The sequence below is a fragment of the Rhizobium sp. WCS2018Hpa-16 genome (assembly GCF_031843705.1).
Classification (GTDB): domain Bacteria; phylum Pseudomonadota; class Alphaproteobacteria; order Rhizobiales; family Rhizobiaceae; genus Agrobacterium; species Agrobacterium tumefaciens_C.
This window is the reverse complement of the sequence record NZ_JAVTIX010000013.1, coordinates 1-57,671: the sequence shown is the minus strand read 5'-3', so window position 1 is coordinate 57,671 and position 57,671 is coordinate 1. Positions and strand designations below refer to the sequence as shown.

The following is a 57,671-nucleotide window of genomic DNA, read 5'->3' as shown; positions in this document are numbered from 1 at the left end:
GGCCGCAGCGATGCGGCCTTTTCTGTGTTGAAGTATGCTTTGCACGTGCGGTGGTCGTTGCAACGCGCGGGGGTCTTTGAGGGCCGAGCGATTAAGCTACCCCACAGTGCCTTTCCCTGTTGTGGGACATTGTTTTGGACGAATGGACGGCTGACAATTGAGCCTGAACAACTACGCAACTGCGGCTTATCGCCCGCAGATGATGCGCTCGTCGGCGATGGATGGATTGATGTTTCAAAACTCCCAGGAGTCTCGTTCGAATATGACGAAGCGAACCAGACAATTGCCTTTACAGCCGCACTGACGTCTCTAGCTGCTCACAAAATCAGATCCGGTGCACAAGCGGAGAAGGAAAACCCGAGCGCTGCGGTCAGCAATACGGGCGGGCTGATCAACTTTTCCGTTTACGCATCGTCGGAGTTTCAGGAGTTCCGTGACCCTTGGGCTTTTAGTGGGGTCTCCGGCTCGTTTGAGGGCCGGCTCTTCTCTCCACTGGGTCTTGTTACATCGTCGCAGATCGGCAGTCTTTCACCAAACGAGCTCTACACGGCGGCTAGGCTGGATACAGCCTGGTCTTATAATAATCCGGACAACATGATGAGCTACCGTATCGGCGACACCATCACTGGCGGACTGAACTGGACGAGGCCGGTTCGGCTCGCAGGAGTGCAGATCCAACGCAATTTTGGTTTACGTCCAGACCTGGTCACAATGCCGCTTCCAGAGCTTTCCGGAACCGCGGCCGTTGCGTCGACGGTCGATATCTACGTCGACAATGCGCGCCGCCTTTCTCAGGAAGTTCCGGCAGGGCCATTCTCAATATCGGATGTTCCCGTGTTCACCGGAAACGCTACAGCCCGGCTCGTGGTTCGAGATGGGTTAGGGGTTGAGTGCACGAGACGGAAAACCACCCCGGTGCGATGAAAATCTGGTCTCGGTGCGTATTAGTTCAGCTACCCGGGTGAGCAAAAGCGGTCTATTGTCGGCTTTGCTAGGGGGTCTCTCCGTAAAGGTTTCGGTACCTCCGACTAAAATCACTCATATGAGAGAAGCCCCACTTTACCAACCTTCAGTGACCATGACTCCTGGGGCATTCCATCATCCGACGAATCTGAGTCATTAGCTCAAAACAGGAGGATACCGATGGGTCAGCGATTTCACCACGGTCGGGTTACGGCGTATGGCTCGCCAGACACGCAACGCCAATCAGGCACGGCGGCTTCTAGCGCTGGCATCGACTGTGATGGCGGCTCACGCGCCGATGGTGCCCGGCTTGGCAGCGCCCACTCAGTTCGTGCGCGATTGGGTCGATCGCTTCATTGGTCGTGCTCCCGACGGACTGTTCAACGACAAGGATGGGGGCAATCCTTCTTTCATAAACGACGAACAGCGAACGGTCTTGGCTCAAGCGTTCGAGCGCGCACCGATCCCGGATCTGGATGGAGTTGTTCGTTGGTGTCTGTGTCAACTGGCAGAATGGATTTGACAAGAGTCCGGCATCTTGGTGAGCGAGGAGACCCCGCGTCGCGAGAGTAGGGCTATTGCCATCGTAAGCTTTCCGCTCGCCCACGACATCATGCCACGGATCCCAATGCGGCCGAGGCATTCATGAGAACTTCCCCGCCGCTGTGGAATAGGTCGCCGCTGGTCCCTCCAAGGGTTCGTTAAGGCCGCTCAGCGAATTCTTTTACGGGTTCATTCACGCCCCATTGGTCTTGGCACTAGCAAGGGCAACTTCTCAAACCGCGGCGCTGCTCAGGACGGATGCTGCTCCGTAGATCAGGAAGCCCGTCACCGCGGCTGCAATGACACTCAGAATGACACCAACCAAAGTAATTAGCCCGTCCTTTTCCATGAGGCCGATCGAGAGGACGACGAGCGATATGACTGGCAGGAAATTGCCAAGTGGAATTGGCAGGGCGATCGCGACTGCCATCATCAAAATCGGAAGACCGATCAACATCTGCGCGAACGGGCCTGTCAGGACCTTCAACCGGTCTGCGCGCACCAAACGCTCTACCCGAGAGACATGAGGCGCGGTATGCCGAACGATGAGCTCAAGAACCTTTGCAGAGAGCCTGCGATCCTTCAGGAACCGGGGAAGCCATACAGTACTCCTACCAATCGCGATTTGAGCGGCAACCACTGCCAACGCTGTTCCGAAGATAATTCCTATCGGGCCAGGTACCGGGGTCAGAGCTGGAAGGGCTAGGATCAGGATTGCAAACGCCATCCCGGCAGGACCCATCGTTGCCATGACTTCCCCAAGCGACAAGCCTCCGCGCGCGCGCGCAAGCTCGGCGATCGACAAAAGTGCAGCGGACGCCACACCAGAGGATGGTAGTCGGTCTCCAGTGTCGTTATCAGTCAAGAAAAGCTCCTTTGGAATGCTAAAATCCCGCCTTGGCCATTAGGTGAAGCCCGGCTGACCGGGAAGCTGAGTAACTGAGATCGTCAGTGAAAACCCTTATCACTTTCCTTTGGGGTCACATCTTGACGCGTTTTGACGAGGCTCCAAACCACACCCGAAGCGATAATCGCGAAAGTGACCGCAAGGGAAATTGCCGCAGGGAATTTTTCCAGCCCCAGCAGATCGGCGATGAAAATCTTCGAGCCGATAAAGATCAAGACAATTGCCAAGGCGGGTTTGAGGTAGCGGAACCGGTGTATCATGGCTGCCAGAGCAAAATACAAAGCGCGGAGTCCGAGTATGGCGAAGATATTGGAGGTATAGACAATAAACGGATCTGTCGTAATTGCAAAGATTGCTGGAACCGAATCAACTGCAAAAACGAGATCAGCAACCTCGACCATGATGAGCGCCATGAAAAGCGGCGTCATGAACCAGACGAGTTTGCCGGTTTCAGGATGCTGCTGCTTCACGAAAAAGCGTTCGCCGTGATGCTGGTCGGTGACGTTAAAACGGCTTCGCATGAAGCGGACCAGTACGTTTTTCGAAACATCCGGCTCTGCTTCTTTTAGCACAAGCATCTTTATGCCGGTCACCACCAGAAACAGAGCAAAGAAATAGAGGATCCATGAGTACTGGGCGACAAGGGTTGCCCCAAGACCGATCATAATCGCTCTCAGGACGATAACGCCGAGAATTCCCCAAAACAGAACGCGGTGCTGGTAAAGCCTCGGAACCGAGAAAAACGCGAAAATCAGCGCGATGATAAACACGTTGTCGAGCGCAAGGGTTTTCTCGACAACAAACCCGGTCATGTAAGCCAGACCAGCTTCGGAGCCCAGATACCACCAAACCCAAAGTCCAAATCCCAGCCCGAGAATGATATAGAAAGACGAAAGCTTGATACTTTCGGATATTTCTATCTCCCTGTTATCCTTGTGCAGAATTCCAAGATCAAAAGCCAGGATCGCCATCACCAAGCCAATGAACGAGAACCACATCCATAGTGGCTTTCCAAGCCAGTCGGCAAAGAAAAACGTTTGGTCCATACGGGCTCTCGATTCTAATGAAATGGCGATCCCAGTCCGGAACCAGCCGGTCGACGTCTATGTGAGACCCACTTGTTACACCATTACAGCGAAACGGGAATACCTTAAATTCAGGGGGTGCTTCGCACCGCTGGCCCCCAAGATGAAATTGAAAAAGCCCTAAATGATTAGGTCCCTTCCGGGGAGGCTGCCACGCACGCACGAATGGAGTTGATAGAGCTTGCCACAGCCCGCCAGAAACTTCCAGACGAGCAATGCAATGTGCTGGTGTTAGTCTGCGTCGAGGAGTTGAGCTGCCGCGACGCGGCTGATGTTCTTTCCATTCCTATCGGCCAGTCATGAGCCGGCTGGCCCGTGCGCGCAAGAATCTCGCGGAACTGTCGGGAATAAATCTTGGTGAAAAACGTTTGTCCCACACGAAAGGCGGCGTGGCATGAATATGAAACATTTTTGACGACGCGACTTTGATGGCCTTCGCTGATGGCGAACGACGCAACAAGTATCCCGGTGGAGGCAGCGCTTGAGACCGACGAGGCACTCGCGGAACGACTTGCTGTCTTTCTAAATACACGGTTGGCCGTCGCGGGCGCGATGAAGCCGTTGATTGACGAACAGGTGCCCGATGCGTTGGTAGCCTCCGTGCGCCGCACGGCCCGGAGCGGAACACGCAATGTCGTTTCATCGCGCGTCCGTGAGATTCACCCTTTGGCCGAACCGTGGATGATGCCGCTCGCAGACTCAATTCTTGCCGTGATCACCGGTGCTGGCGGTTTCGTGGCCGGTCGTGGCGGGTTGTCCTCCGGCTCTTCTTTCGGAGAACCATTGATTGCTGCACTGGAGGGACAGCCGTCAGCCAGCGACGTCGACTTGGCGGATTTGAAACGCTGCACATCGTGTCGAGATTCGTTGATGGCCGGGGCGAACTGTGCCGTTAGTACGAATTGCTGCGACAGGTGGAAAGCACGGCTACGGTTGCTTCTCGGACGAATGGTACCTGGGTCACCCGACTTTCCTTTCTTCGCCGAGCTCCGAAGGCTACGTGGTTGCATCGTCACAGGAGACGGTCGACGCATATCTAGCCTCGATCAAGGCTGGCGAACCGCTTGGTGCCGATGAAGAAAAAGAGCTCTAGCAACGTAAAGATGATCTGCACCTTGGACATGTTGTTAGGGCTACGACTTTCAGGGTATCAGCCACGGTGAAGATAATAGCTCCATCTTAATGGAGGCGGCACGCACCTGTTCCTTCGTCGTGGTTGTAGCACCGCTTGCGCCCACTGATAGAGTTCAGAAACTTGAACTGGAAATTGGTCGGAGGAGCGGCACAAGGATCCTAACAAGCCGGTGTTTCTCGAAGCACACCAGTGCTCGCAACGGCGCTGGAGCCTTATCGCTACCAGCCGAAGAAGCGATTTCCTCGGGGTCTTATGTCTCTGGTGGGAAATGTAGCAAGACGCGCCCAGATCGGCCATCAACAGGCTCACCAATGCTGATGTTTCACCACTTTTATTCCTTTAGTGCATTTGACGTAACCAGTGTCAATCGTGCACTCATTTTCCCGAAAGTTAAACTTTCGAGGAAAATTAACGGGCATAACATCGCCCATGATGCCAAGCCAGTTCAAGCCCGACCTTGTTCGAACGTCAGTTTGATCCGTTGCCCTCTGAAGCTCGGTCACCAGCGTTGCGGGACGAGCTTGGCGAATGCCAACGTGCAGCGAGAGTCGGCAGTAGTCCGCGAGCCAACTGCAAACGTGTCCTCGGCATCGTTTGCAGCTGGCTCGCGCCAATCTCAACACAGACTTAACGGAACCAGACATGTACCCTTCTAAAGAGAAATCCGTCATCTACGTTTTCGACGCCTATTGCGGCTGGTGTTGGGGCTTTTCCCAGCGCATGAGCGAGTTCGAACAAGCAAACCGGGATCGTGTGAATTTTACAGCAATCTCTGGAGGATTGTTCACCGGGAGCAGGATTGTCCCAATTTCGCATTTGACCCACGTTGCGGAAGCCAATGAAAGGATTACCGGTCTGACCGGCGCTGAATTTGGCTCGAAGTTTCTGGAGATTGTTGAGCAAGGCAGCTTCGAAATGGATTCGGGTGCTGCCGGAGCAGCCATGGCCGCCCTGCGGGCACAGGCTCCCGATCGCGCCGTCGATTGGACCAAGCAATTGCAGGAAGCCTTTTATATCCGTGGCCTCAGTCTATCCGACCCGAGCACCGTCGCCGCGATAGCGTCCGCAAACGGTCTGGATGCGGAAAAGGTACTGCAGTCCCTTGCAGATGGAACAGCACAAGCCCAGGCTAAAGCGGACTTCGCCTTTAGCCGGAGACTGCGGGTTTCGTCATACCCCACACTACTCTATACCGATGGAACTAACGTCCACCAACTTCCCGCGACCGGTACACCACTAGGGCAACTCAACGGTATCCTGGATGATTTGCTCGCGAGAGATATGGGGGCAGCAACATAGCATGCCTCCAGCAACCTCCCACTACTTGGCCAGAAAGGTGGCCATGACTAGCGGCTTTATTGCAGCTTAAAGCCATCGCGGTTCCGTCTGCGTCGCGGCGGATGTGAGACTTCGCATCAAAGAAAAACCGCACAGTTCAGCTTGCGTAAATTCTGGAATGAGATCAGAACGGCGCTTCGATATGGACCGGTTTTCCTAATGGAGAGTGAGGATGAGGCGGTTTGACTTCACGATAAGACTGGTCTCGGCTTTTGCAGTTCTGGCTATCCTTATCGTGTCCCAAGGTCTTCTTAACAGACACATCGCCACAGAGGCAGAACAGCAGGTCGTTCGCGGACGATATGCGGGAGATATTCTTTCCGGTCTGCTGGAGCTGTCGGCAACCAAACAGCGGCTGCGCGCGTGGTCTTTGCGGGCGCTGATTGGCGCAGATCATGCGCCAAGCGACGGCGAAATTCTGCGCAATCATATGGCTGCGACCATCGAACAGCTTCAGCGTATCAGCCAGCTAACGCGGGCGATGGATCATCTGGCCGGTGCACCCGCGGATGACGACGACGCGCGCGATGAAGCCTTGCAGTTGATCTCCGGCAGTGTGATTGCACTGAAGCCTGCCATCGAAGATATCAGGTCCCATACGGGAGCAGATGATGTGCGAACGGCCTGGGCCTCCATCGAGAAAGTTTTCGATCAGGGGGCCGGGCGGGATCTTCGCGAAGTCCTCAACGACACTATCGCCAAGGAACGGTCGCAACTCAACATCACGCGCGCCAATGCGGATGCCGCTCTCCTGCAGCTCAATCGCGTCCTTGCGGTCTTGACGTTCATCATCGCCGTCATTGGCATGGGATTGGCTTATGCCATCGCCAATGCCATCCGTCGCCCGCTCCAGCAAATGTCGGAAGGGGCAAGGGCTTATGAAGCCGGTCGGCTCGAACATCGTATCCCCGTGACGACCACGGACGAATTCGGCCGATTTGCTGCCAGCATCAACCGAATGGCGTCCGAGCTTTTGCTAAGACGAAATGAAGAAGCCAACCACCGCACCGTGCTCGAGCAACAGGTCAGAGAGCGAACGTGTGCCCTTGAGAACGCCTTGTCGCGATTGCGTGCGTCTGAAGGTCGCCGGCGCAGTTTGCTGGCCGATATCAGCCACGAATTGCGCACGCCGACGACAGCAATCCGCGGTGAAGCGGAGATTGCGTTGCGCGGGCAAAAGGAGGATGACGACTATCGCGGATCGCTCGCGCGCATCGGCCAGGCGGCGAGCCAGATGGGAAGCCTGATCGATGATCTCCTGATGATGTCGCGTGGGGAAGACGAGACATTGGCGCTGAACAGGGAGCCGATCGATATTGCAGGTCCGCTTGAGGAAGCGCTGTTGAGTGCTGCCGCCTTGGCCAATCAGCGCAGTGTCACGATCACAACGGATATCGAGGATGCAGAGACGATTGTGGCCGGCGACGCGTTTCGTTTGAGGCAGGTCATCGCTATCCTGTTGGATAATGCCATCCGCTATTCACCTCACGATGGTCACGTCGAAGTGGCGTCCAGCGTTATCGGAGACACCTGGGAATTGATCGTTCGCGACCATGGGATTGGCATCGAGCCTGACGCCATCGACCACGTTTTCGACCGAAACTTCCGCGGCAACAATGCAAGGCGTCATCGCCCGGAAGGCATGGGTCTCGGATTGTCCATCGCCAGACATCTAGTATCGGCACATGAGGGGACGATTACCCTTTCCAGCGATAGTGAGGAGGGGACGACGGCCATGCTTCGGCTGCCATTGGTCATAAACGGTGCCGTGTCTGAAACAATCGCGGAGACGACGAAGTGAACATCCTCATCATAGAAGACGATCCGAGAGTGGCAGATTTCCTGGAGCGCGGATTACGCGCGGAGGGCTACGGCGTCACCGTCGCACGCGATGGCCCGACGGGTATCGAACGCGCTCACGAGTTATGGCAGGAATGGCGCTCCACAGGCGCGAACGGTGCCATTCTCCTCGATCTCATGCTGCCGATCATCAACGGTTCCGATGTTTGCCAGACACTCCGCGCCAGCGGAATATTGGCACCGATCTTGATGTTGACCGCACTTGGTTCGGTGAATGATCGCATCTCGGGATTGCGCATGGGCGCCGACGACTATCTGGTCAAGCCGTTTTCGTTCGAAGAACTGCTGGCACGGATAGAAGCGCTCATGCGCCGACCAATCGATCTGCGCCCGCTTGGGCCAAAGACTTTGTCCGTCGGACTGCTGGAGCTGGACCGGGAGTCTATGCGGGTTACCGTGGAGGGCGACGAAATTTCGTTGACCGCAAAGGAACTTGCACTCCTTGAGCTCTTCTTGTCGGCACCAGGACGCGTTCTCAGCCGGGAACGGATTTTGTCGAATATCTGGGGCGCTGGCGAGGACCCGCTGACCAATGTCGTCGATGTCTATGTGCGTCGGTTGCGTGCAAAGATCGATCGCTCGTCGGAGGGTCGATCCTGCATCACAACTGTTCGGGGCATCGGCTACCGTCTTGAATCAGATCGGTAGTCGCTTCCTGCTTCAGGCTGATATTACTTGACGGCGTAAGGCAGTGAGGAGTGATGCTGAACGATACGGATCGTTCCCTCATCATCCTTCTTGAACGTCCACGACTTGTCGACGGTCGTCACCTTACCGTCCTTGTCGGTGAAGGATACCTTGCCCAGGGTCGTCGCGTATTCGCCATCCAGAAGAATGGCAGCATTCTTGACGTCGACTTCACGCCATCCCTTCAGCGCAAAGCCCGTATCGGTAGGGTATTTGGGGTTTTGGCCGACGAAATACGCAAGGGCGCCTTCACGATCGGTACGGAACGTCTGTGGCTCCTGCGTCAGCGTCGGCTTGAAGAGCACCGGCCCAAGCTGGTAGCCGTAGGCCGCATCGATCACCTTCCCGGCCGTTTCCTGCGCCGATTTTACACCCTTTTCTTCATATTCGCGTGAAATCGCAACTAGAGCCTCGCCCCAGGCTTCCTGGGTCTTGATGACTTCAGCCTCGGTGATTGTTCCGTTGTGAATCTCGACGGCGTTCACGCCACCGGCCGTCATGAGCAGAGCAGTTCCGGTCACGGCAGTTGCCTTGGCTATCCAGCGCATATGTATCTCCTGTTTGATTGCTCGATGTGAGCGACAACAGGAATATGGATGTCCTTACTGAAGCAGGCATGGCTGCTTCATGAACAGATGATGGACAGGAGATTACAGCCTCACGAACAACCACCTAAGTAGGCGTTGGGCAAACCTGTACCTCCTGTACCGAGCGAAGGCAAAGCGTTTGTCCGCCGGCCCATCAAAGCCACAACCGTGACACGGCACGGGTCAGACAAGAACACTGCCACGGCTGAAGGCTAGAAGCTCTGCCTTGGAGCGCGATGGATAGTTTATTCTCGCGGTCGATTATTTCTTTCGGCTCCGCAAACCGCTTGCCGAGCACCCAGATAAAAAGCGTCAATCAGTGTCAGTTCGCCTGGAGTATGTCCGTTAAACGCGGGATCGCTTTAAGGATTCCGTGATGTCAAGCGAAGCGAAGAACTGACCCAACGGGGGGTCTCATTTCCTCCGACACCGCAGTGGCCAATTCTGATCCAATGTACCGACTCGTGATTTGGTCGAAGGCATGGGATCAAGTCTTCGAGGATCTGCATAGCCCATCCGCAGCCACGATCACGATGGAGAACCGCGTCGATTCTGGGTAAAGTGAGGGAAGGGAAGCTTGCGACTCTCGCGGGCATTGATATTCCAAGACGCGGGATTGGGAGAGAGCGTCCCTTTGGCATCTGCCAGGCATGTCGTTGAGGTGATCACAGCCTTTATGACCGATAGTGCGCCTCTTTTGGTCGAAGTGAGCCGTCTTAAGACGGGAGATGATACATTCCTCCATCCATCGCCGTAACCGCTTCTATGTTACATCTCGGTCGTTCGATTAAACCAGACGACCGCACCATCCAAGTTCTGGCGTTGGGTGGGCTGCTCACGACGTCGGGAAGGTATAAACACCTCTGAAAGTCCTGAACAAGTCGGGAGGATTGACTGCCTCCGAGATGGCGTCGGTTCGCCAGCATCCAGTCGACGGCTTTCAGATGCTCTTGAGTCAATGGGATGTCCCTTATGCAGTCCTCGACATCTGTTGCACCATTATGAGAGGTTGAATGGCAAGGGTTAGCCTAAAAGCCTGTCGGGAGATCAGACAAGCGTGGCGGTTCGTATCGCGTCCATTTGCGACTTCTATGACGCTCACATCAAGGCGGCCTTACAAGTGTGCTTGGGCACCGCGCGATGTAGCAAAGTTCATTTTAAGCAGGAAAGACAATTCGACCGGTCACTCCCACGCTTTTCTAAAAATTTGAGATCTGTCAGCTTGCATTAAACTTGCCATTTGAACCGATCCATTGTTTTCCGTATCGAAGCTTTCACGTTTTTGTCGCAGTTATAGCGAAACAACAGATTTTTCTTGTATAAGACCCGTGCGAAGTCGTTATTGCTTCTATCTTCGACAGATGACTCAGGACGATGTCTGGTTGCCATATCGATCGGGCGACGATTTAGCTCGTCGCCGGTTAGTCTTTTAGCGGCGACGGACACGTGCTACACGATGCCTGTCAGATCGGGCGGAGCAGTGACGAATATTGACAATTTGATCAACTGGATCCTCGCGGAAGGAACTTTATGCGACGATCCAGCTGTTTTTGCAGATGGACTGGCTTTGCGTCTGGTCGAGGCAGGCATGCCTGTCCATTACCTTGAAATCAGTGCGCCTTCACTGCATCCGCTTCACCAAGTCGCGAAGGTGATCTGGCGGTATGAGGAGGGGATCAAGACAGAAACAATGGCTTATGGCGCCGTCCAGGACCTCGCCTTTGAGAGTTCCCCGATCAATTACCTTCTAGCAGATAAGCGCGAGGCTGGTCGTTGGGACCTTCAAAACGGCGAAGCAACCAAAGCATTTCCGCAACTTCAGTTACTATCGCGCGAGGGGTTGACGGACTTTGTGCTCCGTATCGTGCGCTTCCGCCGAGAGGCGGTTCTTCTTGGGATGGCCGTGTCTTGCGCCACCCGTGATATGGGCGGATTCAACAATGATCAGTTGGGTCAGTTTGACCGCATCCTTCCCGCCCTAGGTCTTGCCGTGCATCGTATGGTAGTGTCGCGCATGGCCTCGGACGTGCTGCGTTTCTACGTGGGGTCACGCACAAGTACCCGTATTCTCGGTGGCGAAATCCGGCGCGGCCATGGCCAATCGATCTACGCTGCAATCCTTCTTGCTGACCTCAAAGACTTTACCGGTCTCAACGAGCGTTTTCCGCCGGACAATGTCGTTCGGTGGCTAAACGAGCACTTCGAGGTGATTGGATCGTCTATTGAACATCATGGTGGTGAGATCATGAAGTTGATGGGTGACAGTGTTTTATCAATCTTCCCAGTCGGCCAAGAGCACGCGTCTGCGTTTCTCGCCTGTAGCAAAGCGCTTGCCGCCGCGCAAAGTGCAATATTGGGCACCGATGCCCTGAACAAAACACGCGCTAATAGCCGGGATCCTGAAATCAAGGTCGATTTCGTACTTCACCTAGGCGAAGTCTTTTACGGTAACATCGGCGCTGCGCAGCGACTGGATTTCACCGTGATCGGTCGTGTTGTCAACGAGGCCGCAAGGCTTGAATCGCTCTGTGAAAGGCTTGAGCGGCAGATGTTGATATCGTCGAGCTTTGCCGAGCACTGCAACGTCTCGCTTGAACCGCTCGGGACTTTCCAACTGAAAGGCGTCGCGGAGCCCCAGGTTGTTTACGGGCTCGCGCCAACCGACCAGGATCCGAGTTAGGGCCCGACGTATTGGTTGACCTGAAAATTACCAAGATTTCTCAAGGTATCTTCGTATCAATAGGAGCTGCTTCAACACATCGTGGAACTTGCTGGGTAGGTCATCTCTTTCCATCGGCCAGTGATAAAGATATCAGCTGGCCGATGGATTTCTAGGGGCGCACGCGATGGGACGCCGACTAGTTTCGATTTAGATGACCACCGTTTCGCCGTCACCAGGAGTTCGAAGTTTTCCATCGAAGCCATGAGCGAGCGCAAATCTGCGCAGATCAGCCCGGTTGACAGTGCAGTGGTTGACCGCTTCCATATGGCTGCAAATCAGCAGCGTGTTGGGTGCCGCTTTGTGAACAGATAGTACATCTTCTGTTCCCATGATAATTCCGCCCTCAACTCCGGATGACATAGCATACCCGCTATTCAAAATCGCCACATCTGGTGCGTAGCTGGTTAGAGCAGCTTCAACGTCCTTTTGCCAGATCGTGTCGCCAGCAAGGTAGATGGTTTTGGCTCCCGCTTTTTTGAAAACCACGCCACATGCCTCACCTAGCAGATTACCGAATTTAGCATAGTGCGCCTCTGTTCCGTGGCGACCGTTTGTTTTGATCAGCTGCACGCCTTTGAAACTCGATGTCGCCGAGAGCACGCGGACGTCGGTAAAACCTTGACCGCGGATAATTTGGGCATCCGCCGCATTCTGCGAAAAGATGGGCAGCGATTTGGGTAGGGTCTTGCGTGCTTCTTCGTCCCAATGATCCTCGTGCAGATGAGTGACAATTACCGCATCCACTTTGATGATCTCGTCCTTCGTTAAAGGAAGATGAACGAGGGGATTACGCTCGGTGCTGTTGACCGAGCCCGCAAATCCGGGCCATGAATGACGGTCGGAAAGCATCGGATCGACAAGGAAGCGAACGTCGCCATAGACGATGTGTAGCGTAGCATTGCGGATCTGGGTGATTTGGCGCTCTCTTGCCCCGCGACGACGTCCTGTGCTCTCGCAGGAAGGGCGCTGGCAACGAAGGCGGCACCTGACAGTGCGAATAGTTCTCTGCGTGTGGTCATGATTATATTCTCCGTAGTAGCATATCAACGAGCGAGAAAGACGTCAGTGGAAATCACCTCGCCATAGCCAAAAGCCAAAGCTGCCATGACCGTCGCATGGACCTGTTTTGCCGGTGCTGTAACACCCTCGAAACCGAGATCGAGCGTGGCGCAGGCGTCGTGGATAGTCGTGGTCTTATAGCCCAGGTCGTTGGCGGCACGCACAGTCGCATCAACGCACATGTGGCTCATTGCACCCACGACAGCGACTTCTTCAACATCCTTATCTCTAAGTCGCTCTTGCAACCCGGTATCCCGAAAAGAGTTTGGAAAGTTCTTGGTGATGACCGGCTCTCCAGGGGCCGGGCGCACTATATCATTGATCTGTGCCCCTGCGCTGTTGGGGACGAACAGCGGACCGTCGAGCATTTCGTGGCGAATGTTGACGATGAGATCACCCTTGCCACGGGCGTCGGCCAAGACGCGAGCGGCGTTCGCAGCAGCGGCTTCGATCCCCCGCAAGGGTAAATTTCCGGTAGGCCAATATTCATTCTGCAGGTCAACGACCAATATTACGCGTTTGGACATAAACTTTCCTTTCACAAATGGGGCAGTCCTTACGCTTAATATCAACATGCGCGATGGTGTGTGCTATTGGCGTAATTGACATAATCGGGGGCAGTATCGCCAAATGAAGAATGTTCAGATCGGAATAGTTGTTTATCCCGGCGCACAGCTCTCGGCAGTACTGGGTTTATCGGATCTCTTCACGGTAGCTGGGCGAATAGCAGATGGCATAGAACAATCAGCGACGCGGTTGCGGTTGCGCCATCTGATGTTTGATCAGGACGCGGAGCCGATTGTCACTTTCGACAGCGATCCCGTTAAGGTCGGAGACGACGCAGTCCCGTGTGATATACTGGTCCTTCCACCCTCACTGGCCCCACCGATTTGCAAGCAGGCCGCCGCGCCGGTAGCCAACTGGTTGCGCGAGCGTCACAGTGAGGGGTCCATACTGGCTTCGGTCTGCGCAGGTGCATTTCTTCTGGCGGAAACCGGCTTAATCGCGGGCCGTGCGGTGACAACCCATTGGGCTTCCGTCGATGCCTTCCGCAGTCGCTTTCCAGAGATTTTACTAGACACAGATCAATTGATGATCGACGGCGGCGATATCATCTCCGTGGGCGGGTTGATGGCTTGGACCGACCTCGGTTTGAAGGTGGTGGAGCGCTTTCTCGGTCCCGCGGTGATGGCGCATACCGCTCGTATGCTGCTCGTCGATCCCCCTGGACGTGAGCAACGCTATTACAGTGGATTTGCACCTCGTCTGACACACGGGGACGCAGCTATCGTCAAGGCGCAGCATTTTCTTCAGAGCAACGGCGGAAAAGAAGCCAAAGTTGCAGAGTTGGCAAACAGGCAGGTCTTGAAGAGCGAACCTTCATTCGTCGTTTTCAAAAAGCCACAGGCATGACTGCGACGAACTACGCTCAACGCATAAGGGTTGCTAAGGCGCAGGAACTATTGCAGTTCGGGCTTTTGCCGGTCGAACGCATTGCCTGGGAGGTCGGCTATTCAGACCCTGGTGCGTTTCGCAAGATCTTCTTCCGGATTGTCGGTTTAACACCAGGAGAATACCGTCAACGGTTTCGCGCCTAGAGTGAATCAGAGCCGAGAAATATGATACTGCGCGCCTTTGAGCGGCGACGAAATTATACCGCTAGGTTTTTAAAAGCGGATGAGATTTTCACTGTCGGAATCTACTCGTGAGGGCGGCGATAACGGCATTAGCGGTTTCGATAATCGAGATTCATCTGCTGGGTAACAAACCACGTTTACCGAGTTGGCCTTCTTCTAGCCATACGTCCCGACCAGCGACTATCAATCGACGGTTCCCCGTCCGGGGCCGGATCGAGCGGCTACCGCGCCCTATAGGCGCTCTTCACTTTTGTTTGACGAGTAAGATGAACTGACTTTCAGGACTTCATTAGGAAGCGCCTCTCCCCAGTCCTTCATAGCATAGAGGATGTCATGCAACGACATTCCCAGTTGAGTGAGTTGGTAAACCACACGGGGAGGAGTTTCTGCATATGCCTGTCGCGTTACTAGACCGTGCTCTTCAAAGCGCCGCAAGCGATGGGTCAGCGTATGTGCACTGATCCCAGGCAGCGCATTGCGCAATTCCGTAAAACGACGCGATCCACCCAGAAGTTCACGAACGATCAAGGTCGCCCAGGGACCATCGAGGAGCAGCAAAAACCGCTCGACCCCGCAACCTGGAGGTTTTTTTGTAACCATCCAACAAACTTCCATTAGTGCATTTGACGTAACTGATGCAGCTATTGCACCAATGTCGGCTCTATTCAACCGCAATGGAGTAAATATGTCCTTTATTATTCACGGCGCAACGGGAGCCCAAGGCGGCCCGCTTTTTGACCTGCTTCTATCCAGTGGGAAACCAGCTCTGGCAGCTGTTCGAAATTCGACCATGTCAAGCGGCAAGCCCTACATCACGCTCGACAACAGTTCACTCAATTCATTGGTGGCTGCCTACACAGATGCGGATGGGATCTTCTTTCATCTCCCATTAGCTCCCGAACCGCTACGGATCGAGTATGCACGTAACTTCTTGGCCGCGCTCAAGGTAGCAAAGCCCAAGCGCGTGGTGATTTCAACGAGCGGCGGTGTTATCGATCGTCCTGGATCGTCTGTTCAGGTACCCGAAGACAGTGCACTCGGCTTACTTGTGCGTGGCGTCACCGACATCAACATATCCCATGCTATTGTGGCACCGCGTCTCTATTTGGAAAATCTGCTTTTGCCCATGGTAGTAGACCGTGTGAAGCAGGACGGCGTACTTTTGTATCCGGTACCGGCGGATTTATTCGTATCCTGGAGCTCGCATTTGGACACTGCTGAGGTTGTGCAAAAGTTGCTAGGTGACCATACGGTGACCGGGACCGTCGGGGTCGGGCATCTTCCCGGAATGAATGGTTCTGCGTTGGCTGACGGGTTCTCAGCAGGTTTCAGTCGGCCTGTGCACTTTAAAGCGCAGACGCCGAAAGAGTTCGGAGAATTGCTCGAACCGATGTTCGGGCCGGCCGCAGCCAGTGTCGTGGAGTTTTACCAAGCCCTCTCAAGGCTTGAAGAAAATCTGATCCGCGAAGAAACAAGCGCCCAGAGGCTTCTTGGCCTCACGCCCCGTAGTGTCGAAAATTGGCTTGGTGAGGTTTCTGCCTGATAGCTGCCGGCTGGCGCATGACGACGTCTCCTCGGTCAAGGCCGAGGGGCTCTTGGCAAAAAGGCGTATTCAGTTTCAAGCTAGGTTTCTCAGACTCTCAACTCCGTCGCAGTACGGGACACAAGATAGGAATTGCCCCGATTCCAATGTCGTTGTGGCATCGTCGCTATTGTAGAAAACTGTCACTTGAACCGGTAGACATTTCCCTCAGCTAGCTTCTGTATGGAGGCGATGCGATAGATCTACGGAAGTTCGCCTCACAGTTTGCGGCCGGTGTCGCGGTAATTTCTACTGTAAACCGAAGCCATATACCAGTTGGTGTCACGATGACTGCTGTCCTGTCACTGTCGCTTGAGCCGCCACTTTTTCTGATTAGTCTCGACAACAACTCGAATACGTTGTCCGCCGTCCGCGAGAGTGGGCATTTTTGCATAAACTTCCTTTCGGATCGGATTTCTATGCCAAATTCGGTCATTTCGGCTGCGATGGCATGAAATTCGCAATCATGGCATGTCGTTCGCCTGGGTAGATGAGACGGACATGGGTGACATAGGAACCATTGCTCCATGTCCGCCGCTCGACCATCAAACACGGCGCCCCAATTGAGATGGCCAGAGCTGCTGCAATCGTCTCGTCGGCAGCAATCGCTCGGATCGTATGCTCAGCGGCACTCCAGGGCACGCGTTTCAAAAGCCACGGACCTGGTGCCTCCACCTCGAATTTTTCCGCCGCCGCATCCGGGACAACCATCAGATTGATCAACCGCTGCTCAAAGCAAAATGGCCGTGTGCCGCCGAAATGCATGCAATTCACTTCGAGAATGGAAGCAATCGCAGGAAGACTAAGCTTTAGCTTGTCATCTGTGGTGCTGCGACGGCGGCTCTTGCTTGACAGCTGGTAACTATAGGCAAGGCTGAGTGACTGAACCTCCAGCTTGATATCCCGGATCTCAAGCACCGCGGATTGCGCCTGCGGCTGCAGAACATAGCTGCCCGACTTACGGCGGCGCTCGATCAGCCCGTTCTTTGCAAGCTGCGTCAATGCCTTGTTTACGGTCATTCGCGAGCATTTATATTGCTCGGCCAAATCGACCTCGAAGGGAATACGAAACCCGGGCTGCCACTCGCCGGACAAAATCCGATCTTCGATATCGCCGAGAATACGCTGATGCAGCGACACGTCGCCTGTACTTTCGAGCGGCACCGCGACAGCACTGTCTGTATCCTGCAATTTTACCACTGTATCACCTCAAATGGGTCTTGTGTGGTCCTAGCAGAAACTTATCCGCAGCGCATGCCGGAAAACGAAGGCCGTCAACCAGACGCTCTCAAGAAAGAAGCTCTCGCATTACTCTCCGAAATCTTTCCGATATCGCCTCACGGTCGTGGTGGCGACCGTTTTCGACCTGCTTGCGCCCCGCGACCCAAACGCTGTCGGGCTTCGTGCCGTTTGCGAAGAGCCAGGAATCGAGAACCGCATCCTCAGTGACATCGCCATCCGGCATTAGCAAGCTGACTAAATCGGCCGGATGGCCAACGGCGATCCCGATTTTGGCAGCCATGGCGCCGCCGCCGCCGTCAATTGCCCCGTCAAACAAGGCACGACCAGTCGATTGGCCGGGCGCTGCCAAAACGTTGCGGGAGCGACGCGCCAGGCGCTGCGAATATTCAAGCTGGCGCAACTCGTCCGGCAGGCCGATCAGGACGTTTGAGTCCGAGCCGATACCGAATTTTCCACCGGCTTCGCAAAATACCACCGCGTTAAAGATGCCATCGCCAAGATTGGCTTCGGTGATCGGGCAGAGACCGGCAATCGCCTTGCTTTCAGCCATGCGCCGCGTTTCGTCATCGGTCATGTGGGTCGCATGGATCAGGCACCAGCGACCATCCAGCCCGGCATTGTCGAGCAACCACTCAACCGGCCGTGCGCCGGACCAAGCGATGCAATCCTCAACTTCCTTGACCTGCTCGGCCACATGAATATGGATCGGCCCGTCTTTCGTCATGGCAACGACCGCAGCAAGCTCCTCCGGTGTGACCGCGCGCAGACTATGCGGAGCAACTCCGACACGACCATCAGGCAACGCCCTTACTGCAGAATGGCAACCATCGAGCAGCCGCTCGAAACTCTTAACAGTGTTGATAAACCGCCGCTGGCCTTCATTGGGTGCCGCGCCGCCGAAAGTCGAATGGGCATAGAAAACCGGAAGCAGCGTCAGGCCGATCCCCGTATGGGACGCTGCCGCCGCGATCCGCTGCGCCATTTCAGAAATGTCCGAGTAAGGGCGGCCATCGATATCGTGGTGCAGATAATGGAATTCGCCGACGCGCGAAAAACCTGCTTCCAGCATTTCCATATAGAGCTGGCTGGCAACAGCTTCGGCATGATCCGGCGTCATCGATAGCGCAAAACGGTACATCACATTGCGCCAGCTCCAGAAGCTGTCGGCACCGGGACCGCGGGTTTCGGCAAGACCTGCCATGCCGCGCTGGAATGCGTGGCTGTGCAGGTTCGGCATACCCGGCACGAGGATATCATGGTGCTCGTCACCCGGCTGCACCGCAGCGCCCGTCTCGACGGAAACGATGCGGCCAGCCTTGATATCTAGCCGCACATTCTTCTGCCATCCTGCTGGCGTCAGAGCCGATTTCACATGAATGCTGGTCATGGCCTCATCCCTTCCTGACTGCTTCTTTTAAAAAAACACTTGCGCTCATTTTCTTTATGTCTATACATAATAGCACGAAAAGGAAAGGCCAGAAAGCGATGTCTTCCATAAAATCGACACCGGACAGTCAGCCGTCAAAAGCCTGTGATCGCCTGTGGCGCAATGCCCGACTTGCAACGCTGAACCCTGTATTGCCGGGGCTTGGCCTCGTTGAAAACGGTGTCATTGCCGTTCAGGATGGTCGCATTCTTTATGTCGGCGCTGAAGAAAATCTGCCTTTCCCCATTGATCATGCGGCAGAAATCATCGATTGCGGCGGACGCTGGATCACGCCCGGCCTGATCGATTGCCATACGCATCTCGTCCATGCGGGCGATCGTGCCAACGAGTTTGAAATGCGCCTTTCCGGCGCCACCTATGAAGAGGTGGCCCGCGCCGGAGGTGGTATCGTTTCCTCCGTCCGCTCACTGCGCCAAGCCAGCGAGGACGAACTGGTTGCGCAGGCGCTGCCAAGGGTGGACGCGCTGATCGCTGAGGGTGTGACCACTATAGAAGTCAAATCCGGCTATGGCCTGAACCTTGAGGACGAAGCAAAGGCCCTGCGCGCCGCACGGCGATTGAGTGAAGAGCGCAACGTTGGGGTTCGCACGACCTTCCTCGGTGCGCACGCTTTGCCGCCGGAGTTCAAGGATAACAAGGCAGGTTATATCGCAAAAGTCATCAACGAGATGATGCCCGCCATTGCGGCAGAGGGCCTTGCCGATGCGGTTGATGGTTTCTGTGAAGGCATAGCTTTTTCGACCGATGAGATGCGGCTGGTGTTCGACGCCGCAAAGGTCCACGGTCTGCCGGTGAAGCTGCATGCTGACCAGCTTTCCAATCTGCATGGCGCAGCGCTTGCTGCAGAATATGGTGCGCTGTCGGCGGATCATCTGGAATACACAGATGAGGCGGGCGCAGAGGCAATGGTGAAGAGCGGCACAGTCGCCGTCATTCTGCCTGGCGCTTTCTACTTCATTCGCGAGACGAAGAAGCCGCCGATTGATCTGTTCCGCAAGGCGGGCGTTGCCATGGCAATCGCCACCGACAACAATCCTGGCACCTCGCCGCTGACCTCGCTGCTCCTGACCATGAACATGGCAGCGACACTGTTCGGCATGACGGTGACTGAATGTATTGCCGGCGTGACGCGGGAGGCGGCGCGCGCATTGGGTCTTGTTGACGAAGTTGGGACGCTGGAGACCGGAAAATGGGCCGATTTCGCCATCTGGAATATCGGGCGGCCGGCAGAACTCGTCTACCGCATGGGCTTTAACCCGCTGCATGGTCGCATACGCAACGGACACTGAATTTGAGGCACACGGTCTAAATCCCGTGTATTGGTGAGGACGTCAAAAATGACACTAATTCTTCAGCCGGGCTCTGTCCCGCTTTCGACCCTTGAGACCATTTACTGGACCGGAGAACCGGCACGGCTTGACCCCGCGTTCGACAAGGGCATCGAAAAGGCGGCGGCCCGCATCGCCGAGATCGCCGCCGGAAACGCGCCCGTCTATGGCATCAATACGGGCTTCGGCAAACTGGCGAGCATCAAGATCGACGCCGCCGATGTGTCTATCCTGCAGCGTAACCTTGTTCTCTCGCACTGCTGTGGCGTGGGCCAGCCGCTTGCCGAGAACATCGTTCGTCTGATCATGGCGCTGAAGCTTGTTTCGCTCGGTCGTGGCGCATCTGGCACACGTCTTGAACTCGTCCGGCTGATTGAAAGCATGCTCGAAAAGGGCGTCATTCCGGTTATACCGGAAAAGGGTTCCGTCGGCGCTTCCGGCGACCTCGCTCCACTGGCTCATATGGCAGCGGTCATGATGGGCGAAGGGGAAGCATTCTTCAACGGGGAACAGCTTGACGGAAGCACAGCACTTGAACGCGCTGGCCTGAGGCCTGTCGTGCTGGCAGCCAAGGAAGGTCTTGCGCTGATCAACGGCACGCAGGTCTCTACAGCTCTCGCATTGGCTGGCTTGTTCCGCGCTCATCGTGCTGCACAATCGGCGCTGGTTACTGGTGCGCTTTCCACGGACGCCGCCATGGGTTCTTCGGCGCCGTTCCACCCCGATATTCACACCCTGCGCGGCCACAAGGGTCAGATCGATGCGGCATCGGCCCTACGCGATCTGCTCAAAGGATCGGTTATCCGCGATAGCCATATCGAAGGCGACGAGCGGGTTCAGGACCCCTATTGCATCCGCTGCCAGCCACAGGTTGATGGCGCATGCCTTGATCTCCTGCGCTCTGTTGCCCGCACACTCGAAATCGAAGCCAATGCGGTGACAGACAATCCGCTGGTTCTGCCCGATAACTCGGTGGTCTCCGGCGGCAACTTCCATGCCGAGCCTGTGGCTTTTGCGGCAGACCAGATCGCGCTTGCCATCTGCGAAATCGGTGCCATTGCCCAGCGGCGCATCGCGTTGCTGGTCGATCCGGCACTCTCCTATGGCCTGCCGGCATTCCTTGCCAAAACACCCGGCCTCAACTCCGGCCTGATGATTGCCGAAGTGACATCGGCAGCGCTGATGTCTGAAAACAAGCAGATGTCGCATCCGGCCTCGGTTGACTCCACTCCGACCTCGGCAAACCAGGAAGACCACGTTTCCATGGCCTGCCACGGCGCGCGTCGCCTGTTGCAGATGACCGACAACCTGTTTGCAATCATCGGCATCGAGGCGCTGACTGCCGCCCAGGGTATCGATTTCCGCAGCCCCCTCGCCACAAGCCCGGAACTGACCAATGCCATCGCGGCAATTCGCAAGGTTGTTCCGACACTGGACGTCGACCGCTACATGGCAACAGACCTCAAGGCAGCAAGCGAGCTTGTTGCGACCGGTGCGCTCAACGCTGCGGTTTCCGGCGGTATTCTTCCGGTTCTGGAGGCGTGAGGTGAGCGCGTTTGAAGTCAGACAGGGTAGCTCCCCCGTTATTCTTGGCTTTCCCCACACCGGTACGGATGTTCCGCCCGCGATTTGGGAGCGGCTGAACGACAACGGACGGGTTCTCGCCGACACCGACTGGCATATCCACCATCTCTACGATGGCCTGTTGCCGGATGTGACGACGGTGCGCGCCACATTCCATCGCTATGTCATCGATGCCAATCGTGACCCGGCCGGGAACAGTCTTTATCCCGGTCAGAACACGACCGGGCTTGTTCCTGGTACGGATTTCGATGGCCGTCCAATCTGGAAGGATGGCGAGGAGCCGGGTGAAGAGGATGTTGCAGACCGGTTGGCGGATTTCCATGCGCCTTACCACGCTGCCCTTGCTTCCGAAATCGAGCGGGTCAAGGCAATCCACGGCATAGCCGTGCTCTATGACTGCCATTCGATCCGGTCTGGCATTCCGTTTCTGTTCGAAGGCACATTGCCCGATTTCAACGTTGGAACCAATATGGGCAAGACCTGCGATCAGACACTTCAGGCTGCAACCGTCGATGTCGTTTCGAATGCACAGGGCTATAGCAGCATTCTCAACGGTCGCTTCAAGGGAGGCTGGACAACGCGGCATTACGGCCAGCCGGAAACCGGCATCCACGCAATCCAGATGGAACTGGCGCAAGCCACCCATCTGATCACCGAGACGACGCCTTTCGCCTATGACAAAAGCAAAGCGAACAAACTTCGCATTCACCTCAAAGACATTCTCACGCGCATCGAAACCGCAGCGCTGACATTGGCACACACCAAAAGGGGAACAAAATGACCAATCCTCGTCACAATATCCGCGACGTCAGAGCCGCTCGCGGCACTGAACTAACCGCAAAATCCTGGATGACCGAAGCGCCGCTTCGCATGCTGATGAACAATCTCGATCCAGAGGTTGCAGAAAACCCACATGAGCTGGTGGTTTACGGCGGCATCGGTCGTGCGGCCCGCACTTGGGCGGATTTCGACAAGATCGTCGAAACGCTGCGCGACCTCAACGAGGACGAAACCTTGATGGTACAGTCCGGCAAACCTGTGGGCGTGTTCCGCACCCATAAGGATGCGCCGCGCGTGCTGATCGCCAATTCCAACCTCGTGCCGCACTGGGCGACCTGGGACCATTTCAATGAACTGGATAAGAAGGGTCTGGCAATGTATGGCCAGATGACCGCGGGATCCTGGATCTATATCGGCAGCCAGGGCATTGTGCAGGGCACTTATGAAACCTTTGTAGAAGCGGGCCGCCAACATTATAATGGCGACCTCAAGGGCAAGTGGGTCGTGACCGGTGGCCTCGGCGGAATGGGTGGCGCACAGCCACTCGCAGCCGTCATGGCTGGTGCCTCGTGCCTTGCCATCGAGTGCAACCCGGACTCGATCGATTTCCGTCTGCGTACCCGCTACATCGACGAAAAGGCCGAAACGCTCGATGAAGCGCTGGCAATGATTGACCGCTGGACCAAGGCTGGTGAAGCCAAGTCCGTTGGTCTGCTCGGCAACGCCGCAGAAATTCTACCCGAAATGGTTCGCCGTGGCATTCGCCCTGATATGGTCACTGACCAGACTTCCGCGCACGACCCAATCAACGGCTATCTGCCGAAGGGCTGGACGATGGCGCAGTGGAAGGAGAAGCGCGTAAGTGATCCGAAGGCCGTCGAAAAGGCCGCACGCACCTCGATGCGCGAACATGTCGAGGCCATGATCGCCTTTCAGGATATGGGCATTCCGACCTTCGACTACGGCAACAACATCCGTCAGGTCGCCAAGGAAGAGGGTCTGGAAAACGCCTTCGCATTTCCGGGCTTCGTGCCTGCCTATATCCGCCCGCTGTTTTGCCGTGGCATTGGTCCGTTCCGCTGGGCGGCCCTGTCTGGCGATCCGGAAGACATCCGCAAGACGGATGCTAAGGTCAAGGAACTGACACCGGGTAACAAGCACCTTCACAACTGGCTGGATATGGCAGCTGAACGCATCGCCTTCCAGGGCCTTCCTGCGCGCATTTGCTGGGTTGGTCTCGGCGATCGTCACCGCCTGGGTCTGGCCTTCAACGAAATGGTCAGAAGCGGCGAACTCTCCGCTCCGGTCGTCATCGGTCGTGACCATCTCGATTCAGGCTCCGTCGCCTCGCCGAACCGCGAAACGGAAGCGATGAAGGACGGTTCGGATGCTGTCTCGGATTGGCCGCTACTCAACGCGCTGCTGAACACCGCATCCGGTGCAACATGGGTTTCTTTGCACCATGGCGGCGGTGTCGGTATGGGCTTCTCCCAGCATTCGGGCGTCGTCATCTGCGCCGATGGCACAGACGATGCAGCGCGCCGTCTCGACCGAGTTCTCTGGAACGATCCCGCCACTGGCGTCATGCGTCACGCCGATGCGGGCTATGACATCGCGCTTGATTGCGCAAAGGAGAAGGGACTGCGTCTGCCGGGTATTCTCGGTAACTAAAGCATGTCGCGCAAAAGTGTGCAGCGATTTCGCCGTCACGACATGCGCAAAAACAGTGAGTTAAAATCCGGGCTTCGAGCGATGGTTCGAAGCCCGGCCGCCCATTTCAAAACATGTGAGGCGCTGCCGTGAAGATATTGCGCAACAAGGACCACCGACGCATGCCGTGGAAGAACGGCGGCGGCGAAACAACAGAGATCGCAGTGTTTCCACCGCAGGCCGATCTGTCTGAATTTGGCTGGCGTGTCAGCATGGCAAAGGTCGCCAGCGATGGGCCTTTCTCCATATTTTCCGGAATCGATCGCACCCTTTCGATCCTTGAGGGCGAAGGGATGGAGTTGGACATTGCCGGACGGGAACCCATAGTGTTAACCCGGGCATCGGAACCATTGGCCTTTCCGGCTGATGCTTCGACGTCCGCACGTCTTGTTTCAGGCGCCATCGTTGATCTCAACATCATGACCCGGCGGGGACAATGGACGCACAAGGTCGAGCGCCGGACATTCGATGGCAAGCACCAAATCCATGCCAAAAATGGCGTCACGCTGCTTCTTTCGCTCGGCCATCTGCGGATCGACCCTGGGGATCATGCACAAGAGCTTGGCGCGCGCGATTGCGGCATATTGGAAAGCACTGTCACAATCACGTCCAGTATGGCGGTCGATGCCTACCTCATCCGCATCTTCCCCGTCTGAGTGCCGGAATCGGCCTGCTTCGAACCTCATACACTCCGGATTCGTGGTTTCGTTTCTCGTTCCCGGTTATGTTTGACTTGTGCCTCGAGCCCCAGAATGAGCGTTTCGAGCAGAAAGTCATATCCATCATCCAGAGGGGCGGATTCGCCATTTTGCCAGCGCATGACGAATGCCCGATTGTACATCTGGGGAAGATGTTGCGTAACAAGCGGAAATTCCTTCTTGTCGAGGTCTTCCAGCCCTTCGTCAAAGGCCGTTACCCACTCCGACCCCGCAATTGCACTGTCTGCCGCAAGCTCGATGGTGACGTAGCCTTCAAGCGCACCGACGACGGCATTGAAGGCGTTGATCAGACTCTGTCCGTCGAAACCTGCTTTGGTCAATGCGTGCAGGATGACTTCGACCCAGGGAGCGTTTGGTGCTCCATTGGAGCGAATATGCGGCCCCAATAAAGGTGCTGCCCGTGGGTGCTGATGAATGCGCGCGCGAAAGCGCCGGAACAATATCCGGATCGTTTCACGCCAATCGTCCGAAACCTCATCCGGCTTGACCAGGCTTGCTATCAGTGACCCTGATATCTCAGCGAAAAGATCAGCCTTCGCGCCACCGACATGCCAATACAAAGCCGTTGGATAGACGTGCAGGCGGCGCGCAAGCGCACGCACCGAAAACCCGGTCAAACCCTCATCATCGATGAGGGCGATGGCTTCCTCGACGATGCGTTCGCGGGTCAGCCCAATGGCCGCAGCGCGGCCAAGGGGACGTTTTTTCAAGGCGGTATCCTTTTTCGACATCGTCATACCTCGTGACTATGTGCGTGCGAGGAGCGGCTCGAGTTCCTGTGCAAATCTCTCATTATCCTTTGCGGTTCCAATGCTCACTCGCAGAAAATTGGTGTAATTCGCCTCCATCCAAGGTTTGACGATTATTCCCTTTTGAAGCAAGGTTTTCGCTACCGGTGATGCTTCTTTCCCAAGATCGAGAAACAGGAAATTGGTCTGCGATGGCACAACGCGGACGCCCATTTTACGCAAGCGTTCCGTGAGAACTACCCGGTCAGCCTTGATCCTTGCTGTGGCGTTGCGCATCCAGTCTTCATCTTGCAAGGCAGCGGTAGCCGCCGCCTGTGCAACGGAGTTGACGTTAAATGGCGTAAGGGTGGAACGCATGGCGCGGGCAATCCCGGCATCGGAAGCAATGCCATATCCTACCCGCAGGCCCGCCAGACCATAGGCCTTGGAAAAAGTGCGTAGGACGACCCAGGACAGGCCCGGTCGGTTCTCCAGCACCTTCAAACCATCGGGATAGTCAGAATCGATAAGTTCGAAGTAGGCCTCGTCCAGAACAAAAAGGGTTCCGGGAAGCGTGGCGGCCAGAAGTCGTTCGAGTACAGGCAGTGCAAGGGCTACACCAACAGGATTTGACGGCGAGGAGATGAAAGCGATCTTCGGTCGCCGGGCAAGCTGCTCTTCCAGAGCATCGATATCAAATTCGAGCTTATCGGTCATCGGCACTTTGATGACCTGTGCACCTGCCGCCATCGGCTCGATCTCGTGAAGCCCGAAGCTGGGAGATACCGTCAGGACGACATCACCTTTTTGCAGATAGGCGCGGCATAGGGCTGCAATCAGTTCCTCCGACCCGTTCCCGCACGTAATCCGTTCAATTCCAACGCCGAGTTTCTCTGACAAGGCATGACGCAGCGTGACTGCGGCGGAATCACTATAGCGAGACGGATCTATCGAAGTCAGGACTGCGGTCACGGCAGGCGAAACGCCATAGGGGTTTTCGTTGCTTGCAAGCGCTGCAATATCTTGCCTCCCGCTGACCTGCCTGGCGACCGAGGCCGTTATTCCGGCATTGTAGACAGGAAGTGCCGCGACTTCCGGGCGGGACTTGAGAGCATTTTCCTCGATTAGTGACATGTCTGTACCTTCCACAAGATGACGTTCCGGTTCTTCATTCCGATGCACTCCCATGCGAAGCAGCACCATTGTCTGCCACACTATTTGGTTTCGCCATCCACGCTCTCATCCATGCCGTGTGCCCAGGATAATTGCGAAGTACGAAATACATCATTGACAGAATAATAGGTATATACATAATATCAATTGGCCAGTGAACAAAAAAATCATTCTGGGAAAAGGAAAGTGATTTTTTTGAGAAAGACCATTTCGCGAATAGGGGCGCGCGAAGTGATGCGTCAGTGCCCTGATAACAATAAGGAGCGACATAATGGGCATTTCAACATTCGTGAAAACTGCGGCAGTCTGCCTTGCCGGAGTCGCCATCGGTTTCTCATCGGTGCATGCCGACCAATTGGCAGACATCAAGGCGAGCGGTAAAATCCATTTCGCCACAGAAATGCTTTACCCGCCTTTCGATATGCTGGTGAATGGGAAGTACGAAGGCTTCTGCCGTGATCTGGGCGATCTCGTGACTTCAGAACTGGGTGTGAAACCGGAATATCAAGACCTTCCGTGGACGGCTGTGCTTCCAGGTCTGGAAGCTGGCAAATTCGACATGACGAATGCTCCGGTCACGATCACGCATGAGCGTATGGAGCGCTACACATTCACCCTGCCGATTTCCGATGCGACCGTCGGGCTGGTCAAACGCACTGGCGACGACACGATCGCAAAGCCTGAAGACATCACAGGCAAGACAATCGCTGCACAGAAGGGGTCAGCAGAACTGGCTGAATTGAAGTCTTTCGCCGCCAAGCTCAAAGACGTCACGGTCAAGGAATACGCATCTACTGAAGACGCCTATGCCGATCTCGCTGCAGGGCGCATCGATGCTGTGGCCAACGGCGCTCCGCTTGGCGCCTATGCCGCTTCGAAACGTCCCGAACTCTTCTCGACAGTCAGCCCCCCATTCGGCGAAAAATCCTATTACGCCTGGGCAGCACGCAGGGGAGAGAAGAGCGCTGCTCTGGTCAATGAAATCAACACGATCCTCGTCAAACTGCAGGACGACGGACGACTTGGCGACATTCAGAAGAAGTGGTTCGGACAGGTTATCGAGCTGCCGAAGACTTTTCCAGACGTCAAGTAGTAGAGAGTTCGTCACGGGCAGCTTCATAGCTGCCCGTCAGTCGGGAGGCGACAGTGTTCTCATTTCAGGTCATTATTGACAATATACCCCAGTTGCTTTGGTCTGCGAGACTGACACTGCTGGTGTCGGTCCTCGGAGTGGCCATCGGGCTTGTTCTTGGTGCGGCACTCTGTGCGGCCAGAATATCGCCACTTCGCAGTATCCGCACGGCCAGCGCCATCTATACGAGCTTTTTCCGTGGCGTGCCGCTGCTCGTACAGCTTCTTCTGTTCTACTACATGCTTCCCGTCATCGGTCTGAACGTTCCGGCCATGGTGGCTGCCGTTGGGACCGTCGGCTTGTGTTCGTCAGCTTATGTCGCTGAATATCTGCGTGGTGCTATCAACGCTATCCCGCCAGGCCAGCGCGAAGCGGCGGTGACGCTCGGATTTGCTCCAACACGGATATGGACACGGATCATTCTGCCGCAGGCTTTCAGGATTTCGCTGCCTGCACTGATCAACGAACTTATCTTGCTGGTAAAGGCCTCGTCACTGGTTTCGCTTGTTGGCATCACAGAGTTGACCAGAACAAGCCAGGCCTTGTCTTCGGCGACCTATCGCCCGCTTGAAATCTTCAGTTCGGCTGCTGCGGTCTACCTCATCATCAATCTTTCGCTCGCGCTGCTTGGGCGTTTTCTTGAAAAAAGGAGCGCGATCTGATGGATATCAACCTCTTCATTGAATACGGTCCGGCGCTCCTATCCGGTTTCGCAATGACGGTTTTGTGTTGGGCAATCGGCACCATAGGCGGTGCAGTTGTCGGGTTCACTATTGCCATTATACTACGCTATTCGAACGGCTTTATTCGGGCAATTTTGCAAACCTATATCGAGATCATTCGAGGCACGCCGTTTCTCGTACAGCTCTTTCTGTTGTATTACGGTGGTCCACATCTGGGTTTGCGACTGGGAAGTCTTGAAGCCGGTCTGGTTGGTCTGATCATCTATGGCAGCCCCTATTTCGCAGAAATATTCCGTGCCGGTTTCCAGTCGGTCCCTCACGGACAGATCGAAGCCGCCAGGGCAATGAGCTTTTCGGAAGCAAGCATCGTTCGCCGCATCATGATCCCGATCTTGCTGGTTTCGACACTACCGGCTTTGACCAACTTCGCGATTATCCTCACAAAGGAAACCGTCATCCTGTCCGTCGTTACCGTGCCGGAACTCCTGTATCAGGTGCAGACCATGTCGGCGGAAACCTTTGCCTTCGTTGAAGCGAATATCGCACTCGCGCTCTTTTTCTGGATTTTCGTTGAGGCCATCTCGCTTTTCGGGCGGATGCTCGAGAAGCGTGTCACCCATTACCTGATAAAGTGAGAACCGTTATGTCCATGTCTTCGGCTGACCTTTTGAAGGTTTCAAAAAGCTTTGGTACCTTTAAGGCGCTGCATGAAGTCTCGCTTCATGTCCCGCCGGGCAAGGTGACCTGCCTTATCGGTCCTTCTGGATCAGGCAAATCCACGCTCCTTCGCTGTATCAATTTTCTGGAGCAGTATGACTCCGGTGAAGTGCGTATCGACGGAGAACTGGTCGGCTATGATAGCCCCGGCGGCCGGCGTATGTCTTCTGCGAGACTGCGCGAAATGCGCCGCAAGATCGGAATGGTCTTCCAGCAGTTCAACCTGTGGCCACATATGACGGCTCTACAGAATGTTGCAGAGCCTCTTATCCAGGTTCGCGGTCTGTCGTCTCGCGAGGCGAAGGAAAAAGCGATGGAAGCACTAACCAAGGTTGGTCTTTCAGACAAGGCGGAGAACTATCCCAGCCGCCTGTCCGGTGGACAGCAGCAGCGCGTGGCAATCGCACGCGCTATCGCAGTCCAACCCCGTTTGATGCTGTTCGATGAGCCGACTTCCGCGCTTGACCCTGAACTGATCGGGGAGGTTTTGCAGGTGATGAAGACGCTTGCCGCAGAAGGTATGACGATGGTTGTCGTCACCCATGAAATGGGTTTCGCCTCGCATGTGGCCGATCAGGTGGCCTTCATGGTGTCCGGCAAAATGGTTGCCACGGGAAGTCCGTCCGAAATTTTCAGAAATCCTTCCGACCCCCGTTTGGAAGCGTTTCTTCACAGCTATCATGAACGCAATGACATCTGAGCGCGGCTGGACGCTACCGCAACGCCAGATTTCTTGAAAACATAGACAAGAAAGACAAATCGTAATGACAACATCTACACTGCCATTTTCGTCGCTCCGCCGTATCGGCAACACTGTTTACCTGTCTGGAGAGCTTGGCTTTGACGCGGCTGGCCAGATCGTCGGAGACATTACCCAGCAAACTGAAACGACCCTGAACCGGATAGAGGCTACGCTGGCCGGTATTGGTCTCTCGCGCCGGGATATTGTTTCTTGCACCTGCTACCTAGTTCAAAAGCATGATTTCGCAGGCTTCAATCAGGCATACCGGACATTTTTCTCTGAAGGCGATCTTCCCGTCAGAACCACGATCGTCACCGATCTGGTGCTTGACGCATTGATCGAAATTACAGTTATCGCCCAAACGCAGGAATTGTGATCGCACATGACTGATTTTATCGTTCTCGGCGCGGGCATGGTCGGTGTCACGACCGCGTTGGCCTTGCAGGAATGCGGGCATCACGTGACTATCGTGGACCGTAATCCCTCAGCCAGTGAGGCCAGCTACGGGAACGCAGGTATTATCCAGGTCGAGGCCACCGAACCCTATGGCTTTCCGCGCGATCCCGTAAGCCTGGTCCGTATGGCGTTCGGGCTGGACAACTCCGTAAACTACCAGCTCGCTGCTCTTCCCGCCGCTGCCAGCTCGCTGGCAGCGTATTTTCTGAACTCGGCACCTCTTCGGCATCGAGAGATTTCATCGGTCTACCGCACCATCATTGAACCCTCCGGCATAACCCACGATCAACTCATCCAAGCGTCCGGAGCCGAGGGGCTTATCAGACGAACCGGATACATCCAGATGCACCGGGGTTTGTCTGCATTCGACAAGGACGCACAAAACGCCGAGCGTTTAACGCGTGAGTATGGAATACAGGCGACAATTCTCTACAACGCAGACTTGCGAAAAGAAGAGCCTGTGTTGCAGCGCGATTTCGCTGGTGCCATTCATTGGCGTGCCAGCCGCAGTTGCATCGACCCCGCTGCTCTGGTGCGGGCTTATGCCGATCTCTTTCAGAGCCGGGGCGGCAGCCTCCTACAAGGAGATGCCACAACGCTCGCCGCATCGGGGGCAGGCTGGCAGATGACGTTGAACGATGGTGGAATATTGAAGGCTGAACAGATAGTGGTTGCTCTCGGAAGCTGGTCCCCAAACTTTTTGCGCCGCTTCGGGCATGTGTTCCCGATGATATACAAGCGCGGTTATCACCGTCACTATGATGCTCCTTCCCTCCCCACCCGCCCGCTTTTCGATGTGGCGGCGGCGGTCCTTTACTGCCCCATGAAGCAGGGCTTGCGGCTGACGACCGGCGCAGAAATTGCGCGTTTCCCGAATGCACCCAAAACCTCGAAGCAACTGGAACGGGGTGAGAAGTCGGCACGTGAAGTGCTGGATCTGGGAAGCCTGGTCGAACATGAACCTTGGGCAGGATGGAGACCCTGCATGCCTGACATGTTGCCCGTCATCGGCAAGTTGCCTGGCACGGACGGCATCTGGTGTAACTTTGGCCACGGTCATCACGGCTTCACATTGGGGCCTTCAACGGCACAGGTTCTGGCGGGCGAGATATCCGGCAAGCCTTCAAATGTGCTTTCTTCAAGATTTTCACCAGCACGCTTTCAATAAGCGTGCTTCTCAAAGCATTAAACTGCGGGTTTATTTACAAATTTTGAATAAATCTTGCCCGAAACCGCATGATGCGTGTGGATTGCGACGCCCCTTAGGGCATGTCCCATTATCTTACCGGCAATAGACCGGGCGGCGTGCCCAATTCGCTGCCGCGCATCTGGAGGGCTTTCCATGTCTCGAAAATCGAATCTCATGACGCGCATACTGGTTGCCGCCTCGCTTGTCGTTGTGGCGGCTTTTGCCGGTTTCTCGATCTATATAGACAGCCTGCAATACAGTGCGACAACGCGCGCAGTAGAGAGTAATATCCAGTCCTCCGGCAAGCAGGCTGCCCACAGCATTGCCAACTGGCTGAACGGCCGCGTCATTCTCACAGAATTTGTGGCTGCGGCCATTGCGAAGGCTCCTGATCAGAAGGCAATGGAGACGGCACTATTTAACGACAGGCTTGTGGCGGAATTCAGGTCGACCGCTTTCGGCGATGAGAACGGCCGCTTTACCAACTGGCCCGTTACGCCGATGCCTGAAGGTTATGATCCGCGCAAGCGCCCGTGGTACCAAACTACGGCAAAGGCCGATACGACCGTGCTAACGGAGCCGTATATCGATGCAGCGACTGGCGATCTGGTTGTCAGCGTTGTCGTTCCTGTCAAGCGTGATGGCAAGCTGGCTGGCATGGCCGCAACCGATGTTACTCTGATCACACTGATTGAAATCATCAAATCTATCAATGTCGGTGATGGGAGCTTTGCTTTTCTCGTCAACAAAAGCGGCCAGATCCTTATTCACCCCGATGCGGAACTTGCCAACAAACCCATGAGCAGCATGATGCCTTTTGACAAGCCAGTTGTTTCACAAGATGTGATCTTGACCGAGATGTCAGGCAAACCTGCGTTGGTGAGTTTTGTACCCGTGAGCGGCCTGCCGAGCGTCGAATGGTATATCGGCTTCGCCGTCGATGCGGATAAAGCCTATGCGTCGATCAACCAGTTCCGTGTTGCCGCAACACTTGCCACCATTCTGGCGGTAGCAGCGATGATAGCCTTCCTGACTTTCCTTCTCGGTCGTCTGGTTGTCAATCCTGTCACGCAGATGACCGTTGCGATGGAAAAACTGGCTCAGGGAAAGCTCGATGTGGCCATTCCCGGCGAGAACCGTTCCGACCAGATCGGCTCCATGGCCGCGGCTGTGGCGGTATTTCGAACCAATGCACAAGAGCGCCTGCGGCTTGAGGGTGCCGCGGAACACAACCGGTCGCTTTCCGAACAGGAGCGCCACGAGCGTGAGGCCGCAGCCGCCCGTGATGCCACCACTACGCAGCATGCAGTTGATTCTCTCGCTGAGGGATTGGTCCAACTTTCGCACGGCAACCTTCAGCATCGCATTGTCACACCATTCGTTGCTCATCTTGACCGTCTTCGCACCGACTTCAATGGCTCTATCGCCAACCTCAATCGTACGCTGGTCGCGGTGGGCGAGAATGCCGATGCGATCGATTCCGGTGCCAATGAAATCCGCAATGCTGCAGATGACTTGGCCCATCGCACCGAACGGCAGGCCGCTTCCGTTGAGGAAACTTCTGCCGCCCTAGAACAGATAACCATAACTGTGCGTGATTGCGCACAGCGCACCGAGGAAGTGGGCAAATTGGTCGGCCGGGCCAGAGGTAACGCCGAAAATTCGGGCAACGTTGTGCTCCAAGCAATGAATGCGATGGCAGGGATCGAAAAATCCTCAACCAAGATCGAAAACATCATCGGCGTAATCGACGAGATCGCCTTCCAGACCAACCTTCTGGCGCTGAATGCTGGTGTGGAGGCGGCCCGTGCCGGTGAAGCAGGCAAGGGTTTCGCGGTGGTGGCGCAGGAAGTGCGTGAACTCGCCCAGCGCTCGGCGAGTGCAGCTCATGAGATCAAGGCGCTGATAACAACATCTGGTGCCCAGGTTCAGTCCGGCGTGGCACTTGTCGGCCAGACGGGGCGTGCATTGGAGACGATCGTAGCCGAGGTCCAGGAAATCAACGTCCATGTCAGCGCAATTGTTATTTCCACCCGCGAGCAATCCACGGGCCTGATCGAGATCAATACAGCGATCAATACGATGGATCAGAATACACAACAGAACGCAGCTATGGTGGAAGAGCAAACTGCTGCCAGCCACGGTTTGGCAACGCAAGCTGCTGCACTCAAAACTTTGCTCAGTCAGTTTTGTCTGGAGAACAATTTAGGCACGGGAAAAACATTGCGCGATGCTGCCTAAGTGGCTAAGGCATTGCCAATGGACAGACGGAGCGTATCTGAAGGGAGGGGGCGTGCTCTTGGATCGCATGATGAAGAGGCGGCATTCCCACGCTCTATTCAAATGATTTCGGAGGGTGATTTTTATAGCGCGGATCACCCAGAGAGGTCTATCTTGGGTGGTCTGCCCCATGAAAAGTGTTTCTTCTAGAAGTTTGCCTTGCCAGCCCGAAAGCATTGAAACGGCAGCGAAGAGACACAAGGCAGAAGAGATTGTCACGGATCTTCGTCATGTTGAGGTGCTAAATGCGCAGGGCAATCAATGGCGGAGGCGATCCATTCGGTCAGGGGTAACGTACGTTACATACAATGGGTTGTGGCAGAATTCAGTGGCCTGAACGGAGATCAAGTGAAGTGCTTGGAAGAATTTGATACCGAGAACGCGCGACTCTTTTAAAAGCGGCACGCTGAACGGCGAGATTGCAGCGACAACGCAAAAGTGGCCTACGGATCGACATCGCAAACCGGCCGGGCATATCTTACGGAATCGTCTGGCCTGCAATATGGCGCGACACACCTGCGGCTGAGCGCAAGCAGCTTAGTTGACTTTGAAGTTGGCTTTGGCACCGCGCGAAACAACCTCATTGACGAGTATGTCAACAAAGTCGCCGCGGTACTTTTCAACTAATGCTGTGGCCTTCGACAGCCACGCCTCGCGCTTCAGCGCTAAGCTTTTTCCGAACGACCTGAATGCCTCGTAGGCGCTACTCACCGTGCGGTCGACGTCTGTCGCATCACCCTCGGCAACCCGGGCACAGAGCGTATCGTCTTCTGGATAGTTGTCAGTGGAATAGCGGCCACTCGACTGTTGCGTACCCTCATCTCTGATCCAGAGATCAACCAAATGAATACTCGTTCCGGCACGTATATTTATGATGCAATCCACCTTGCAGAAATCGTTGAATACCCCCACGGAACAATTGTGTTCACTAACTCTGGTGCCATTTGAGCGTGGTAAGATCATCTGATGTTGGCGATGGACCAGGCACTGAGAGCCTAGTTGGTCACTCCTCGAAAATACCCGTTTGTTTTGCGACTCGGTAATAAGCAGCGCCTGCCGTAAAGCCACCGTCGATGACGAAGTCCTCGCCTGTGATGAAGCTGGATGCGTTGGAGGCCAGAAACAGCACGAGTTCGGCGATCTCCTCCGGTTTTCCGCTGCGCTTCATCGGAGTCATCTCGATCATCGGCTTCAAATGCGGGCTGCTGGCGTTGAGGCCGGTGACGACGAGGCCAGGGCAGACGGCATTGACGCGTATGTTCTTCGAAACCAGCTCCATAGCCGCACTGCGGGTCAGACCACGCAGGCCCCACTTGCTGGCGGTATATGCCGGGTCGTAATGGCCGGAAAAGCCGCTATTGGAGGAAATGTTGATGATGGAGCCGCCGCCACCTTCCGCCATGCGGTCGGTGACCGCTTGTATGCCGAGAAAGGCGCCGGTCAGGTTGACCTTCAGCACCCGTTCCCATGCTTCCAGACCTGTCGTCGCGACCGTCGAGCGATTGATGATGCCGGCATTGTTGACGAGAATATCGATGCGGCCCTTCCATTCGGTGGCAAGTGCGATGACGCCAGCCCAGCTTTCGGGATCGGTGACATCGAGATGGATGAAACGCGCTTCCAACCCGTCATCCTGCAAGGCCTGCGCCAGGGCGCGACCTTCCTCGTCAAGCACATCGGCGATGATGACGGCTGCACCTTTGGAGGCAAACAGCCGCGCTTCGGCTTCGCCCTGTCCGCGCGCACCGCCGGTGACGATGGCCAGACGGCCCTTGAGATCGCTCATGGTCATACCCTCGCTGCGATGGTGGTCTGGCGCTGTTCGCCCAGGCCTTCGATACCGAGCGTCATGACCTGACCGGGCTGAAGGAAGACCGGCGTTGGCTTGATGCCCATGCCGACGCCCGGCGGTGTGCCGGTGGCGATGACGTCGCCCGGCATCAGCGTCATGAACTGGCTGATATAGCTGACGAGATGGGCAACGCCGAAGATCATGGTGGATGTGTTGCCTGTCTGACGACGCTGGCCGTCGACATCGAGCCAGAGCGACAGGTTCTGCGGGTCCGCAACCTCGTCACGGGTCACCAGCCATGGGCCGATGGGGCCGAAGGTGTCGTGGCTCTTGCCCTTGGTCCACTGCCCGCCTCGTTCCGACTGGAAGGCGCGCTCGGACACGTCGTTGACCACGCAATAACCGGCGACATGCGACAACGCATCGGCTTCGGTGACATATTTGGCGCGTTTGCCGATGACCACGCCGAGCTCGACCTCCCAGTCGGTCTTGGCGGAGGTGCGGGGTATTTCGACATCGTCATTGGGACCGACGACCGCTGTTGTTGCCTTCATGAACAGGATCGGCTCGGGAGGCGGCTCCTTGCCGGTCTCCTTGGCATGGTCGGCATAGTTCAGTCCGACGCAAATGAACTTGCCGACATTGCCGACGCAGGCACCGACGCGATCGGCGGACACGACTGGCAGGCTTGCCGGATCAATGGTGCGGATTCGGTTTAGAGCCTCATCATCAAGAGCTTCGCCTGCGATGTCGGAGACGATGCCGGAGAGATCGCGCAATGTGCCATCATCAGCCAGAAGTGCGGGCTTTTCAGCACCAAGCGCGCCTAGTCTCAACAGTTTCATTCTGCTCTCCTGAAGCCAACCAATACGCTGTCATCAACGTCGGGCAGATTGACGACGATGTTGTCGGGCGTGCGGGTCGTCAGCCAGACCAGTTCTTCCGTCGTGGACATGTTGACTTCGATATGTGGCCAGTTCGGCGGTACGAAGATGAAGTCGCCTTCCTCCATGTCGAGGAACTCCTGCCAGGTCTCGCCAAAATAGATGCGCGCCTTGCCCTTGAGCACATAACCGCCGGTCTCGGCCTCACCATGGTGGTGCGGATAGGAGCGGTAGCCGGGGTCGTTGGAGACCTTGCCGAACCAGATTTTGGTGGCAGGCGTGTGCTGCGGGCTGACGCCGGAGATGCGCACGCAGCCGCCGGACTGGCCGGTGCCGGGATCTTCCTCGCCCTTGCGGGTAATCACGGGCATGACTTTGCTGGTCATCGAATTCTCCTCCTCTTTGATCTCTAAATCAGTCCGGAACCACGGCTAGCGACTGGATTTCGATCTTGGCGCGGTCTTCCATCAGCGCCACGACCTGCACGGCGGCCATGGGCGGGAAGTGACGACCGATGATCTCGCGGTAGATGGCACCGATTTCCCGCATGCGGGACTTGTAGGCCTCACGATCCGTGAAATACCATGTCATCTGGATGAGATGCTCAGGCTTGGCATTGGCAGCCTCCAGCACGCTGGCGATGTTCAAAAGCGTCTGGCGGACCTGATCGACGAAGTCATCGGAATGGAACTGGCAATGTTCATCCCAGCCGATCTGGCCGCCGACCTGAACGATACGCCCGCGGGCGCTGATACCGTTCGAATAGCCGATGGGCTTTGCCCATCCGTCCGGTTGGATGATTTCATGCATCATGTCTTGGCTCCAGATAACGTGTCAGGCCTGCGCGGATATCGTCGGGCCAGGGATGGGATTTATGGTCGGTCAGCGACGTCATCACGATGCGCTGGCGCACCGTCCAGATGATGTCGCCGTTAACGGTCACGATGGTTTCGAGATCGAGCGAGGCGCGACCGATGGCGCGCACATACACGGCAAAATCCAGCACATCGCCGTAAACGGCAGGCTTCTTGAACTCGAGGTTCATGGTCACGGTCGGCAAGCCCAGTTTGCGCTCGAACATGATTTCTTTCCATGTCACATCAAATGACGCGAACATCGCTTCGTTGACGTCGACCAGCATGGACAGATAGGCCGGATGGTAGGCGATCCCGGTGAGGTCGCAATCGCCAAAACGCATCGGCTTTGATAGTGTAAAGGGCATGGGTTTTTCTCGCTTTTCTTGCTCAGCCAACCATGACTTCGCCGCCGGCAACCGCAATGGCCTGTCCGGTGATGGAGCCCGCACCTGCGGAGACAAGCCATAATACGGTGTCGGCTACCTCCTGCGGCTGGATCAGGCGAGCCTGTGGGTTGGATTTCGTGAACTCGGCCAAAGCCTCGTCACGGCTGCGGCCAGTCTTTTCCATGATGGTATCCAGCGAGCGCTGGATGATCGGCGTGTCGGTAAAGCCTGGACAGACGGCGTTGACCGTCACGCCTTTTTTGGCCAGTTCCAATGCGAGCGCGCGCGTCATGCCGATCACGCCATGCTTGGCGGCGCAGTAGGCGGATACGTAGGCATAACCCGTGAGACCCGCGGTTGAGGCGATGTTGATGATGCGGGCACCCGTGCCATGGGCTTTGAGGTCGGCAAGGGCTGCCTGCGTGACGTTGAAGACACCGGTCAGATCGACGGACAGCACGTGGCTCCACATATCGAGCGTGGTCTTCTCGAAGGGCGCACTCGGAGCCTCCCCGGCATTGTTGACCAGAATAGAGATAGCCCCGAACGTCTTGCGCGCGCGCTCCAGACCCTTGGCAATAGCATCCGGCTGGGTGACATCGAAGCCGTCGAGCACAAGGCAGTTGCCGCCGATGGCGGCGGCCACATCCTGCAGCGGCTGGCGGCGGCGACCGGCGAGCGTCACCTTCGCCCCAGCTTTCGCCAGCGTCATGGCAATGGCCGCACCGATGCCGCTTCCGGCTCCAGTCACCAGCGCGTGGTGGCCTTCAAGGCTCTGCGTTACCATGCCGACCTCACTTTGCCGCCGCGCGGTCTAGATTGGCTTCGTATTGTGCTTTCGCAGACATATATTGCTTGGGCCAGGCTATTGATTTCAGGCCGATCTTGGCGGCTTCGTGCAGAGCCCAGGATGGATCGGCAAGATGCGGACGGGCAACGGCGCAGAGATCCGCACGACCTGCCGAGATGATGGAGTTGGCGTGGTCGGCCTCCGAGATCGCACCGACGGCGATGGTCGGGATGCCGATTTCGTTGCGTATCTTGTCCGAGAACGGCGTCTGGAAGAGGCGGCCATAAACCGGCTTTTCTTCTTTCGATACCTGACCGGACGAGCAGTCGATCAGGTCCGCACCCGCATCCTTGAACATCTGGGCATAGATGGCCGCATCCTCAGGCGTGTTGCCGCCCTCGGCCCAGTCATGGCAGGAGAGGCGAACCGAAATTGGCTTGTCCTCGGGCCAGGCTGCACGCACGGCGGCAAACACCTCCAGCGGATAGCGCGCCATATTCTCATGGCTGCCACCATATTCATCTTCACGCAGATTGGTGAGCGGCGACAGGAAGCTGGACAACAGATAGCCGTGGGCGCAGTGCAGTTCCAGCCAGTCCGCGCCGGTTTCAGCCGCGCGCTTGGTTGCGGCCACGAAGTCGGCCTTGACGCGGTCCATATCGGCCCGGTCCATCGCCTTGGGAACGACACTGTGTTTCAGATAGGGTATGGCTGACGCCGAAAACAGCGGCCATGCGCCGGTTTCCAGCGGCTGGTCGATGCCTTCCCAGGCCAGTTTCGTCGCACCCTTGCGCCCGGCATGGCCGAGCTGAATGCCGACCTTGGCGGCGCTGTTGGCATGTGCAAAATCCACGAACCGTTTCCAGCCCGCAATCTGCTCGTCGTTCCACAGCCCAAGGCAACCGGGGGTGATGCGGGCATCGGGCGATACGCAGGTCATTTCAGCAAAGACCAGACCGGCGCCACCCATGGCGCGTGCGCCCAGATGCACCATATGGAAATCGTCTATCAAACCATCGGTCGCCGAATACATCGCCATGGGCGACACGACAATGCGGTTGGCAAGCTTGGTGCCGCGCAGCGTATAGGGCGTGAACATTGGCGGCAGGCACCGCTCATTGTCCTTCACCTGAAGGCCGGATTGCTGGGCAAACCAGTGTTCATAGCCTTCCAGCCAGTCCTTGTCGCGAAGGCGCAGATTTTCGTGGCTGATGCGCTGCGAGCGGGTCAGCATCGAATACATGAACTGTTCGGGCGGCAGCGTATCCGCATAACGCTGGCCTACCACTTCGAACCATTCCATGGCATTGCGCGCCGCATTCTGGATGCGGGCAACATCGACGCGGCGAATGTCCTCATAGGTCTTGAGAACATCGAGAATGCTCTCCTTGCCGTGACCGGCCTTGTTGAACTGGTTGGCAAGCTCGATAGCATCGTCAATCGCAAGCTTGGTGCCGGAACCAATGGCAAAATGGGCGGTGTGGGCGGCGTCGCCCATCAGCACGACATGGGAATTGCCGTTGAAATGGCTCCACTTGCCGCAGATCAACCGGGTGAAGTTTAGCCAGGCGCTGCCACGCATGTGGCGCGCATTGGTCATCAGTTCCGAACCCTCAAGCGTTTCGGCAAACAGGTCCTGGCAGAAATCGATGGATTGCTGCTGATCCATCTGACCCAGGCCATGCGCCTGATAAGCCTCTTCCGTCGTCTCGACGATGAAAGTCGAGGTGTTCTCGTCGAACTTGTAGATATGCGCCTGAAACCAGCCGTGATCGGTCTTGCGGAAATCGAAGGTGAAGGCATCGAACAGCTTGTTGGTGCCAAGCCAGATGTAACGGTTCGGCCGTACCGCCATATCGGGTTCAAAAATCTCTGCATATTTGTTGCGGATTTTAGAGTTCAGTCCGTCCGACACGATCAGAAGATCAGCATCCGGGTATTCCAGATCGCTCTCGACCTCGGTCTCGAATGTCAGTTCGACGCCCAGCGCTTCGCAGCGCGCCTGCAATATATTCAGCAGCTTCTTGCGGCCGATGCCAACAAAACCATGGCCGGTGGTGCGCTGGCGTGTGCCCTTGAACAGCACCTCGATATCGTCCCAGTGGTTGAATGCCTGCTGGATCTCGTCAGCGCTTTCCTTGTCCCATACCTGCATCGAGGCCATGGTCTGGTCGGAAAACACGACGCCCCAGCCGAAGGTGTCATAGGGCCTGTTGCGCTCGACCACCGTGACGTGATGTTCGGGATGCAGTTTTTTCATCAACAGCGCGAAATACAGCCCTGCAGGACCTCCACCAACACAAACGATACGCATGTCACCCTCCACGGTTCCGCCCAGCTTAACGGCGCTCAATTTATTTTAAGGTTAAACTAATTTCCTAAGCATGCGCTGTCAATTAAGAGAATGACGTTTTTCAGAAAATTTTGTAGAAAAGATAAAACTGCGCGCGCTGTAGCTTTGCAGATCAGGGTTGGCAAAGTATGATTGTCCATCCTCCAGTTTAAATAAAAATTCCCGAATGTCTTAGCAAGAGTCAAAGCTGGTTTCCCGCAAGTAGATATTCCCTGCCAGCAAAATAACCGCTATTCTACGGCACTTTGACCGTAGCGACGAACTAGAATAATTCGTTAATATTCTACACGAGCAATCATTATGTTGAATTGACTGAGCATCTACGGGGGAGAGATTTTTTTGAAAAAGGCAAGATACGCAAGAATGCTAGACTGGAATGATATATGCGTGAACACGATTTCAGCGCGCAGCAAGATCACTAAACAATAGGCTAAACGGCAATTCGTTTAGGCTTAAAGTTTATCTGTTGCATGTTCTCGAATTTGGAAATATGGTTTTGCATATAATACCGTGTTTATCATAGGGGATTTGGCATGGCGGAACGATCATTTGCACGTGAAGTTGAAGATTTGAAACTCGGCGAAGGTCAAGTTTTTAGCGGTGAGGGTATTCTGGCAATTACCAAGGCACTGCTACAATCCGGCGTATCTTATGTCGGCGGTTATCAAGGATCACCCATCTCGCATCTTATGGATGTCTTGGCCGATGCCAGGGATGTTATGGCCGATTTGGGGGTGCATTTCGAATCCTCTGCCTCTGAGGCCGCCGCCGCAGCAATGCTGTCGGCATCGGTAATGTACCCGGTACGCGGAGCTGTGACGTGGAAGTCGACCGCCGGAACGAATGTCGCCTCTGACGCCCTCTCCAATCTGTCATCCGGGGGCGTTACCGGAGGCGCCCTTATCATTATCGGCGAGGACTACGGTGAAGGTTCCTCGATCATGCAGGAGCGCAGTCACGCTTTTGCGATGAAGTCGCAGATGTGGCTTCTCACGCCTCGTCCTAACCTTCCTGCTATCGTCGATGCGGTGGAAAAAGGCTTTGAGCTTTCGGAAGCCTCAAACACGCCTGTCATGTTGCAGGTGGGCATTCGCAGCTGTCATGTCCATGGCCAGTTCACCGCAAAGGACAACAAACGGCCAATCTATACCCTTAAACAGGCTATGGAAAATCCGGTGCGGGATTTAAGCCGCATCGTGCTGCCGCCAGCATCTTTTCACCATGAAAAGGAAAAACTGGAGAAGCGCTGGCCTGCTGCTGTGGAGTATGTGAAAGAAAACCGCCTCAACGAGTTTTTCGGTCCTGAAGAGGGAGACGTTGGACTTATTCTTCAGGGCGGCCTTTACAACAGCACCATGCGTGCGCTCCAGCATCTTGGTCTAGCCGATGTTTACGGTAATAGCCGGGTTCCGATTTATGTGATGAATGTCTCTTATCCTTTGATCGATGACGAGATCGTTGCGTTCGCCGCCAACAAGAAGGCGGTATTGATGATCGAGGAGGGAGCGCCAGAATATATCGAGCAGGCACTGCACACGCTGATGCGCCGCCGCGATATCCAGACGAAAATATCTGGCAAAGATTTGCTGCCGATGGGCGGTGAGTATACGACGCAGGTCCTGATTAAAGGACTGGCTGGATTTCTTGATGCCAATGCAGCAAACCTCCTTGGAAATCGCCCTCCTGTTCCCGATCCATCGCATGTGCTCAATCACCCGAAAGTCAAGGCATTGGCTGAAGTCGTTCCTGCACGGCCTGCCGGCTTTTGTACCGGCTGCCCGGAACGCCCGATTTTCGCTGCCATGAAACTGGTAGAAAAGGAACTTGGACCACATCATGTTTCGGCCGATATCGGCTGCCATTTGTTCTCTATTCTGCCGCCATTCAACCTCGGCGGAACGACCATGGGTTACGGCCTAGGCCCTGCGTCTGCATCCGCTTTTAATGTCGAGGCAGATAAACGCTCGATTTCCGTCATGGGAGACGGCGGCTTCTGGCACAACGGGCTGACCAGCTCCGTTGGCAATGCAGTCTTCAACAAGCACGATGGCGTTACCCTCATCGTAGACAACTTCTATTCCTCTGCGACGGGTGGTCAGGACGTGCTCTCGTCTCGGGCAAGCAATCCTCGTCGCAAGACCAACAACTCCATCGTGGACGCCGTCAAAGGCATCGGAGCAACCTGGGTCCGACAGATCGACCACACCTACGATGTCGCGAAAATGCGTGACATTCTAAGAGAAGCCCTGACAACGGATGAAAAAGGGCCGAAAATCATTGTGGCCTCTTCCGAATGTATGCTCAACAAACAGCGACGCATAAAACCGCAAATAGCCAAGGCAGTGAAAGACGGCAAGCGTGTTGTCAAGGAGCGGTTTGGTGTCGACGAGGATGTCTGCACGGGGGATCACGCCTGTATTCGTCTCTCCGGCTGTCCATCCCTTTCTGTGAAACATACCGATGATCCGCTCAGGGACGATCCGGTGGCAGCGATAGACAATTCCTGTGTTGGCTGCGGCAATTGCGGTGAGGTGTCGGAAGCAGCCGTTCTTTGTCCGTCCTTCTATCGAGCAGATGTCATTCACAACCCAACGCGTCTGGACAGGGCTCTTTACCGCCTGCGTTCTGCGGTCATTGGCTGGTTGCAAAAGCGCAGATCTGCGTCACGCATCGTTTTCACGGCATAAGAGGAGGATCGTTATGATGGATATTTTGCAGAACCATTTTTCCTCAACGCTTTCGCCAGACAAGCCGTTGTCCATCGCCATTCTGGCGATGGGTGGACAGGGCGGTGGCGTACTTGCTGACTGGATCGTGGGATTGGCCGAAGCACAGGGATGGGTCGCCCAAACAAGCTCCGTTCCTGGCGTCGCTCAACGTACTGGTGCAACGATCTATTACATGGAGCTTTTGAAAAGCCGAGAAGGCGAAACCCCGATCCTCTCACTGATGCCCACACCGGGCGATGTGGATATCGTCATAGCTGCAGAGTTGATGGAAGCCGGACGCTCCGTTATCCGCGGGCTGGTAACCCCCGATAAAACCCAGCTAATTGCCTCCACTCACCGCTCCTATGCAGTGGGTGAAAAAGAAAAGCCGGGGGATGGAATCGGAAATCCTGTCGTGGTGATTGACGCCACCGATTTTGCAGCAAAAAAGACAATCGCCTTCGATATGGACACCCTGGCCACCAAGAATGGCAGCGTTGTTTCTTCTGCTCTGTTTGGTGCCTTGGCCGCATCCGACGCACTGCCTTTCTCAAAAGAAGCGTTCGAGGGAACGATCAAGTCCGGCGGTAAGGGTATCGAAGCTAGTTTGCGCGCTTTCAATGCTGCTTACGAACGCACGAAGAAGGGCGACAATGACAAGCTGACGGCGCTTCCCGTCAAGAAACTTGAAGACTTACCAACGTCCGGCGGGCATCCGGTCTTGGACCGCCTTCTTGCGCGAATTCGTAATGAGTTTCCTGAAAACGCGCACTCCATGCTTTACGCCGGTGCGAAGAAACTCACCGAATTTCAGGATCCTGCCTATGCCGACGAATATCTTACCCGCGCAGCCGCGTTAAACAAGGCTGATATCGCTCATGGTGGCGCGGACAAGGGCTTCACTCTGACTGCTCAGGTTGCAAAATACCTTGCGGTGGCGATGGCCTATGACGACGTGGTCCGCGTTGCGGATCTAAAAACGCGCGCCACTCGATTTGAACGGGTCCGCAAAGAGGTTGGTGTGAAAACCGATCAGCTTCTTTACACCACGGAATATATGCATCCGCGTTTGGAAGAAGTATGTGGAACGCTTCCGAAAGCAATCGGCAGTTGGATCGAAGCCAGTCCCAAACTCTCTGTTTTCCTCAATCGACGTATCGACAAAGGACGCAGGGTCAAAACTGGAACGATGTTCTGGTTTCTTGGGCTTTATGTGGTGTCCAGTCTTCGCCGTTTTCGCCGTTCGAGCCTGCGTCACCATATGGAAGTCACCCATCGTGACGCCTGGCTTGAAAAGGTGTTGGAGATCCTTCCGCTCAACTACGATCTGGCGGTTGAGGTTGTCGGCAACCGCCGTCTGGTCAAGGGCTATTCCGATACACATTCGCGAGGGCTTTCCAAATTCGATCGGGTGATGTCGGCCTTACCTCTGCTCAAAGATCGTGAAGATGGAGCAGCCTGGATGCGTCGTCTTCGCCAGGCCGCCCTGCTCGATGAGGAGGGTATTGCGCTGGATGGTGCTTTGAAAACCATTTCTACGCTTTAGAACAGCGTGGCGTGGTGCGCCCAGCATCAATGGTCAATCTCGTACAGTGTGCGCAAACCAAGGTTTGCGCATCGAGGAGGTTTCTATCATGACGCACTCGATGAAAATTGGAACATTCACCGGGACGAACCCGCCTGAAGTATCCAGACGCAAAAGCCTGCTGGTTGTTGCGCTTTGCTGGTTGGCGATTTTCGCAGAAGGATACGATGTCGGTGTGTTGGGCGCTATATTGCCGTCTCTTGCAGCAGACCAGGTCTGGGCGCTGACTCCTCTTGAGTTAGGTGCAATGGGCAGTTACACGGTTGTCGGAATGATGCTTGGCGGCATCCTTGTGGGGACCATGAGCGAGCTTTATGGTCGCAAGCCACTGTTTATTGGCTGTCTTAGCCTGTTTGCAGCATGTATGGTTCTGACATCGCTTGCACCAACACCATTTTGGTTTGCGGTAAGTCGTTTTGTCGCGGGTCTTGGTTTGGGCGGCATCATTCCAGTGGCTGCGGCTCTGACCGTAGAATACTCGCCCAAAAGCCGTAAAAGCTTTAATTACGGACTGATGTATTCCGGTTATTCAATCGGCATTCTTGCTGCTGCGCTTTGCAGTCGCACATTTCTTGCCGATTATGGATGGCGCATGATCGTGCTGTTCGGTGCCGCCCCCTTGCTGGTTGTGCCTCTTTTCTACTTCCTGCTGCCTGAATCAGTCGAGACCCTTGTTTTGCAAGGTAAACATGAGCAGGCTGCCAAAACCGCCAAACGCATGGGCATTGGTGTTCCCCAAAATATAATAGGCAGTTCCAATGCTCCGGGCTGGACTGCCGTGTTGCGCGCTATCTTTTCTCGAGAGAAAGCATTCGAGACTGTCTGCTTCTGGGGTGGTCTCTTTCTGGGGCTGCTTCTTGTCTACGGTCTTGCGCAATGGCTTCCGCAGATCATGCGCAAGAATGGATATGATCTCGGAGATAGCTTGCTTTTCCTTGCTGTTTTTAGCCTGAGTTCCGCTATCGGCGGTATCATATTAGGAACATGGGCGGATAAGTTTGGCGTGAAGCGGACTGTGGCGTTATCGTACTTGGTGGGTGCGGTCGGCATTGCCGCGCTTACCATCAAGAGTTCGATAGTGATGAACTATGTCTTTGTCGCAGTCGCGGGCTTCGGCACCGTTTCCGCATCATTGATCTTGACCGGGTTTCTCGCTCAGCGGCTTGATCCGACAATCCGCTCCGCCGGCATTGGCTTTGCGTTGAGTTTTTCGCGGATTGGTGCTTTGACGGGCCCGTTGCTCGGCGGCCTTATTGCCAGCACAAGCCTTGCTCCTGCATGGAATTTCTATATTTTTGCCGCTGTAGCGGCAGTGGCTGTTCTTGCTACAATACTCATACCCTCAGCCAAACATTGACAGACACACGATCGGCGTCTGAGCAGATGGCGACAACACGCTGTAACGCCTGGGTGATAGAACCGTAGCGAGGAACAGCGCTGTTTTTTGCCGATCAGCCGGGTGAGCTTTCGGCTCAGGTAATCAGCGCAAATATCCGATCTAAGAGCATTGTTGGAAGTGATTTATTGAATAACGACTGTACTGATCCTGTTCCACTAAGACTACGCTCGTGGTTTCGGCGATAAGTCGCAGTACGCCTGTCAGTCACGATCGAGCAGCCACCATCATATGTCGTGCTTACGTATACTCCGCAGGATCTTGTGCAAGGTCGTCACAAAAGCGCGATACTCGTCGTCTTCGATATCCTTGAACATTCTGCGCAAATCGCCATACATGATGGGCCAGAGATCCTCGAAGATCGCCCGCCCTTCTTCGGTAATCGAAACATCCCGTACACGCATGTCATCCGATCTGGTGGTTCTCCTGATCAATCCCTGTTCTTCAAGGGAATCGACAGTGCGACTCATGGTCGACTGCTCGGTAACTGCTAAAACGGAAAGTTCGTTGATCGTCAGTGAGGCCGAGACATTCAGCACTGCAAGAGTTCGCATCTTGACTGTCGTTATATCTCTCGCCTTCAGGTCCTCCGCAAGATTGGCATTCCACCGTGCCATGATCCGGTTCATCATATATGGTGCGAAATTGTGAAGCCCGATTTCGCCCATACTTGGAATACGGCCGTTCTGATCGTCAACATTCCCGATAACTTGGCCAGAAAAGCCGTCTTCCATCTGCAAGCGTCCTTACTCGTTACTTCAGGGAAGATGCCAGCAAAAAGCCGGACCCCCCTGCCAAGCCGGGTCCTGGATGGGTTGAAGCCCCGATGTGATGGAGCCCGGAAATATGTGTCTTGTGATTAACGGTGGTTTTGAAAGGACGCCAGAGGAAAAATTGATCAAGCCCGCAGAAGCCGCCGTAAGGATCGCCGCCAACGAGGTTAACATTCATCGTCTCAAGATCACTCGGTGCATAACAACGACGGGCAAGAACGATATCATCGAAATTTTCAATATGTGTTCGCAGCATCAACTCCACGCGGTCCGCGTAAGATTCACGCATGTTGTCAGTCCAGCAACCATCAGCGGGGCATTCCAGCACGCCAGCTGCGTCACCCTTGATGTGGCGGGGCGTATCTGGCAATTGCAACCATAAGATTGCGCCACCATCGGGAGCACGGCTCGGATCCAGTGCTGTGGGTTGGCCCAGACAAACGGTCGGTTCGGCAGGCAGAAGGCCACGTTCGGCTTCGTTTGCAGAGCGCGATACGCCATCCAGACCAGGTGTTAGATGCAAAAGGGCCACTTTGCCGAGATCATCGCCACCCCTCCATCGCGGAGGTGCCTTCAACGCATAATGGATTTGCATATTGCCTTTACCATAACGATACGAAGCAAGTCCCTCATGAATATCCTGCGCAAAGGTTTCACGGGACGAATGAAGCAGACGTTCATAAAGTTGGTGCGGAGTGACAGAAGCGATGACGCCCTGTGAGGCATTGAATTGCCGACCGTCTGAAAGGGTTATGCCTGTCGCCTTGTTCGAACCGTTGACATTTATACTGTGAACATCCGCACCCGTCATGATCTCGCCACCCTGGTCGCGGATCAGTTTCTCAAAGGCGCGCACTAGGTTGTCCGCACCGCCTTTGACAATAGGAGCGCCAGCCGCCTCAATTGCAAAGCCGATAACACGGGTCATCTCCGCAGAGTAGCTGCTTTCAGGACCCAGACCGCAGTGTAATGCCCAAGGCGCCCAAAGGGCCTTGATCTCTTCCGAACGATATGTCTTTTCAAGATAGCTTCTGGCCGGCGAGACAGCTTCACCGAACCAAGCCATCAGGCCTTTGATGCCTTTTTTCCACACTTGCCGAACAAGCAGTTTGGCTGTTGCGAAAGACAAGAGATGGCCACCTATCAATCCGAAGACAAAACCCGCATTGTCTGCGAATTTGGTCATGTCACGATCAAAGGCCGCGCCATCTCCAGCACCTTTTGTCTCGAAATGTGTGATGTTCCGCTGGCGATCCGTGGAAAGTATGGCGTGGCTGCCATCAGGCCGAAGAGTGCCTGTTGGAAGCGAGGAATGGCAAAATTCCAATCCCCTTGCTTCGAGATCCTTGCCAAGGGCCGCATAGGCTGGCGATGTCAGGAATAGCACCATCGTAGTGGCCATGACATCGTGCCGAAAGCCCGGCAGCGTGATCTCTTCCGTTCGGAGACATCCGCCGATCCGGTTGTTTCGCTCAAGTACCAAAACTCGCTTGCCTTTTTTTCCAAGCAAGGCTGCGGCGACGAGAGCATTTATACCGCTCCCAACGATGATGTAATCAGGGTCGGCCATAGGCACACTCCGTAAGATGCGCACGCCTCGGCTTCGTTAGCCGAGGCCGTGCGTCATTAGACAACCAGAGCCAACGCACGAACGGGTGAGCCGGTGCCTTTGACCAACTTTAGGGGTGCTGCAATCAGTATCGCACCCTTTGCTGGCAACTGATCCAGATGGCTGAGACTGGCAAGACCATACTTGTTGGCCTTATGCACGAGGTTATGGGCAGGGAAAGGTGGGTTCATGCCGCCTGCCGATCCGGCATCGGTGCCAATCGTTTCCTGACCCCAGCCAATGATCTCCTTTGATAAAAGATACTCGATGGCTTCGGGAGTTGGACCTGGAGAATGTGGCCCAGTCTCATCCGCATTGAGGAAGGTATCAGTTGAGCCGTTGCGCTTGTACCAGTCGGTGCGCAAAAGGACCCAGGTGCCAGCTTCAATGTCGCCGTGCTCGGCTTCCCATTCTTTGATGCTTTCGACGGTCAGCAGGTAATCCGGATTTTCCGCAGCCTCGCTTGAGCGGTCGATGACATTGACGGGCGCTACGAAATTCTGGGGTGCTATTGTATCCGTTGTGTTCGAAGGATGGTCCTTGCCGGTAATCCAGTGGGCAGGCGCATCAAAATGCGTTCCCGTGTGTTCACCAAGTTCTAACCAGTTCCATGCCCAGAAGGGGCCATCCTGATCGTATGTAGAAATGGTATGAACTTTGACTTGAGGAGTATTCTTGCCAAACTGAGGCGGAAGATAGAGCACTGGTGTGTCGGGTCCAAGTGGCGCGGTAAGGTCTACCACCTTTACTTTGCCGGAGAGTAGTCCATTCGCAAGTCCTGCGATTATCGAAGCGTCTGTCATTCGTCGTTCCCCTTTTTTACCTCTTTTCCCCGGTTGTCCCTGCACGATCGAAGACACGTTCGCGGAAAGTGACAAGAAGCGTATGACCAAAAAAACAATAGCGCAAGAAATTTGTTTAAGCTTAAATTACTTTCGTATCAGAAGCGCGCGTTGGTCATCGCGGACTTCAAAACCATGCGTAATTCGAATGAGGCACCTTTCGGTCACACTGGTGGGTCGAGCATGGAAAACAGCGAGAGTGAATCGGCAGCTGTGCGTCGACGATATTTGAAACACCATCCACTTTCATTTTTGTTCGATGCCCCAAAGGACCGGGCAAGAGGGGCGCATCTCTTCAAGTTAAACTTCTAGAGTTCATCCGACTAGAACGGGCTCCCGGGGTGGTATGTTTTGCCTCGGTGCAGTGCCTGGGGCAGGGCAGGGCATGGTCTCGTCCAGAATGGAAAGCTTGCGGGTCAAAGCTCCTCGACACGCTCCATAAAAATCCAGTATCTATTGAACTTATCGCAATGTGTCTGAGAAGTCAGAGCTTGAATTAAGGACGGTACATGTCGGCTATTGATCTGGAGATTATGGTCAGAGACGCGCAAGAAGGGAAGAAGCAGGAGCTTCGACTTTGGCTTCGAATGCTCTCAACAACTAAGTTGATTTCTCAAGAAATACGACGTCGATTAAGGCGTGAATTCGGAGCTACGCTTCCTCAATTTGATCTTCTGTCGCAGCTTGACCGAGAGAAAGACGGTTTGCGACTTGGTGAGTTATCTAAACGCACGATGGTGACGAATGGCAACATCACCGGACTTGTGGAACGTCTGGAAACGGATGGCTTCATCATCCGCGAAAAATTGACCGGCGACCGCCGAGTTGTCGTAGCGTTCTTGACCGACAAGGGTCGCAAGACATTTCAGGCAATGGCTGAGGCGCATGAAGCGTGGTTAAAAGACCTGATGGCCGACGTTGATCCAATAGTGCTCTCGGGACTATTGACCCACGTCGGTCATATAAAACTATCGGCGCGCAACCATCTTTCAGGAGATGAAACAGATAATGAGTGATCTAAACCACCTTCTCGGCGGTTTGGTTTTCAATAAAGCTAATTGCATCTGATCGGAGCATTCGGCGGTAAGTCGGAAAAGATTGGAGTTGTCCGGCTCTGACACTGAGGCACTGAATACGACCAAATTGCAGATGCGCTACCGACTGCCCACAAGGTTGAGCCGTCGTACCCATCGCCCTACGTAAAATTCTCGTCACCGTAAGCTACCTTCCTAAATATGCGCGCAAACTCACTTTCATCCCGACCGTTTGGGCTTTCCTGCGTTCAGGGACCCGGCTTGATATTGGTGAAGTCACCGGACGGCTTCTGGCACCATTGAGAAGAAATATTAGGAAAGTTCAGCGGCATCTCGGTTGATTGCAAGCCGCAATTTCGCGCGGAAAAGGTTGACCAGTTGCCTAGATGCTTCAATCTTCAACAAATCTTGCTTGACTATAATAAAATATAAAAATACGAATGACGAAATTCATAAATCGTCACACCAAGGCTTGTGTTCATGTCCCGCCGACCTACAGAAACCACCCCGGACAATCTTCGCGAAGAAAATATAACAAAGATACTCGACGCTGCCGATCGAACGTTTCGCCATTTTGGCTACGGCAAGACTACCGTTGCAGACATTGCCAGCGACCTAGGTATGTCAACGGCTAACATCTATCGCTTCTTCGCATCGAAAGTGGAGATCCACCAGGCCTTGTGCGCACGGATGTTGCAGGTCTGTCGGGACTGTGTCCAAGACGTCCGTAACATGCCCTCGAGCGCAGAGAGCAGGTTGCGGGAATTTGTGCGGGTACACCATGAATGGACATTGGAGACGATGCTGGACCAATCAAAGGTCCATGAAATGATCATTGTAGCCATAGAACGTGATTGGCCCGTATTCGAAACCCATATCGACCTGCTACAGGGCATCGTTTCTGAGATCATTGAAGAGGGTGTGGCGGCGGGTGAGTTTCCCGAACAGGACCATGTCCTCGCATCGCGATGCTTTGGCGCAGCGACAGTCACACTCTGCCACCCTCAGGTTGTTTCCCAAGGCTTTTATAAAAAACATCGTGCTTCTGTGGATGACATCACCGATTTTGCAATTAGCGCTCTGAAGAACGCAACGCCGCGAAATCCTGTCGCCTAGATGACACTGTATTCTAGTTTGAGGTGTAGCCATGAACTCGTCTATCTTCCAGCGGACTTCCTTCTTCTTGCCGATACTCTGCACATTTTCGCTCACTCTATCTGGGTGTAGTGAGGAAAAGAGCGAAACCGTCCTGGATGTCATCCGTCCCGTGAAAACCGTTGTAATTGCTCACTCACATGATGGTAAAAGTCTGAGTTACTCTGGCGCAGTGAGAGCCAGGGTGGAATCAAATCTCGGATTTCGGGTCGCAGGCAAAATTGTTGAAAGGAATGTAAACATTGGCGACCGGATTGTGCCCGGCGACGTGCTGGCGCGCTTAGACCCGACTGATCTGCAACTGAATGTGCGCACTGCGGAAGCCAATTTGAAAGCGGCAGAAAAAGGCGTCGCGACCGCTGATCTCGCTAACAAGCGAGCCCAGCAACTCTTTGAGAAAAATGCTGTGGCTCAATCACAGATGGAGCAAGCGTTGCTCGCTTATGACCAAGCCCTTTCGACCCGAGACGCGGCAGCATCAACGCTCGATCAAGCGAGAAACCAGGTTGGTTACGCGAGGCTGACGTCTGACATTACAGGAATTGTTACAGCCATCGGCGCTGACGCTGGAGCCGTTGTCTCCGCGGGCGCGACGGTCGCTACCGTCGCATTAGACAACGAAAAAGAGATACAGATCGCCGTTCCCGAAAATGAGATTGTGAAATTCAGTCCTGGCAAGATCGTAAGGGCGGTTTTTTGGTCAGACTCCGCTTTGGTGTTGCAAGGAAAGGTCCGAGAAGTCTCTGGTAGTGCAGATCCGCAGTCGCGGACTTTTGCGGTTCGAGTCAGTCTCCCAGAAAATGCCAGTGTATTGCTTGGAATGACCGCGACAGTTGAAACGCGCAGTAGCAGCCCCAAAGGAAGCTACTCTGTTCCGCTGGAAGCGTTAGCGGAGCGGGACGGCCAAAAGATTGTCTGGGTGGTCGATCCAAAAACGTCAACTGTGAATGCACGGGCCATCGATGTAGGGCAATTTACCAGCAACGGTGTCGACGTCCTATCAGGCTTGAGAGCGGGGGATGTCGTTGTCATTGCCGGCGCGCAGTTCATGACTGACAACCTCAAGGTGAAAATGCAGGCGACGCAGACCGCGCAAATGTAGTCCACAGCTTCCGGTCTTCATGACCACTCCAAGGAATTACAAAAATGGATAAGTCGAGTGAGGGGAAGCGTTCCTTCAACCTATCACGTTGGGCAATCGGTCATCCAAGCATTGCCCGTTTTCTGTTCGGCTTGATCCTGATCACTGGAGTGCTCGGGCTTATGCGGATGGGTCAAAAAGAAGATCCTGATTTTACATTCCGCATAATGGTGGTCCAAGCAATATGGCCTGGATCATCGATTCAAGAGATGCAGGATCAAGTCGTTAATAGGATCGAGAGAAAGCTTCAGGAAACACCTCATCTCGACTGGGTCAAGTCTTACACCCGTGCTGGAAGCGCGGTCATAACGCTACAGATAAAAGGCAGCGCAAAAGCCGACGAGGTAGCCGATGCTTTTTATCAAGCTCGAAAAAAAGTGGGTGATATTACTCGCGAACTCCCTGAGGATTTGCTTGGTCCCTATTTCAACGACGAATTTGGCGACACTCTGGTAACGCTCAACTCGATCAGCGGAGTAGGCTACACCTTCCCCGAGCTGAAAAAACTCGCGATCCAGGCGCGTGACATGCTGTTGACGACACCAGGTGTCGAAAAGGCCGTGATCATCGGTGACCAACCAGAGAAGATTTATATCGACATATCTTCCAAGTCGCTTGCAGAGCGAAAGTTGACGCTCAACGATTTGCGGGATGCAATCAAGGGTCAGAACAACGTCGGTCCAGCCGGCTCAGTAGAGACCGCTACCCGATCTGTCCGGATCGCTGTTGAAGGTGACGTTAAGCGCGCGGAAGATATTCGGGAACTCCGTTTGAGCGCTGGCGGACAAATAACGCGCCTCGGCGACATAGCGACTGTTACTGCAAGTCTCGAAGAGCCTTTTCAGCGCAAATATCGCTTCAATGGCTCGGACAGCGTGCAAGTGGGCGTGGTAATGGCGAAGGGCTACAAAGTCACAGATGTCGGCAAAGCGGTTGAGGAGACCTACAAAAATTTCCAGAAAACCTTGCCCTACGGTGTCAAGGTCGAGCAGATCGCAAACCAGCCGGCGGTTGTGACCGAAGCGGTCGGCGAGTTTATGACAGCGCTGCTCGAAGCTCTGCTTATTGTTCTTGTGGTGTCTTTTCTGTCTATTGGTTGGAGGTCTGGTCTGGTGATCGCCATCACCATTCCCCTTGTCCTAGCAGCTACTTTCGCGATCATGTACCAGTTGGGTATCGATCTGCAGCGTATCTCCCTCGGCGCTCTGATAATCGCCCTCGGCCTACTGGTGGATGACGCGATGATTGTCGTCGAGATGATGGAAAGAAAACTCGAAGAAGGTCTGGGCAAGGTCGACGCAGCTAGTTTCGCTTACACATCAACTGCATTCCCGATGCTGACTGGCACGCTAATCACCACCGCCGGCTTCATACCGGTTGGATTTGCGGAATCGACTGCGGGAGACTACGTGCGGTCTCTGTTTTACGTCGTCGGAATTGCGCTCGTTACATCGTGGTTTGTAGCGGTCTATTTCACACCTTGGCTTGCCAATATGATTTTGAAAGAGCGTGTCGGAGGAGGGGAGCACCACGATGTTTTCGACACCCGCTTTTATAGGGGCCTTGGGGCGGTCGTGTCGTGGGCTGTGCGTCGCCGCCTTGCCGTCCTGGCGATGACGCTGGGTGTATTCGCGACGAGCATATGGTCTTTCCAGTTCATTCCTCAAAACTTCTTTCCACAATCCTCGCGGCCTGAAATCCTCGTGGACCTTTGGCTACCCGAAGGGACGAGCATCGCTGAAGTCGAGTTGCAAGCCAAAGCGCTGGAAGGCAAAATTATGGGGGACACTGACAAAAAGTTTGTCGCAACCTATATCGGCGAGGGTGCCCCACGCTTCTTCCTTCCGCTAGATCAGCAGCTTCTTAATCCCAATTTCGCGCAGCTTCTGATTATGGCGAACGACGAACCGGCGCGCGAGCGGCTAATCGTGAAACTGCGCTCCATCTTGGCGGAGGACTTCCCCTCTATCCGAGCAAAGGTTGAACGTCTTTTCCTAGGTCCTCCAACAGGGTGGCCAGTACAAATGCGTGTCATGGGTCCCGACCGTAATGAAGTTCGGCGTATCGCAAATGAGGTCAAAGCAGCTTTTGCAAATAACCCATTACTTAGCGCCGTGCACGATGATTGGTTGGAGCCTGTGCCTGCGATGAGGCTGATCATTGATCAGGATCGCGCGCGCGCGCTCGGCGTCACTTCTCAGGGGGTGCGCCAAGTGCTTCATTTTGCTATGACCGGGTCGCCACTCGATGACTTTCGGTTTGGCGAAGAGACGGTGTCAATCGTTGTGCGTGAAGAGAACAGCACGCGCCGACTGCTCTCAGCAGTAGACTCGGTATACGTTCCGACCGACCTAGGGAAATTTGTACCGGTCTCACAAGTCGCCAAGGTTGTTCCTGTATTAGAGCAGGGCGTTGAATGGCGTCGCGACCGCTTGCCAACGATCACCATACGCGCCACCACGCAGAATGACGCTCAACCGAACGAGATTGTACAGAAAATGTACACTGACATGCAGAAGCTGCGCAACAATCTTGCGCCTGGCTACAAAATTGAGATCCAGGGCGGAGCGGAAGATTCAGCGGAAAGCCAAGCATCGATTGCCGCAAAGGCACCGATCATGCTTCTCGTCATTGTATTGCTCCTAATGGTGCAATTGCAGCACTTCGGAAAGGCTATACTCGTGCTTTCAACTGGCCCCCTGGGCATAATCGGTGCGGCAGCAGCTTTGTTGCTCAGCGGAGCACCGTTTGGATTTGTTGCCATCCTTGGGGTCATCGCTTTGTTGGGTATCATTATTCGCAATTCGATAATTCTCGTGGACCAGATCGATCAGGATATCCTTGCCGGAGTCCCCAAGCATGTCGCCATAGTAGGCGCCACGGTACGGCGCTTCCGCCCGATCGTTTTGACCGCATTGACGGCAGTGTTGGCACTTATTCCAATCTCTCGCGGAGTCTTCTGGGGACCACTCGCCTACGCAATGATGGGGGGAATCCTTGTAGCCACTGTCTTGACAATCATCGTACTCCCAGCAGCTTACTCGTTCTTTTTTGGCAAAGAAAAAACGATGAGCAATAACTCAAACCGAGCGATTTTGCGACTTGGCTCGGCAGAGAACTAAGCATTTCTTCAACACGACGCTGCGAGGTTTCGGAAAATTCTTCTACATTCGTTGGCCACTTTTCTTACAGAGCGGTTCAACCGCAGCTCACAAGTGAGGAGGGCGATCTCTGTCAGACCGGTTCATGTGAAGCGTATGATGATGACTTTAATGCCAAGCCTATAGTGGCCTGGCGCAAACCAGCCTGAAATGGGCAAATATTTACCAACACCAGGGAGAAGTTGATGAGTGATATTGGTACACACGATGGATTGGTTCAGATTACTGACTATTTTGCTGACGGAATAAGAGTTGAGCGATATCAATCTACGCAGACGTCGAACGAGAATACCGAGAAGCTAGTTCTCGTTCATGGAGGCACTCAGGCGTCATGGGCATGGGAGCAGTTTGCGCCGATCCTAGCAGAAGCAGGTTATGACGTTCATGTCCTCAACTGGTTCGGACGTGGTGGTTCGGGCGAGGTGAAAGATGAGGAACTCATCCGGATGTCGATACGCGATGTAGTGCCGGATATACACAAAGTTGTGTCGCACATCGGAGGCAAACCTATCCTGATAGGACACTCAATGGGTGGGATGGCCTGTCAGCTTTACGCGGCAGAACATACGGTCGGCGCTCTGGTACTGTTGGCACCTGTGGTGCCGGCAGAGGCGAAACCTGACCCCGTTGAGGTCCCAATTGATTTAGAGGTTCTCTGGTCGCCCCCTACGAGAGACCTAGCTAAGGCATTGTTCTTTGGTGGTCTAGAGCAAGACGAGTGCGATAGATATATTGATCGAATGTGTCCAGAATCTCCTGTTCGTTGTTTTGAGGCGACCCGATTTACTCTTTCTGTGGACCCAGGTCGCATCAACGTTCCCGTGCTAATTGTAAGCGGCGAAAGCGACTTATTGACACCGTTGTCGACCGGAGAAGCATTGGCTAAGCTCTACAATGCGACATTTCGGACATTGTCTGGGGCTGGCCACAATTTGCTACTGGGAAAGCGTGCTGGAGAAGTCACTGATATCGCAATTCCATGGCTTCTGAACCTTCGTGTTTCGATTTGAAGGCAGCTGTGGTTTCTCAACAAAGTAAGGGGATGAATGCGCAGTCCCAACGTCCACGCGTCAAAGCGCCATGTTTGCAACACTCAACGGCAGTCTGGTTTACGGCGCAGGATTTCGTTATGGCTGTGACCTTGCCCCGTTGAAATAATCCATTTTGAAGTAAGCTCTGGCCCATTGAGA

Annotated in this window: 49 protein-coding genes and 1 pseudogene; 29 read left to right on the top strand and 21 right to left on the bottom strand. The window is 54.9% G+C overall.

All coding sequences use genetic code 11. The features are described 5' to 3' along the window. Nucleotides 1-129 precede the first annotated feature (129 nt). Both RQI55_RS23370 and RQI55_RS23365 read left to right on the top strand, forming a co-directional pair. Entirely contained in the window at nucleotides 130-924 is a 795-nt protein-coding gene (locus tag RQI55_RS23370; protein WP_311273651.1) for a hypothetical protein, read from the top strand. Between the two features lie 256 nt (nucleotides 925-1,180). After that, nucleotides 1,181-1,486 (top strand): hypothetical protein, encoded by a 306-nt coding sequence (locus RQI55_RS23365; RefSeq protein WP_311273650.1) that lies wholly within the window; start codon nucleotides 1,181-1,183, stop codon nucleotides 1,484-1,486. Nucleotides 1,487-1,738: 252 nt separating this feature from the next. Here the strand turns inward: RQI55_RS23365 and RQI55_RS23360 are convergent, their stop codons facing one another. Both RQI55_RS23360 and RQI55_RS23355 read right to left on the bottom strand, forming a co-directional pair. Next, the gene (locus RQI55_RS23360) at nucleotides 1,739-2,371 is read right to left on the bottom strand and encodes an exopolysaccharide biosynthesis protein (RefSeq protein ID WP_311273649.1); all 633 of its coding nucleotides are present in this window, start codon (nucleotides 2,369-2,371) and stop codon (nucleotides 1,739-1,741) included. 83 nt (nucleotides 2,372-2,454) lie between these two features. Beyond that, a complete protein-coding gene (locus tag RQI55_RS23355; RefSeq protein WP_311273648.1) occupies nucleotides 2,455-3,459 on the bottom strand; it encodes a TerC family protein in 1,005 nt (334 codons plus the stop codon). A gap of 1,816 nt (nucleotides 3,460-5,275) precedes the next feature. Here RQI55_RS23355 and RQI55_RS23350 point away from each other — a divergent pair. From RQI55_RS23350 to RQI55_RS23340, 3 genes are all read left to right on the top strand, one after another. Beyond that, a complete protein-coding gene (locus tag RQI55_RS23350; RefSeq protein WP_311273647.1) occupies nucleotides 5,276-5,932 on the top strand; it encodes a DsbA family protein in 657 nt (218 codons plus the stop codon). 211 nt (nucleotides 5,933-6,143) lie between these two features. After that, nucleotides 6,144-7,772: a HAMP domain-containing sensor histidine kinase gene (locus RQI55_RS23345; protein WP_311273646.1), complete on the top strand. Its 1,629-nt coding sequence runs from the start codon at nucleotides 6,144-6,146 to the stop codon at nucleotides 7,770-7,772. Continuing rightward, nucleotides 7,769-8,479, top strand: a complete 711-nt coding sequence (locus RQI55_RS23340) for a response regulator transcription factor (RefSeq protein ID WP_311273645.1) — start codon at nucleotides 7,769-7,771, stop codon at nucleotides 8,477-8,479. The genes RQI55_RS23345 and RQI55_RS23340 overlap by 4 nt, the downstream gene beginning before the upstream one ends. 23 nt (nucleotides 8,480-8,502) lie before the next feature. Here the strand turns inward: RQI55_RS23340 and RQI55_RS23335 are convergent, their stop codons facing one another. Continuing rightward, nucleotides 8,503-9,066 (bottom strand): hypothetical protein, encoded by a 564-nt coding sequence (locus RQI55_RS23335; protein ID WP_311273644.1) that lies wholly within the window; start codon nucleotides 9,064-9,066, stop codon nucleotides 8,503-8,505. A 1,519-nt stretch (nucleotides 9,067-10,585) separates the two neighbouring features. Here RQI55_RS23335 and RQI55_RS23330 point away from each other — a divergent pair. Next, a complete protein-coding gene (locus RQI55_RS23330) occupies nucleotides 10,586-11,785 on the top strand; it encodes an adenylate/guanylate cyclase domain-containing protein (protein WP_311273643.1) in 1,200 nt (399 codons plus the stop codon). Between the two features lie 189 nt (nucleotides 11,786-11,974). Here RQI55_RS23330 and RQI55_RS23325 read toward each other — a convergent pair whose 3' ends face one another. Further along, nucleotides 11,975-12,874 (bottom strand): MBL fold metallo-hydrolase, encoded by a 900-nt coding sequence (locus tag RQI55_RS23325; protein WP_311273642.1) that lies wholly within the window; start codon nucleotides 12,872-12,874, stop codon nucleotides 11,975-11,977. Then, complete coding sequence (locus RQI55_RS23320; protein ID WP_311273641.1) at nucleotides 12,871-13,413, bottom strand: cysteine hydrolase family protein; 543 nt, start codon at nucleotides 13,411-13,413, stop codon at nucleotides 12,871-12,873. Before RQI55_RS23320 ends, RQI55_RS23325 begins: the two co-directional genes overlap by 4 nt. 103 nt (nucleotides 13,414-13,516) lie before the next feature. Here RQI55_RS23320 and RQI55_RS23315 point away from each other — a divergent pair. After that, nucleotides 13,517-14,484: pseudogene (locus RQI55_RS23315) on the top strand (GlxA family transcriptional regulator). 270 nt (nucleotides 14,485-14,754) lie between these two features. On the opposite strand, the gene RQI55_RS23310 reads toward RQI55_RS23315, so the two are convergent. After that, a complete protein-coding gene (locus tag RQI55_RS23310; RefSeq protein ID WP_311273640.1) occupies nucleotides 14,755-15,123 on the bottom strand; it encodes a helix-turn-helix domain-containing protein in 369 nt (122 codons plus the stop codon). A gap of 85 nt (nucleotides 15,124-15,208) precedes the next feature. Here RQI55_RS23310 and RQI55_RS23305 point away from each other — a divergent pair, with 85 nt between their 5' ends. After that, a complete protein-coding gene (locus tag RQI55_RS23305) occupies nucleotides 15,209-16,066 on the top strand; it encodes an NAD(P)H-binding protein (protein WP_311273639.1) in 858 nt (285 codons plus the stop codon). A 218-nt stretch (nucleotides 16,067-16,284) separates the two neighbouring features. Then, the gene (locus tag RQI55_RS24300) at nucleotides 16,285-16,560 is read left to right on the top strand and encodes a flavin reductase family protein (protein WP_409233769.1); all 276 of its coding nucleotides are present in this window, start codon (nucleotides 16,285-16,287) and stop codon (nucleotides 16,558-16,560) included. Here RQI55_RS24300 and hutC read toward each other — a convergent pair. Beyond that, a complete protein-coding gene (gene hutC, locus RQI55_RS23300) occupies nucleotides 16,538-17,296 on the bottom strand; it encodes a histidine utilization repressor (protein WP_311273660.1) in 759 nt (252 codons plus the stop codon). The genes RQI55_RS24300 and hutC overlap by 23 nt on opposite strands. 97 nt (nucleotides 17,297-17,393) lie before the next feature. After that, the gene (locus RQI55_RS23295; RefSeq protein WP_311273638.1) at nucleotides 17,394-18,734 is read right to left on the bottom strand and encodes a formimidoylglutamate deiminase; all 1,341 of its coding nucleotides are present in this window, start codon (nucleotides 18,732-18,734) and stop codon (nucleotides 17,394-17,396) included. Between the two features lie 98 nt (nucleotides 18,735-18,832). On the opposite strand from RQI55_RS23295, the gene hutI reads away from it, so the two are divergent. The 5 genes from hutI to RQI55_RS23270 all read left to right on the top strand — a co-directional run bounded on the left by hutI (nucleotide 18,833) and on the right by RQI55_RS23270 (nucleotide 24,852). Further along, nucleotides 18,833-20,083 (top strand): imidazolonepropionase, encoded by a 1,251-nt coding sequence (gene hutI, locus RQI55_RS23290; protein ID WP_311273637.1) that lies wholly within the window; start codon nucleotides 18,833-18,835, stop codon nucleotides 20,081-20,083. 48 nt (nucleotides 20,084-20,131) lie between these two features. Continuing rightward, entirely contained in the window at nucleotides 20,132-21,667 is a 1,536-nt protein-coding gene (gene hutH / locus RQI55_RS23285; RefSeq protein ID WP_311273636.1) for a histidine ammonia-lyase, read from the top strand. A 1-nt stretch (nucleotide 21,668) separates the two neighbouring features. Continuing rightward, nucleotides 21,669-22,487, top strand: coding sequence for an N-formylglutamate deformylase (gene hutG, locus RQI55_RS23280; RefSeq protein ID WP_311273635.1), 819 nt, complete (start codon nucleotides 21,669-21,671; stop codon nucleotides 22,485-22,487). Then, complete coding sequence (hutU, locus tag RQI55_RS23275; protein WP_243258621.1) at nucleotides 22,484-24,157, top strand: urocanate hydratase; 1,674 nt, start codon at nucleotides 22,484-22,486, stop codon at nucleotides 24,155-24,157. Before hutG ends, hutU begins: the two co-directional genes overlap by 4 nt. A gap of 128 nt (nucleotides 24,158-24,285) precedes the next feature. Next, a complete protein-coding gene (locus RQI55_RS23270) occupies nucleotides 24,286-24,852 on the top strand; it encodes a HutD family protein (protein ID WP_311273634.1) in 567 nt (188 codons plus the stop codon). A gap of 26 nt (nucleotides 24,853-24,878) precedes the next feature. Here RQI55_RS23270 and RQI55_RS23265 read toward each other — a convergent pair whose 3' ends face one another. Both RQI55_RS23265 and hisC read right to left on the bottom strand, forming a co-directional pair. Beyond that, a complete protein-coding gene (locus tag RQI55_RS23265; RefSeq protein WP_311273633.1) occupies nucleotides 24,879-25,625 on the bottom strand; it encodes a TetR/AcrR family transcriptional regulator C-terminal domain-containing protein in 747 nt (248 codons plus the stop codon). 36 nt (nucleotides 25,626-25,661) lie between these two features. Continuing rightward, nucleotides 25,662-26,777: a histidinol-phosphate transaminase gene (hisC, locus tag RQI55_RS23260; protein ID WP_311273632.1), complete on the bottom strand. Its 1,116-nt coding sequence runs from the start codon at nucleotides 26,775-26,777 to the stop codon at nucleotides 25,662-25,664. A 310-nt stretch (nucleotides 26,778-27,087) separates the two neighbouring features. Between hisC and RQI55_RS23255 the strand changes: the two genes are divergently transcribed. The 7 genes from RQI55_RS23255 to RQI55_RS23225 all read left to right on the top strand — a co-directional run bounded on the left by RQI55_RS23255 (nucleotide 27,088) and on the right by RQI55_RS23225 (nucleotide 33,976). Next, the gene (locus RQI55_RS23255; RefSeq protein WP_311273631.1) at nucleotides 27,088-27,909 is read left to right on the top strand and encodes a transporter substrate-binding domain-containing protein; all 822 of its coding nucleotides are present in this window, start codon (nucleotides 27,088-27,090) and stop codon (nucleotides 27,907-27,909) included. Nucleotides 27,910-27,962: 53 nt separating this feature from the next. Continuing rightward, a complete protein-coding gene (locus RQI55_RS23250; protein WP_311273630.1) occupies nucleotides 27,963-28,610 on the top strand; it encodes an amino acid ABC transporter permease in 648 nt (215 codons plus the stop codon). Continuing rightward, nucleotides 28,610-29,266, top strand: coding sequence for an amino acid ABC transporter permease (locus RQI55_RS23245; RefSeq protein ID WP_311273629.1), 657 nt, complete (start codon nucleotides 28,610-28,612; stop codon nucleotides 29,264-29,266). Before RQI55_RS23250 ends, RQI55_RS23245 begins: the two co-directional genes overlap by 1 nt. Nucleotides 29,267-29,274: 8 nt before the next feature. Then, a complete protein-coding gene (locus RQI55_RS23240) occupies nucleotides 29,275-30,048 on the top strand; it encodes an amino acid ABC transporter ATP-binding protein (protein ID WP_311273628.1) in 774 nt (257 codons plus the stop codon). Between the two features lie 64 nt (nucleotides 30,049-30,112). Then, on the top strand, nucleotides 30,113-30,466 hold the full coding sequence (locus RQI55_RS23235) for a RidA family protein (protein WP_311273627.1): 354 nt from the start codon (nucleotides 30,113-30,115) through the stop codon (nucleotides 30,464-30,466). A 6-nt stretch (nucleotides 30,467-30,472) separates the two neighbouring features. Beyond that, the gene (locus tag RQI55_RS23230; RefSeq protein WP_311273626.1) at nucleotides 30,473-31,714 is read left to right on the top strand and encodes an FAD-binding oxidoreductase; all 1,242 of its coding nucleotides are present in this window, start codon (nucleotides 30,473-30,475) and stop codon (nucleotides 31,712-31,714) included. A 174-nt stretch (nucleotides 31,715-31,888) separates the two neighbouring features. Beyond that, nucleotides 31,889-33,976: a methyl-accepting chemotaxis protein gene (locus RQI55_RS23225; protein ID WP_311273625.1), complete on the top strand. Its 2,088-nt coding sequence runs from the start codon at nucleotides 31,889-31,891 to the stop codon at nucleotides 33,974-33,976. Nucleotides 33,977-34,552: 576 nt separating this feature from the next. On the opposite strand, the gene RQI55_RS23220 is transcribed toward RQI55_RS23225, so the two are convergent. The 8 genes from RQI55_RS23220 to RQI55_RS23185 form a co-directional block, all read right to left on the bottom strand. Beyond that, nucleotides 34,553-34,858, bottom strand: coding sequence for an aldehyde dehydrogenase family protein (locus RQI55_RS23220; RefSeq protein WP_311273624.1), 306 nt, complete (start codon nucleotides 34,856-34,858; stop codon nucleotides 34,553-34,555). Between the two features lie 160 nt (nucleotides 34,859-35,018). Further along, entirely contained in the window at nucleotides 35,019-35,801 is a 783-nt protein-coding gene (locus RQI55_RS23215) for a glucose 1-dehydrogenase (protein WP_311273623.1), read from the bottom strand. Between the two features lie 2 nt (nucleotides 35,802-35,803). Next, the gene (locus RQI55_RS23210) at nucleotides 35,804-36,652 is read right to left on the bottom strand and encodes a fumarylacetoacetate hydrolase family protein (RefSeq protein WP_233124438.1); all 849 of its coding nucleotides are present in this window, start codon (nucleotides 36,650-36,652) and stop codon (nucleotides 35,804-35,806) included. Beyond that, complete coding sequence (locus RQI55_RS23205; protein WP_311273622.1) at nucleotides 36,649-37,077, bottom strand: cupin domain-containing protein; 429 nt, start codon at nucleotides 37,075-37,077, stop codon at nucleotides 36,649-36,651. The genes RQI55_RS23210 and RQI55_RS23205 overlap by 4 nt, the downstream gene beginning before the upstream one ends. Nucleotides 37,078-37,105: 28 nt before the next feature. Continuing rightward, entirely contained in the window at nucleotides 37,106-37,501 is a 396-nt protein-coding gene (locus RQI55_RS23200; RefSeq protein WP_311273659.1) for a RidA family protein, read from the bottom strand. Further along, nucleotides 37,494-37,913, bottom strand: coding sequence for a thioesterase family protein (locus RQI55_RS23195; protein ID WP_311273621.1), 420 nt, complete (start codon nucleotides 37,911-37,913; stop codon nucleotides 37,494-37,496). Before RQI55_RS23195 ends, RQI55_RS23200 begins: the two co-directional genes overlap by 8 nt. A 22-nt stretch (nucleotides 37,914-37,935) precedes the next feature. Continuing rightward, nucleotides 37,936-38,721: an SDR family NAD(P)-dependent oxidoreductase gene (locus RQI55_RS23190; RefSeq protein ID WP_311273620.1), complete on the bottom strand. Its 786-nt coding sequence runs from the start codon at nucleotides 38,719-38,721 to the stop codon at nucleotides 37,936-37,938. Between the two features lie 7 nt (nucleotides 38,722-38,728). Further along, nucleotides 38,729-41,038: a bifunctional salicylyl-CoA 5-hydroxylase/oxidoreductase gene (locus RQI55_RS23185; protein WP_311273619.1), complete on the bottom strand. Its 2,310-nt coding sequence runs from the start codon at nucleotides 41,036-41,038 to the stop codon at nucleotides 38,729-38,731. 572 nt (nucleotides 41,039-41,610) lie between these two features. Here RQI55_RS23185 and RQI55_RS23180 point away from each other — a divergent pair. From RQI55_RS23180 to RQI55_RS23170, 3 genes are all read left to right on the top strand, one after another. Then, entirely contained in the window at nucleotides 41,611-43,764 is a 2,154-nt protein-coding gene (locus tag RQI55_RS23180) for an indolepyruvate ferredoxin oxidoreductase subunit alpha (protein WP_311273618.1), read from the top strand. Nucleotides 43,765-43,780: 16 nt separating this feature from the next. Beyond that, the gene (locus RQI55_RS23175) at nucleotides 43,781-45,331 is read left to right on the top strand and encodes an indolepyruvate oxidoreductase subunit beta family protein (protein WP_311273658.1); all 1,551 of its coding nucleotides are present in this window, start codon (nucleotides 43,781-43,783) and stop codon (nucleotides 45,329-45,331) included. Between the two features lie 88 nt (nucleotides 45,332-45,419). Further along, the gene (locus tag RQI55_RS23170; protein WP_311273617.1) at nucleotides 45,420-46,727 is read left to right on the top strand and encodes an MFS transporter; all 1,308 of its coding nucleotides are present in this window, start codon (nucleotides 45,420-45,422) and stop codon (nucleotides 46,725-46,727) included. A 266-nt stretch (nucleotides 46,728-46,993) separates the two neighbouring features. Here the strand turns inward: RQI55_RS23170 and RQI55_RS23165 are convergent, their stop codons facing one another. Genes RQI55_RS23165 through RQI55_RS23155 form a run of 3 tightly spaced genes read right to left on the bottom strand, consistent with a single transcriptional unit; the run spans nucleotide 46,994 to nucleotide 49,951 of the window. After that, the gene (locus RQI55_RS23165) at nucleotides 46,994-47,500 is read right to left on the bottom strand and encodes a MarR family winged helix-turn-helix transcriptional regulator (protein ID WP_192067729.1); all 507 of its coding nucleotides are present in this window, start codon (nucleotides 47,498-47,500) and stop codon (nucleotides 46,994-46,996) included. Nucleotides 47,501-47,519: 19 nt separating this feature from the next. Next, nucleotides 47,520-49,109 (bottom strand): NAD(P)/FAD-dependent oxidoreductase, encoded by a 1,590-nt coding sequence (locus RQI55_RS23160; RefSeq protein ID WP_311273616.1) that lies wholly within the window; start codon nucleotides 49,107-49,109, stop codon nucleotides 47,520-47,522. A 56-nt stretch (nucleotides 49,110-49,165) separates the two neighbouring features. After that, entirely contained in the window at nucleotides 49,166-49,951 is a 786-nt protein-coding gene (locus RQI55_RS23155; RefSeq protein ID WP_311273614.1) for a cyclase family protein, read from the bottom strand. A 548-nt stretch (nucleotides 49,952-50,499) separates the two neighbouring features. Between RQI55_RS23155 and RQI55_RS23150 the strand changes: the two genes are divergently transcribed. From RQI55_RS23150 to RQI55_RS23130, 5 genes are all read left to right on the top strand, one after another. After that, complete coding sequence (locus tag RQI55_RS23150) at nucleotides 50,500-51,006, top strand: MarR family transcriptional regulator (RefSeq protein WP_311273613.1); 507 nt, start codon at nucleotides 50,500-50,502, stop codon at nucleotides 51,004-51,006. Between the two features lie 498 nt (nucleotides 51,007-51,504). Beyond that, the gene (locus RQI55_RS23145; protein WP_311273612.1) at nucleotides 51,505-52,140 is read left to right on the top strand and encodes a TetR/AcrR family transcriptional regulator; all 636 of its coding nucleotides are present in this window, start codon (nucleotides 51,505-51,507) and stop codon (nucleotides 52,138-52,140) included. A 31-nt stretch (nucleotides 52,141-52,171) separates the two neighbouring features. Next, nucleotides 52,172-53,281 (top strand): efflux RND transporter periplasmic adaptor subunit, encoded by a 1,110-nt coding sequence (locus RQI55_RS23140; RefSeq protein ID WP_311273611.1) that lies wholly within the window; start codon nucleotides 52,172-52,174, stop codon nucleotides 53,279-53,281. A 44-nt stretch (nucleotides 53,282-53,325) separates the two neighbouring features. Next, a complete protein-coding gene (locus RQI55_RS23135) occupies nucleotides 53,326-56,442 on the top strand; it encodes an efflux RND transporter permease subunit (protein WP_311273610.1) in 3,117 nt (1,038 codons plus the stop codon). A 224-nt stretch (nucleotides 56,443-56,666) separates the two neighbouring features. After that, nucleotides 56,667-57,491, top strand: a complete 825-nt coding sequence (locus RQI55_RS23130; RefSeq protein WP_311273609.1) for an alpha/beta hydrolase — start codon at nucleotides 56,667-56,669, stop codon at nucleotides 57,489-57,491. The last annotated feature ends 180 nt before the right edge of the window (nucleotides 57,492-57,671 follow it).

Coding starts and splice junctions, on each gene's coding strand:
- hutI (WP_311273637.1), top strand. CDS start 18,833: ATGTCTTCCATAAAATCGACACCGGACAGTCAGCCGTCAAAAGCCTGT.
- RQI55_RS23355 (WP_311273648.1), bottom strand. CDS start 3,459: ATGGACCAAACGTTTTTCTTTGCCGACTGGCTTGGAAAGCCACTATGG.
- RQI55_RS23155 (WP_311273614.1), bottom strand. CDS start 49,951: ATGACAGACGCTTCGATAATCGCAGGACTTGCGAATGGACTACTCTCC.
- RQI55_RS23195 (WP_311273621.1), bottom strand. CDS start 37,913: ATGCCCTTTACACTATCAAAGCCGATGCGTTTTGGCGATTGCGACCTC.
- RQI55_RS23130 (WP_311273609.1), top strand. CDS start 56,667: ATGAGTGATATTGGTACACACGATGGATTGGTTCAGATTACTGACTAT.
- hisC (WP_311273632.1), bottom strand. CDS start 26,777: ATGTCACTAATCGAGGAAAATGCTCTCAAGTCCCGCCCGGAAGTCGCG.
- hutU (WP_243258621.1), top strand. CDS start 22,484: ATGACCAATCCTCGTCACAATATCCGCGACGTCAGAGCCGCTCGCGGC.
- RQI55_RS23175 (WP_311273658.1), top strand. CDS start 43,781: ATGGATATTTTGCAGAACCATTTTTCCTCAACGCTTTCGCCAGACAAG.
- RQI55_RS23235 (WP_311273627.1), top strand. CDS start 30,113: ATGACAACATCTACACTGCCATTTTCGTCGCTCCGCCGTATCGGCAAC.
- RQI55_RS23365 (WP_311273650.1), top strand. CDS start 1,181: ATGGCTCGCCAGACACGCAACGCCAATCAGGCACGGCGGCTTCTAGCG.
- RQI55_RS23210 (WP_233124438.1), bottom strand. CDS start 36,652: ATGAAACTGTTGAGACTAGGCGCGCTTGGTGCTGAAAAGCCCGCACTT.
- RQI55_RS23245 (WP_311273629.1), top strand. CDS start 28,610: ATGGATATCAACCTCTTCATTGAATACGGTCCGGCGCTCCTATCCGGT.
- RQI55_RS23295 (WP_311273638.1), bottom strand. CDS start 18,734: ATGACCAGCATTCATGTGAAATCGGCTCTGACGCCAGCAGGATGGCAG.
- RQI55_RS23150 (WP_311273613.1), top strand. CDS start 50,500: ATGTCGGCTATTGATCTGGAGATTATGGTCAGAGACGCGCAAGAAGGG.
- RQI55_RS23335 (WP_311273644.1), bottom strand. CDS start 9,066: ATGCGCTGGATAGCCAAGGCAACTGCCGTGACCGGAACTGCTCTGCTC.
- RQI55_RS23200 (WP_311273659.1), bottom strand. CDS start 37,501: ATGCATGAAATCATCCAACCGGACGGATGGGCAAAGCCCATCGGCTAT.
- RQI55_RS23145 (WP_311273612.1), top strand. CDS start 51,505: ATGTCCCGCCGACCTACAGAAACCACCCCGGACAATCTTCGCGAAGAA.
- RQI55_RS23165 (WP_192067729.1), bottom strand. CDS start 47,500: ATGGAAGACGGCTTTTCTGGCCAAGTTATCGGGAATGTTGACGATCAG.
- RQI55_RS23310 (WP_311273640.1), bottom strand. CDS start 15,123: ATGGTTACAAAAAAACCTCCAGGTTGCGGGGTCGAGCGGTTTTTGCTG.
- RQI55_RS23135 (WP_311273610.1), top strand. CDS start 53,326: ATGGATAAGTCGAGTGAGGGGAAGCGTTCCTTCAACCTATCACGTTGG.
- RQI55_RS23185 (WP_311273619.1), bottom strand. CDS start 41,038: ATGCGTATCGTTTGTGTTGGTGGAGGTCCTGCAGGGCTGTATTTCGCG.
- RQI55_RS23305 (WP_311273639.1), top strand. CDS start 15,209: ATGTCCTTTATTATTCACGGCGCAACGGGAGCCCAAGGCGGCCCGCTT.
- RQI55_RS23350 (WP_311273647.1), top strand. CDS start 5,276: ATGTACCCTTCTAAAGAGAAATCCGTCATCTACGTTTTCGACGCCTAT.
- RQI55_RS23190 (WP_311273620.1), bottom strand. CDS start 38,721: ATGGTAACGCAGAGCCTTGAAGGCCACCACGCGCTGGTGACTGGAGCC.
- RQI55_RS23215 (WP_311273623.1), bottom strand. CDS start 35,801: ATGAGCGATCTCAAGGGCCGTCTGGCCATCGTCACCGGCGGTGCGCGC.
- RQI55_RS23240 (WP_311273628.1), top strand. CDS start 29,275: ATGTCCATGTCTTCGGCTGACCTTTTGAAGGTTTCAAAAAGCTTTGGT.
- RQI55_RS23345 (WP_311273646.1), top strand. CDS start 6,144: ATGAGGCGGTTTGACTTCACGATAAGACTGGTCTCGGCTTTTGCAGTT.
- RQI55_RS23320 (WP_311273641.1), bottom strand. CDS start 13,413: ATGTCCAAACGCGTAATATTGGTCGTTGACCTGCAGAATGAATATTGG.
- RQI55_RS23225 (WP_311273625.1), top strand. CDS start 31,889: ATGTCTCGAAAATCGAATCTCATGACGCGCATACTGGTTGCCGCCTCG.
- RQI55_RS23140 (WP_311273611.1), top strand. CDS start 52,172: ATGAACTCGTCTATCTTCCAGCGGACTTCCTTCTTCTTGCCGATACTC.
- RQI55_RS23160 (WP_311273616.1), bottom strand. CDS start 49,109: ATGGCCGACCCTGATTACATCATCGTTGGGAGCGGTATAAATGCTCTC.
- RQI55_RS23255 (WP_311273631.1), top strand. CDS start 27,088: ATGGGCATTTCAACATTCGTGAAAACTGCGGCAGTCTGCCTTGCCGGA.
- RQI55_RS23205 (WP_311273622.1), bottom strand. CDS start 37,077: ATGACCAGCAAAGTCATGCCCGTGATTACCCGCAAGGGCGAGGAAGAT.
- RQI55_RS23170 (WP_311273617.1), top strand. CDS start 45,420: ATGACGCACTCGATGAAAATTGGAACATTCACCGGGACGAACCCGCCT.
- hutH (WP_311273636.1), top strand. CDS start 20,132: ATGACACTAATTCTTCAGCCGGGCTCTGTCCCGCTTTCGACCCTTGAG.
- RQI55_RS23230 (WP_311273626.1), top strand. CDS start 30,473: ATGACTGATTTTATCGTTCTCGGCGCGGGCATGGTCGGTGTCACGACC.
- RQI55_RS23180 (WP_311273618.1), top strand. CDS start 41,611: ATGGCGGAACGATCATTTGCACGTGAAGTTGAAGATTTGAAACTCGGC.